This window comes from Streptacidiphilus sp. MAP5-3 (assembly GCF_041262505.1).
GTDB lineage: Bacteria > Actinomycetota > Actinomycetes > Streptomycetales > Streptomycetaceae > Streptacidiphilus.
The window spans coordinates 55874-112897 of the sequence record NZ_JBGCCL010000021.1 but is presented as its reverse complement, the minus strand read 5'-3'; the positions used below and the strand labels follow the sequence as shown (position 1 = coordinate 112897).

Sequence of the window (57024 nt, the reverse complement as noted above, 5' to 3'; positions counted from 1 at the left end):
TGGCCGAGGGGATCAGGAGGGCACGCCGGGCACGCCGGGAAGGCCGGTGGTCAGGCCGTCCAGGGCGTGCGAGCAGACGCAGTCCCGGTCCCGGGTCTTCGGCAGCCGCGCGACGGCGCTGAACAGGACGCTGCGCAGCCGGTCGACGTTGCGCGCGAACTCGGCCAGCACCTCCGTGTGGGTGACGCCCTCACCGGTCTCGACGCCCGCGTCGAGGTCGGTGACCAGGGCCAGTGACGTGTAGCAGAGGCCCAGTTCGCGGGCCAGCACCGCCTCGGGATGGCCGGTCATCCCGACCGCCGACCAGCCGTTCGCGCTGAACCAGCGCGACTCGGCGCGGGTGGAGAACCGCGGCCCCTCGATCACCACCAGCGTGCCGCCGTCCACCGGCTCCCACGCCTCGCCGCGCGCGGCGTCCAGCGCGGCGGCGCGCCCCACCGGGCAGTACGGGTCGGCGGCCGAGACATGCACCACGCCCGGCACCGACCCGTCGGGCAGCGGCACCGCGTCGTAGAAGGTCTGCGTCCGGCCCGAGGTGCGGTCCACGAACTGGTCCGGCACCAGCAGCGTGCCGGGCCCGTACGCGCTCCGCAGGCCGCCGACCGCGCACGGCGCCAGCACCTGACGCACGCCGAGGGTGTGCAGCGCCCACAGGTTGGCGCGGTAGTTGATCCGATGCGGCGGCAGCGTGTGCTCGCGACCGTGACGCGGCAGGAACGCCACCCGGCGGCCGTCCAGCTCCCCGAGGAAGAGCGAGTCGCTGGGCGCGCCGTAGGGGGTGTCGACGACGGTCTCGGTGACGTGGTCGAGCAGGGCGTAGAGGCCGGAGCCCCCGATCACCCCGATCTCGGCGGACTCGGCGGATTGGGTCATCTGGCTCCTCCAGGGCTGAGTTGTCCCACAGGCCCGGAAGGGGTTCGGACCTCCCCATGACCGTAGGCGTGCGCCCGGCCCCGAAGGCGGCCACGGCTCCTTACGGATCACGGACGGATCAGCCATCCTGCCGACGCCTCGGTCGACAGACAGCCCTATCCGTTGATGTCCAGCGCCGTCCCGTACAACCGGTTCACCCTCAGGCGGACGACCACGCGGCGCTCTGCGACGAGCCCCTCCAGGAATGCTGCCTCGTCCTGCGGCTTCGCGCCCTCGGGGATCATCCCGAGCAGTTCTCGGCCGACCACGTCGCCGGGAACGGTGGTGGGCTCGGAGACCTCGGCCTCGCCCTCGGCGACGGCGAACGACCAGACGTCGCCGCCCTGTACATGCAGCGCCGCACTCGGGTTGCGCCGCAGATGCTTGACCTTGATGCGGTCGGCCGTGGTGGAGAACCGCGCCATGCGGGCCTCGGGGTCCCAGTGGTAGACCATGGTGGTCAGATGCGGATGGCCGCTGCGCTTGACTGTGGCAAGCGTGCCGAACTGGTGGGTGCCGAGCAGCTCCGACACGGCATCGGCGGACAGGGTGCGAGGCGCTGGTCCTTGAGTCATGCCGTGGTCAACGTCCGTGTCCAGATGGGAATTTCCATACCCGACGGGCAGTCAGTCCGCAGGTCGCAGGTCCAGCATGCAGAAGACCTTGTCGTACCTGCGGTCGCCGACGGCGACGAAGTCCGGGAGGCGGCCGTACTCGGTGAAACCCAGCGACCGGTACAGCTGCAGGGCGTTGACGTTGTCCCCGCGCGCGTCCAGCGTCAGCACCTCGATCCCCGCCGCCCGCGCGTCGGCGACCAGCGCGGCGGTCAACGCCCGGCCGATGCCGTGTCCGTGAGCCGCCGCAGCCACCGCGATCTTCTCCAGATCGGCGTGCGGCCGGTGGGTCGGCCGGGCGTACCGGAGCCAGTAGCCCAGGCCCACGAGCTGACGGTCCACGTACGCGGCCCGCAAGGACGCGTCCCCGACCTGCGCGGCCGAGGCGACGTCGTCGAGGAGCCCGGCGACCTCCGCGCGCGATGGTGGCTCGACCCACCCCAACGCGGCGCCCCCGCCGACCAGCTCCGCCAGGATCGCGTGGGCCGCCTCCGCGAACCCGGCCTCCAGCTCCGGATCAGCGGCCAGCTCCCGGATGTCGAGGATGGCGGGCCCGTCGGCCGCAGCGTTGATCATGGCGGCAGCCTAACCGGCCGCACACCGCGGCTCGGTCCCGCGTCGGCCAGGCGCCGCTGACATCAACCGTCTGTGCCGTGGGCGAGGTGCAGGGCCCGTCGGGCCAGCCAGAGTTCGTGGCGGTCGGTCGGGGGACGGAGGAGGGAGCGGTGGAGGAGTTCCTCGATCCGGGCGAGGCGCTTGCGGACCGCTGTGAGCGAGAGCGACAGCTCCTGCGCGGTGGGGGTGAGCCGGGCGTCGTGGCGCAGCCAGGCGGCGAGGGTGCGGGCGGCGTCGGGCGCGTCGTCGAGGGGGCGGAGCAGGCGCAACGCCCAGTCCGCCACGGCCTGGCGGCGAAGGAGCTCGTCGAGCGAGCGCATGCTGTCCGCGCGTGTGCCTGACGGGGCGTCAGTGATCTGCGGGCCGGTCTCTGTGCGCAGGGCCAGGGCGAGCAGGGACTGGTCCGCCAGCCGGTCGAGATCGAGGGCGAGCAGCTGCTCGATGTGCCGCAGCCGGGCGGCCAGGGTGTTGCGGTGGATCTTGAGCAGTGACGTCGCCCCTGAGGCGAAGCCGAGCCAGGAGTTCGCGGTGACGGTGAGTTCGGTGCTGTCGGGGTCCTGCAGGCGCTGCGGCACGTGGGTCCGGAGCGGTTCGAGGAACTGCCGGGCCCAGCCGCGGATGGGGGCCCCGATGACCAGGGCCGGGTCGGGGTGGTGCGAGAACATCGCCCACCGCTGCGCGCGGGTCCGCGCCGTGACCAGGGCGTGGACCGCCTGCCCGTAGCCGACGGACGCATCGCGGATCGCCACGACGTCGCTCACTCCCACGAGGCATTCGCCCGTCGCGGAGGTGACGGCGGCTGCGAACGTCGAGGGCGCGTCCGGGGGAGTGCCCGGCTCGGCCGGGACCAGGACGGCTATGTGATCGTCGTAGACCGGGCAGGGGATGACCCACGCGTCGGGCCGAAGCCCGCGGCACCGGCGTGCGAGTGCCGGCTTCAGGTCGGGTGCGGTCGCGACGACGTGGTAGCGGATCACCTCCGGCAGTTCGGGGCCGAGGACCTCGGCGACCTGCCGTGCCGTGGAGACGTGACCGTTCATCAGCAGGTGCAGCACGGCCTCCCGGTTTCGCGCCTCGGCGACCTCCAGCCGCAGGCGCTGCGTCTCGGCGCGTTCCTCCCGCCAGCAGAGGTCCAGAGCGGACGACGCGTCCGCGAGCAGCCGGGGCAGGTGCTCGGGAGCGGGACCGGCGGCGACGGCGGTGAGCACCGGCCCCGGGCCGTCGGTCGCACCGTTCAGGCCGACGGCCACGACGGTGACGTCCTGCTCGACCACGCTCAATGTCGTCAGCGCGCGGGCACCCACCTGCCCGGCCACGCGCTGGGCCAGCTCCGTGTGGCGCGCGGCGCCGTCACCTGCGCAGAGCAGCGTGCCGTCGGGGGCGGTCAGCAGGATCTGCGCGCCGGTGCGGCGGGCGAGCCACCGGAGCAGGGCCCGGGTCCCGCCCTTGCGGGCCGCGCGTTGGATCGCCAACACGTCGTCAGCCCGCCGGTCGCGTCGGTCGGGCCAGGACGCGGCAGTCGCCGAGATGTCCACGCTCACCCCCGTCGGTGCTGATGTCCCCGCCCGGATGTCCCTGATGTCACTGTGCAGTTCGGCACCTTGGTACCGGTCTCACTGTGCACCAGGAAACTAGGCGAGCCCCACAGGATTTTCTAAAGTCTCCCTTGTCCTCGCGCGGACGGGGGACGCGCGAGGACACCGGAGGAGGGGCCGGGTGGCGAACGAACGTGTCGTCACCCGGCCGTTCGCATGCCCTGTCCCGTACTACGGCAGGGAGTTGACGGCGCCCGTCGTGGCGCTGCATCCCTTCTCGGCGAGCGGCGCCTGCGCCAGCGGGCCGACGGCCGGCAGGGACGCGACCTCCTGGGTGACCGTGGACGCGGTGGAGGCGCACCAGTCGCCGACGGCGTGGACGCCGTTCGCGTCGGGGCCGATGTGGGCGACCGGCCCGAGAGGGTTGGCGGTGTCGGCCTGCGCGGCGGGTGCGGCGATGCCGAGGGTGGCGGTGGCGAGGAGCCCGAGGGTGAGCATCTTCTTCATGTCAGGCTCAACGACCCGACCGGGGACGCGTCACGTCCCCTGCGTCACGTCCGCGCCGACGTGCGGCCGTTTGCCTCGCCGTCGGGTGACCGATGACGCGTACTATCGGACGCCGATATCGGTTGCGTGACCCACGCGGGAGGTCGGCGATGCGGGAGTTCCAGCGCGGTGCCGTGCGGCTGCACATCCTGCACCACGCGACCGAACGCGAGATCCACGGCGCCTGGATGGCCGATGAGTTGGCCCGGCACGGCTACCGGATCAGCCCCGGCACGCTCTACCCGACACTGCACCGCCTGGAGGCGGAGGGGCTGCTGACCTCCGAACAGCAGGTGGTCGACGGCCGCGCCCTCCGGGTCTACCGGGCGACCTCCGCCGGTCGACGGGCGCTGGCCGAGGACCGCCGCGCCCTGGCGGAGCTGGCACGCGAGCTGTTGCCCGCCGACCAGTTCCCTCGGTAGTCGCGACCCGCCTTCAGCGCGCCCGCGCCCGCGCCCGCGCCCGTGCCCGTGCCCGGCGCACGCCGTACACCGCGGCGCCCAGGGCCAGCACCGCGGCGCCGGACACGACGGAGCTGCCCGGCAGGGAGAAGGCCAGCAGCAGGCAGCCGGCCAGGCCCAGCGCGGGGACGACGCGCGGCGGACGGCCCTCCGCCCGGGTGAGCGTCCAGGCGGAGGCGTTGGCGATCGCGTAGTAGGCGAGCACGCCGAAGGAGGAGAAGCCGATCGCGCCCCGCAGGTCCGCGAAGGCGGCGAGCACTGCGACGACCGCGCCGACGGCGAGCTCCGCGCGGTGCGGGACCTGGAAGCGCGGGTGGACGGCGGACAGCGCGTGCGGCAGGTGCCGGTCGCGCGCCATGGCCAGAGTGGTGCGCGACACCCCGAGGATCAGCGCCAGCAGCGACCCGGTTGCCGCGACCGCTGCCCCGACCCGTACCACCGGGGCCAGGCCCGGCACGCCTGCGGCCTTCACCGCGTCGGTCAGTGGAGCTGTGGCGTGCCCCAACGCGCCGGGGCTCAGCACCGTCAGCACGGCGACGGCCACGGCCGCGTAGACGACCAGCGTGACGGCCAGCGCCATCGGGATCGCCCGGGGGATGGTGCGCGCCGGGTCGCGGACCTCCTCGCCGAGGGTGGCGATGCGCGCGTAGCCCGCGAAGGCGAAGAAGAGCAGGCCCGCCGCTTGGAGCACCCCGCCGAAGCCGGTGTCCGCACCCACGCCCAGGTGTGCGACGGTCGCCTGAGGGGACGTCAGGCACGCCGTGGCGACGGCGGCCAGTACCGCCAGTACCGCGGCGACGATGGTGCGGTTCAGCCAGGCGGCCTTCTGCAGACCGGCGTAGTTCACCGCCGTCAGCGCCACAACGGCCCCGACCGCGACGGCGTGGGCCTCGGCAGGCCAGACGTACGAGCCGACCGTGAGCGCCATCGCCGCGCAGGACGCGGTCTTGCCGACGACGAAGCCCCATCCGGCCAGATAGCCCCAGAAGCCGCCGAGCCGCTCCCGGCCGTAGACGTAGGTCCCGCCCGACTGCGGGTAGCGCGCCGCCAGCCGGGCGGACGACGTCGCGTTGCAGTACGCGACCACGGCCGCCAGTCCGAGCCCGAGCAGCAGCCCCGAGCCGGCCGCTTCCGCCGCCGGGGCGAGCGCGGCGAAGATGCCCGCGCCGATCATCGACCCCAGGCCGATCACGACGGCGTCGAAGACGCCGAGCTGCCGCCGAAGCTGCGGCTCGGAGACGCCTGAGGTCTGCTGACTCATCACTCACTCCGTCACGGCGGTGCTCGATATCGGCACACGATAGCCATTCCGGCGAGCGCCTCGGCTCCGTCGGCGGCCCGTGGTGGCGGCATCTGAAGGTGCTCTGAGGTTCCGGACGCGGATTGTCATGACCATGGACCGTGGTTACGTTCGAGTAGTCACCATCGCACGGGGAGACAGTCCGAGAGGGCTGCCATCTGCATGTTCGTCTTCCCGTCAGGCGGTGTTTCACGGGGGTAGGCCAGACACACACAAGGGAGCTTTCCGTGACAACAGCAGCTGCCACGTCGCGACGGAGTCCGAGAACCCGCGCCTTGGGAACCGACCCGAGCACCAAGCGCCTGCACCGGGCCGCGGTCGTGCGCATCGGCTTCGGGCTGGTGTGGGCCGTCGACGCCTCGTTCAAGTGGTTGCCGGGCTTCATCCACGGCCAGACGATCAGTGACGAGCTCGGCCAGGCGACGTCCATTCACATCCCGGTGATCCACCAGTGGCTCCAGATGTGGCACACGATCGGGGGCGCCTCGCCGGGAGCCTTCGCGGTGGTGACCGCCGTCACCGAGACCGCCATCGCCTTAGGGCTGATCTTCGGAGTCCTCAGCAACGCCGTCTTCGTCGGCAGTGCCCTGTACTCACTGGGCATCTGGTCGTCCGCCGAGGCCTTCGGGCTGCCGTGGAGCACGCCGGGCATCACCGACGTGGGCCCCTCGGTCGCCTACATCTTCGCCTCGCTGGCCCTGCTGCACGCGCATGCCGGTGCGACCTGGAGCCTGGACACCCGGCTGCGGACCCGGCTCGGCCGCCTGGCCTGGCTGTCCAGCCCGGCCGTCGGGTCGATCGCGACCTGAGCCGGTGCGTCGCGGCGTGGCGGCGTCGCGGCGTGGCCACGGTGCGGCACGCCGGAGTTCGTCCGGCCGCGGGAGCGGAAAGGCCGTGCAGGCCCGGGCAGTTGCCGGGGCCTGCACGTTCGGTCGAGCAGCCGGACCTTCGACAGCCGCTCGGCCCTGTCTTGCGTCAGTCCTGGTCCCATACGACCCCGGATAGGCTGTCGGTGTGGCATGGGAACAACCGTGGTTCGTCGGGGGCGCGCCGGAGTGCTCACATGAGTGCGCCTGTTGAGGTCCCGGAGGACATCGAAGAGCGGGTTCGAGGGCTGTGTCTGGCGCTGCCCGAGGTGACGGTTCGTTTCGACGAGTCACGAACGAGCGCGAGATCGACGGCGCATTCGTTCGACATCCGCCGGAGGTCGTTCTGCCTGCTGGTGGCACGCGAGGGCCGGACCGGTGAGCCCGTTCCGCTGCTGGTGTTGCGTGCCGCTCCAGGTGACCGCGAGGCCTTGTTGTCCACTGGCTACCCGTATTTCGCTTCGCCGGCCGGCCATGATCGGATCGTGGTGCTGCTCAGCGATCACACCGACTGGCAAGAGGTCCGTGAGCTCGTGACCGAGAGCTACCGGATGCTCGCGCCGAAGAAGCTCCGCGCACTCCTCGACTAGGCGTCGCCGCGGCGACGATGCGGCGGCGACGCGCTGAGGACTGAGCCGTTGTCGGCAACTCCCGGGAGCCGCTCAGGCGTTGCCACCCGCGCCCGCGAGGGCGGGCTGCTCCTCGGGGACGGTTGCCTCCTGCGTCGGCTTCGGGCGGGCGCCGCTGCGGGTCGCGCCCACTCCGGCGGTCACCACCAGCGCGACGCCGAGCGCCGGGCCCGCGCCCGGGATCTGGTGCAGCACGATCGCGCCGATCAGCAGGGCGATCGCGGGCTCCAGGCTCATCAGGGTGCCGAAGGACGACGCGGTGAGGCGTCGCAGGGCCAGGAATTCCAGCGCGAACGGCACCAGCGGGCTGAGCACGGCGAGGCCGAGCATGATCAGCACCGGCCCCCACGCCAGCCTGCCGCCGAGCGTCGGTGCGGCCACGAGCATGGCGACCACCGCCGCCACCGGCATCGAGACCGCAAGCCCGCTCATGCCGGTGACCCGGTCGCCGACATGCTGGGTGAGCAGGATGTACGCCGCCCAACACCCGGCGGCGGCCAGCGCGTAGAGGAGGCCGAGGGCGTCGATGCCGCCGTGCCAGGGCTCGGTGAGCAGCGCAACGCCGAGTCCGGCGGCGACCGTCCACACCCGGCGTCCGTGTCCCGGACCGAAGAGCGACACCGTGAGCGGGCCGAGGAACTCCAGCGCGCTGGCCGTGCCGAGCGGGAGCCGGGCGATCGCGAGCGCGAAGAAGATCATCATCCCGGACGTCACCACGCCGAGGCCGACGCACGCGGTGAGGTCGCGGCCCGCGAAGTCGCGCCGACGGGGCCGGACCAGCGCCAGCAGCACGATCCCGGCCCAGGCCAGCCGCAGCCCGGCCGTGCCGAGGACGCCGAGCTGCGCGAACATCGGGACGGTGAGCGCCGATCCGAGCTGGACGGTGCTCATGGAGGCCACGCCCATCAGCGTCCCGACGCGGGCGGCGTTGCCGCGGGACGCGGAGGTGCTGGTCACAGGCTCGGGGGAGTGGGTCGTGGCGCTCATGGGATGAGTACACCGCGCGGCAACCGTTCGCGTCCACGCGCGGATCACGGACTGACCGTTCGGAGATTGCGAACGATTAGGCGTGCGGTCCGCAAGAATGGCGGGATGGAGACGCGGCGACTGCAGGTGTTGGTGGAGCTGTCCCGGCTCGGCTCGATGCGGGCCGTGGCCGACGCGCTCCACACCACCACGTCCACGGTGTCGCAGCAGATCGCGACGTTGGCCCGGGAGGCCGGTGCGGCGCTGATCGAGCCGCAGGGCCGGCGGGTCCGGCTCACGCCCGCCGGTCGGCGGCTGGTCGAGCACGCGATCGTCATCCTGGCCGCGGTCGACGCGGCCGAGCGCGACCTCGCCCCCGGTGCGGAGCCCAGCGGCACGGTACGGGTGGCGGGTTTCGCCACCGCGCTGCGTGCGCATGTGCTGCCGATCATCGAGCAGCTGGCGGAGGAGTACCCGCGCCTGCGCGTCCTCGTGCGCGAGCACGAGCCCGCCGAGTCGTTGGCCTTGCTCGCGGCGGACGAGGTGGATCTGGCGCTCACCTACGACTACAACCTCGCGCCAGCGACCGCCGACCCGGCCCTGATCGCCGCTCCGCTGTGGACCGTTGCCTGGGGTCTCGGCGTCCCGGCCTCCGACGCTGACGGGTCCGACGCCCGCGCGGCCACGTCCGTGGACGTCTTCGACCGCTTCCGCGCGGCGGACTGGATCGGCAACTCCCGGAACACCGCCGACGAGACGGTCATCCGCACGCTCGCCTCGATGGCGGGCTTCACCGCGCGGATCACCCACCGCTCCGACAGCCTCGACCTGGTCGAGGACATGATCACCGCCGGACTGGGCGTCGGCCTGCTGCCGCTGGACCGCCCCACCGTCCCCGGCGTCCGGCTCCTGCCCCTGACCGCGCCGGACGTGTTCCTGCGCGCCTTCGCGGTCACCCGTCGCGGCCACGCGGACTGGCCACCCCTGGCCCTGCTCGCCGACCTGATCGGCCGCCGCGCACACCAGGGGTGACCTGACTCGGCTCCTCCGGATCAGGCGTGCACGTACACGCGGGCTTGCGACGTGGTGTTCAACTTCTCGGGTCTCGCTGGGATGTGCGCTGGTCGGGGCTGTGACGACGGCCCTGGTGCGGCAGCACGAGCCCGCCCCCGAGCGGCCGTGCGGGCGTACGGATCAGCATCCCCAGCCACACCCTGGCCACCGGCCGGTCACTAGGGCCTCTTAATATCGTTCCTCGTTGACCCTCGCCGCACCCGGCAGCGCGCAACACGACACAACGGTGTCCACCGCACGGCAAGGAAGCCGTGCATCGAGGAGGAACGTTCATGCAGGCCCGGAGGATCGGCGCGGTCGCCGCAACAGCAGTGGCGCTTGTGGCTGCCCGCGACCTTGTCCAGAAGAGGCACGCACTGCTCAGGAACTTCCCGGTGCTCGGCCACGCCCGGTACCTGTTGGAGACGATCGGGCCGGAGCTGCGGCAGTACATCGTCACCTCCAACGAGGAGGAGCGTCCGTTCAGTCGTGACCAGCGCAGCTGGATCTACGCGTCGGCCAAGGAGGAGAACAACTACTTCGGGTTCGGCACCGAGGTCGACGTCGAGCACGTCCAGGGCCACGCCTACCTGAAGCAGCGCACCTTCGCGGGCGCCATGCCGGACCTGCACGACCCGCAGGCCCCGCTGCCCTCGGCCAAGGTGCTGGGCGGGCCGCGCGGGCGTGCCAAGGCGTTCCGGCCGGCGAGCGTGGTCAACATCTCGGCGATGAGCTTCGGCTCGCTCTCCGGCGCGGCCATCACCGCGCTCAACAAGGGTGCGGCGCAGGCCGGCACGATGCACAACACCGGCGAGGGCGGCCTCTCGCCGTACCACCGCAGCGGCGGCGACCTCGTGCTGCAGATCGGGACGGCGTACTTCGGCTGCCGCAACGACGACGGCACCTTCAACCTCGACAAGCTCAAGGACGTCGTCGAGAGCGCGCCGGTCAAGGCGATCGAGATCAAGCTCTCCCAGGGCGCCAAGCCCGGCCTGGGCGGCATGCTGCCGGGCGCCAAGGTGACCCCGGAGATCGCCAGGATCCGCGGCATACCGGAGGGCAAGGACTGCGCCTCCCCGTCGCGGCACACCGCGTTCAGCGACGTCGACTCGATGCTCGACTTCGTCGAGCTGATCGCCACCGAGACCGGCGTGCCGGTCGGCATCAAGAGCGCGGTCGGCGAGATGGGCTTCTGGCAGGAGCTGGCCACGCTGATGGAGCGCGGTGACCGCGGCGTCGACTTCGTGACCGTCGACGGCAGCGAGGGCGGCACCGGCGCGGCGCCGCGCATGTTCGCCGACTCGGTGTCGCTGCCGTTCCGGATGGGCTTCTCCCGGGTCTACGGCACCTTCGCGGAGCTGGGGCTGACCGACGACCTGACCTTCATCGGCTCCGGCAAGCTCGGCCTGCCGGAGAACGCCGCGGTCGCCTTCGCGCTCGGCGCCGACATGATCAACGTGGCCCGTGAGGCGATGCTGTCGATCGGCTGCATCCAGTCGCAGAAGTGCCACACCGACAAGTGCCCCACCGGCATCGCCACCCAGAACCCCTGGCTGGCCCGTGGCATCGACCCGACCTCGAAGTCCACCCGGGCCGCGGTCTACCTGCGGACGCTGCGTCGGGAGTTGATGAAGGTCTCGTCCGCCGTCGGCGTCGCCCACCCGGGGCTCATCACCCCTGACGACATCGAGATCATGAACGGCGACTACGAGGCCCGCACTCTGGGCGGCGTCTACGGCTACAAGGACGGCTGGGGCGAGCTCACCGCGGACCGCGCCGACGAGATCACCAGGCTGCTCACCGGCAAGCCGAACTCCGGTAAGCAGCAGGTGTGACACCGGACACACCGTCGCGGATCAGGGCAGCGGGAAGATTGCTGCCCTGATCCTGGTTCCCTTCACTGCCCCTGCCCGCACGACCGGTTCCCACCGAGGCGATCACCCCATGTCTGAAGAAGTCCGATTCAAGAGCGTCGTCGGTCCCGAGCTGGCCGGGTCGATCGAGCTGCCGGAAGGCGAGATCCGGGGTTGGGGCATCTTCGTCCACGGCTTCACCCTCGGCAGGAACTCCCCGGCCGCCTCGCGCGTCAGCAAGCAGCTGGCGCGCGAGGGGATCGGCATGCTGCGCTACGACAACCTCGGGCTCGGCGACTCCGGGGGTGACTGGGGGGACGGGTCCTTCACCGTCAAGGTCCAGGACACCGTCCGTGCGGCACAGTTGATGGCCGAGCGCGGCACCCCGGCGGACCTGCTGGTGGGGCACTCGTGGGGAGGCGCCGCCGCCATCGCCGCAGCCGCCGACGCGCCCGGCCTCCACGCGGTCGCCACGATCGGTGCGCCCTCCGACCCGAGCCATGTCGAGCACCAGTACGACGCGGTGGTGGAGCGCGTGCTCAGCGAGGGGCAGCACGAGTGGTTCGTCGGCGGTCGGACCCTGACGCTCAAGCGCGCCTTTGTCAACGACGTCCGCCAGGCCCGTCTCCGCGACCGGATACGGGAGTTGAACATGCCGCTGCTGGTCATGCACTCGCCGACCGACGACACCGTCGACATCGCCAACGCCGGCGAGATCTTCCGCGAGGCGCAACACCCGCGCAGCTTCATCTCGTTGGAAGGCGCCGACCACCTGCTGACCGCACGGGGTCAGGCCCAGCGGGCGGCCCGCATCATCAGCGCCTGGGCCGACCAGTACATCCAGGCGTCACGGCCGCTCGCCACCGCGAGCCGGTCGGTCGGCTGACCTGGCCGTCCATCCGGGGGCGTTGCGTCACTCCATCGTGGGGGTGCCGTTGCGGCAGGTGATATGACGCACCGTCACATCTGCGGGTCGCTGCTCGCGATCTCACGTCGTCATGCCCTCGCGTTCCAGAAGATCTCCAGGTCCTTCTCCTGGATCAGGTCGAAGCGGAGCGCGATCGAGACGAGGGCCTCACGCTTCCAGTCGAGGCGCGGGCTGTCCTGTGCGCCCGCCCGCTCGCGCACCTTGAGCTTGGTACCCGCCAGGTAGTCGATGTGGAAGTTGGCGGCGGACACCGTCAGATCGCGGCATTGGGGAAGGGCGCGCAGCCGGTTGACGACCTCGCCGACGGTGGGGATGGCGAGGCTGGAGGGGTCGCGCAGCCGTGGCTCGCAGAGGGCGAGCAGAACGAGGAAGTACTTCGCCGTGGGGTCGAGCGCGAAGGGCGTGAGCGTGAGTTCGGTCGTGCGGCCGACGGGAGGCTCCGGCCCGGGGTCGAGGAAGGTGTGGCGCGCGGCGAAGACGGTGAACCGGACGAAGCCGTCGGTCAACGGCAGTACCACGCGGGACAGTTCGAACGGGATGGGCGCGCCCAGCCTGCGCGGGGTGACCTTGACGTATCCGCCGCCGCCCTCCAGGTTCTCCACCACGTAGGTCGTCTGCGGACTGAAGTTCGTCAGCCGCCAGTGGTCGTCGCCGGCCGTGATCTCCCCGGCGAAGCGGGAGATGCCCTCGCCGGACAGTGGGATGTCGACCGGGCGCTCCACCGACCCCCGCCCGAACGTGGCTGTCTTGCCCGGGTGGAGCACCAACTGCTGGGGCCTGCCCTGCCGCACGGGACCCACCCCGGGAGCGTCAGGAAGCTGAATGATGACCGATTCCATTGCCGCGCGCCCGCCCCACGTCGTCCGCACACCTGAAGAAGATTCAGAATTCTAGCAGCGGCGGGCATGTTCATGACCGGGCTGGCGGAGCGGGGCGGAGCGACCCTGAGGGCCCTCAGGTTACGCGGGACTGCGGACGGCGGGAGAGTCGGTGTGGTCGACAGAAGGGGGGCTGTCCCATGGAGGACAGCAACGACACCACCACACAGCTCTTTCCAGCAGCTGAGCTGGTCGAGCAGGCCGAGCAGGTCAAGCAGGCCGATCCCACCGCCGCACGGCGGGCGGCCCGGGCGGCTGGGGTCCGGCGGCTGAACAAGAACACACACGACGGGAGCAACCCGTGACGACCATCCAGACCCGGCTCGTCCTGGCGGGCGGGATCACCGGCGTGGCGCTGCTGATCGCCTCGCTCGCCGTGGACTTCAGCGGATCCAACCAGATGACTGTTCCGCAGATGCCGTCGATGTCGAACCTGCCGACGGCGCTGCCGACTTCCTTCCCGACGGACTTCCCAACCGGCTTCCCGACGGGGATGCCCACGGGGCTGCCCACGGATATGCCGACCGGGATGCCGACTGGCCTGCCGACGAACCTGCCCAGCGACTTCCCGACCGCGGGACTGCCCACGGGCCAGCCTGACCTGTCCGGAGGTGGATCGTGAAGGGCCTTCCTTCCCTCTCGTCCCTCGCCCTCACCCTGCGCACCGACCGTCAGGTGCGCGCCAGGGCCCTGCTGATCGCGCGCATCGCCATCGCGCTGTACATCGTCGAGCTGGCGCTCAATCTGATCAGGCCTCATGTGCTGCCCGACGAGCCGGCCCTGTCGATCTTCTACAAGATGCCGGCCGACCTCGCCAAGATGCCCGGACTCGGCGGCTCGTTCAGTCAACTGCTGTCCATGCCGGAGGCGGTCTTCTGGGCCGTGCTGGTGGGCATCGGGGCAGCCGTGCTGCTCCAGGTTCTCGCGGCGGTGCTGCGCCCGAACGAACGGCGTTCGGGCCTGCTGACCTGGCTGACGCTGGGGTGCCTGTTCCTGCCGTTCGGGCTGATCTCGCTGATGGTCGTGTTCGGGTTCTTCCCGACGGCGCTCGCCTGCGTGCCCAGCACGGCGTTCGTGCTGCTCCTGCTGTACGGCGGGGTGCGCTTCGGCCGGGTGCCCGGCGCCGCGTTGCTGACCGCGTTCGGCTGGGGCGCACTGATCGTGTTCGGCTTCGGCCGCGCCTGCACCGGTCTGGCCTTCGGCACCATCAACGGCTATCTGGGCAAGACGTCCGGCACCGACATCAACGCGATGCTCAAGAACACCAACGAGATGATCAACCTGGTGCTCGTGCACCTCGGCATCGTGGACGCGCTCGCCATCGGCGCCGGCGTCGCGCTGCTGCTCCTGCTCTTCCGCTACCGCGTTACCGACGCCGTCACCGGTCTGACGCTCGGGGCGGCCGTGGGGCTCGGGTACAGCTTTGTGGAGAGCATCCTGTTCATTCAGATCTACGGCTCGCTGGGGTCCGCGTTGGGGTCGAGCGGCGGGTTCGAGTACTGGATCCGGCAGTCGATCGGTCTGCTCGGCGGGGAGGTCGCCTTCGGCGCGCTGCTGGGGGCCGGGTTCGCCATCGCCGCCAACTCGCGGCGGTGTGTGCTCGTCACCGGGCTGAGCCTGCTGGCGGCGGGCGGGGGAGCCGTGGGCGCCGAGACGCTCTCGGGGTGGATCTCCGCGCGGCTGGCGAGCCATGTCACCACCGGTGGCGCGCTCGACACCCTGGTGGTCTCGCCGTTCCTGTGGCTGCTGCCGCAACTGCCTTTCATCGGCCTGGCCGTGGCGTTGCTGGTGCTGGGGCTGCGGGAGCGGGCTCCCGCACTGCGTGACGCCCTGGACGCGGAGGCCGCCGTGGGTGCGGCGATCACGCCGGTCGAGCTCACGGTCCTGGCCTCGCCCGCGCTGAGGCTCGGCGCGTTGGCCAGCACCTGGCGCTGGTACGGCCGACGCTCGGCGCTGGTCCTGCACCGGTTGCAGTCGGCCCAGTTGGAACTCGCGAGCTGGCACGCCCAGAAGGACCCGGACAACGATCCGGCCGTCACATCACAGGGGGACGAGTTGCGCGCACGAGTACTGCGGTTGAAGAACGTCGTTCCGGCGGTGACCTCATGACCGCCCGCAGGACCGCGTATCGGACCGCCCGCCTACTCGCCCTGCGTGCGGGCGTGGGCGCCGCCCTCCTGGTCAGCACCTTCGTGTTGCTGAGCCCGCAGCAGGCCTCCGCCTGTGACGTGAGCATCGGCTACAAGCCGTCGGTGAACATCAGTGACCTGGAGCACCCGAGCACCTGCTCCACGAGCACGTCGCTGGTGGGCGCCGGCATCGTGGACGCGCTGGGCCTCGGGGCGCTCGTCGCCGTCGCATGGGGCGCGTTCCGGCGCAGTGAGAAGGGATCTGACTCGGCGTCAACAGGCCAGGTCGGACCGAGCCCCGCCCTGGTCGACTACTTGAGGGCGGCGGGTGTGCCCCGCCCGACCACGGGAGGGCGCCATGAGGGAGAGCGTTAGGAGCCTGTCCCTGTTGGTGCGGGGACTGGTGGCCCTGCTGCTGGTGCTCGTGGTGTCGCTCGGGGCGGCGCAACCGGGAACGGCCGACGGCAAGAGGCCGCCGGGCTCCGCCGACGGAACAGACCTCTCCAAGAAGTTCCCGAACCCGCTGACCAGTCCGCTTCTGCTGCCGGTGCTCCAACTCCGGTTCGAGGTCTACAACGTCCTGCCGGCGGATGAGCGGATCGAAGCGTTCAACGAGTACCGGAACGGAGCTTCGGATCTGATCGACCCGCGGAAACTGACCCAGGGTCAACTCAAGGCTCTTCTGCAGGACCACGCCACAGCCGACGGGCCAGACTGGCAAGGCCAGATGGTCGCCCTCTCCGCCGTGGGTTCCTATCTGAAGCCCGCTGACTACGCTGCACTGACGAAGTCTGGACAGGGCTGGGTCCTGGCGCTGAGCGCACTCAACATCCCGAACAACGAGCATTCCGAGGCCGTGCTCCAGGGGCTTCTGATCGACAATCATGTGGACTTGGGGGCCAAACTCACCGGGGCGTCCGAGCGTCAGCAATGCCCGGCATGCGCCCAGTTCTACGACCCGGGAACACTCACCTATTACGGCTATGCCTACGGTCTGAACAGCGCCGAGACGGCCGCTCTCAACAAGGCCGTCACCTTGATCAGGAATCAAGGGGCGGAGAAGGGCCTCAGTAAGAAGACCGTGACTTACCAGGTCGGTCGGCTACAGGAAAGCTACCGAGCGCTCAAAAAGGATCGGAACACCGCAACCGCCAAGGCGTTGGAGGCCTCTCTCACGGACGCCGGGAAGCAGGCCCTGGCGGCGGCTGGCAACGCGAACAAGATCCTCGGCTCCGAGTTTGTCTTCAGCAAGCCGTGCGATCACGCGCAGGGCTCACAGGTCCCCGGCGTGACCACCGACGACTTGATGCCCGAGTTCATGCCCGAGGCAGCCGGCGACCCGTGCGACGGTGAGCCCACCGCAGGCTCCGGCACCAACTCCGGTGCCTCCACAGGGCTCGGTCAGATGCTCGGGATGCCCGGCACCGCTCCGGGAGGAATCGACTTCTCCAGCCTGCAACTGCGCTATCTCTCGGATCCTGGCGACGGCAGCGGCCTTCAGTACGCCTTCAGCGCGCAGCAGGACCCTGTCCAGGGCGATAACCGCACCGCCACCGGCCTGGCCGCTGCCAAGCTCTCGTCGGACGCGTTCTTCGTCTGGCTCGAACTGGACCCCTCGACGTTCTGGGTCAACCTCAATCCCACCGAGCCGGACCGCATCGTCGACGCCTCCATGGGCCGCACCGACGTCGGGCGGATCATGCTCCAGGCGGATCTGCAACTGAAGAAGGACGTCGGCACGCTGATCCACCCGGGCACGCCGCTCGGCGACCAGTTCTGGTCCCAGCTCGAAGGTGACTGCCTTCCGTCGCGCGTCTGGATCGTGCCCGCCCCCGCCCAGGTCCACTCCGACGGGAGCAAGCTCTACATCCTGAAGGCGCCGCTGGACGTCAAGATGGAGACCGACTACCTCAAGACCGCTCCCGGGCAGCAGTCGGCCAGCACCTGCCCCCAGCAGGGCGACGCGACCAACGCCCACAACCAGGCGCTCTTCCGCAGTCTGGTCCTGCCACAACTGGTCAACCGAGTGAACACCTCCCCGGCCTACGCGGACCTGCGCCGGGTCTACCTCTCCCGCGTCGCCGCCGAGTGGTACCGGCAGTTGAGCACCCAGCAGAGCACCACGTACAAGAACCTGATCGACCAGGGCGACATCAACTCGTGGACGACCGCGAGCGGCTGGAAGCCCATCGACACCTTCAACAGCTACGTCCAGTCGTACACCAAGGGCGAGTACCACATCACCCGCACGGAGAACCGGGGAGGCTCCCTGTACGAGGTCTCCTACGTCTACGGCGGAGTGGACCTGACCAGCGTGCCGATCCAACAGGTCAGTGACGACTCCACCGTGGACAAGGACGTGGCCGCCTCCCTCAGCAACCCGACCGCGCAGAGCGACACAGGGGCCGGGGCGGGCGCGATCTGGTTGGGATCGCCCACTCCGCTCCAGGTCGCAGGCGGGACCCCGCCCGGCGCCAGTCTGTGGTCCACCATCGTCGGGAAGCTGGACGGGCGCAACGGCCTCTTCGCTCTCCTGGCCGTGGCGCTGGGGGCGCTCCTCTTCCTGGTCCGTGACGGTTCGTCGCTCCGGCGGCGAAAGACGTGACGCCGCCCGGGCGGAGCACTTCGTCGTCGTAGCGACCCCCTGCATAATGACTGATGGCTCAACAACCAACGATCGAGCGTCAGTTGGGGGATCTCGCATGCCGCACCAGCCCACCGCGCCCACCGTCCCCGATCCCGATCCCGATCCCATCGTCCTTGACCCCGCCGGCGCGGACCACCACGCCGAACACGAGCAGCTGCGCAGTCACGGCCCGGCGGTCCGCGTCGACATCCTCGGCGTGACCGCCTGGTCGGTCAACGATCCCGCGCTGCTCAAGAAGCTGCTGACCAGCGCCGACGTCTCCAAGGACGCCCGTGTCCACTGGCCCGCCTTCGCCGAGGTCGTGCAGACGTGGCCGCTCGCCCTGTGGATCGGGGTGCAGAACATGTTCACCGCCTACGGGGGCGACCACCGGCGCCTGCGGCGGATCATCGCGCCCGCGTTCAGCGCCCGTCGCGTCGACGCGCTCGCCGAGGTCGTGGAGGGCGTCGTCGCGGGCATCCTGGACGACCTGGACGCGCTCCCCGCCGACGACACCGTCGACCTGCGCGAGCGTCTCGCGAATCCGGTCCCGATCACCGTGATCAGTCACCTCATGGGCGTCCCCGAGGGCCAGCGAGCGGCCTTCCGCGGCATTGTCGACGGCGTCTTCGACACCACCCTCACCACCGAGCAGGCGACCGCCAACACCGCCGCGCTGTACGCGGCGCTCGACCAGCTCATCGCCGCCAAGCGCGCCGACCCCGGCGACGACACGACCTCGCTGCTGCTCGCCGCCCGCGACGAGGAGGGCGACGGGAGCGGCCTGTCCGACGCGGAGCTCCGCGACACACTGCTGCTGATGATCAGCGCCGGGTACGAGACCACCGTCAACCTGATCGACCAGGCGATCACCCTGCTGCTCACCCACCCCGAGCAGCTCGACCACGTCCGGACCGGCAGCGCGGCGTGGAAGGACGTCGTCGAGGAGACCCTGCGGCTGGAACCGGCCGTCAAGCACCTGCCGCTGCGCTACGCCGTCACCGACATCCCCCTGCCCGGCGGGCAGCTCATCGCCAAGGGCGAGGCGATCCTCGCCTCCTACGCGGCGGCCAACCGTCACCCCGACTGGCACGGACCGACGGCCGACGACTTCGACGTCACCCGCGCCAACAAGGACCACCTGGCGTACGGGTACGGGGTCCACTTCTGCCTCGGCGCGCCGCTCGCCCGGCTGGAGGCCGACGCCGTCCTGCGGATGCTGTTCGCCCGCTTTCCGGACGTCGAACTGGCGGTTTCCGAGGCCGAGTTGCAGCCGCTGGGATCGCTCATCTCCAACGGTCACCAGTCGCTTCCCGTGCGGCTGCGGCCGCTGGGATAGGCCCCGGGCGGCGGTTCCCGGGCAGCGGGCGGGAGCTGTTCGCCCGCCCCGGGGTCGGCGCGGGAGGAGTGGCCTCCGCCCTGGTCACCGCGTCCGTCGTGGCCTGACCGCAGGCGCCGCCGTCGCGCCTGGGGCCCCTCCTGGTCCCTCCCGGATTCATCGTCTACATTCCCGTAGACGCACCATGGCAGTGGAGAGGCTGGCGAACCTGGAGTCGGCTTCCTATTTCTACACGGATGTAGATGCTACGGTGCGGGGCAGACGACACGAGGAGGGCATCGGTGGCTAACGGCTCCAGGCGGCGTACGTCCAACCCGTCGGGCCCGTCGGAGTCCGGGGAGCCCGGGCGCCGGGGCCGCCAGGCCGGGCAGGACGCGCCGCGCAGCGCGACGTCCGTCCTGGCGCGGATCGGTGAACTCGGCGCCCTGGTCCTGGTGTTGACCCCGATCCTGCTCGCCCTGCTCGGCATCGCCCTGGTTCTGGTCGTCCTCGGTTTCAGTTGGCTGGGAGGCTGAAAGGCCCTGCCGGCAGTGGGTCGGCGCGTGACTGGGCGTTCGCCGAACACAGAAGGACTGACCTCATACGCGTCTCACGCGTATGGATCGCGCAGCGGCTTGGGCTCGCGGACGCCCTGGGTGATCTCCTGGGGCAGGTCGGGACCTGCGGTGTAGTAGCGGCCCTGGGCCTCGCCCTTGGCAGTGAGCCAGCCGGCGCGGACGAGTTCGCGGATGTCCCGTTGTGCCTGCTGCTCGCTCAGCTCGGCGTCCGCCTGGTAGGTGGCGCGGCGGATGCGGTTGCCCATGGCGGCCGGGTAGAGGGCGTAGAGCATGCGGTCGGGCCAGCTGCGTTGTTCGACGGCCTGGTCGAGGGCGGTCCAGACTTCGCGGGTGGTGTTCACCTGGCGTTCGACGGTCTGGGCCTGCTGGTGGTGGGCGCGCAGGCAGAAGCGAACCCAGGGGAGTGTGTCGCGCTCGGGGGTCCAGACGGGTCCGCCGACGTCGGCGAGGATGTCGTAGTAGCGGTAGGTGTTGCGGGCTCGGCCGAGCCACTCCTCGATGCTGGAGAACTCCGGTGCCATGATGCACTCGCGGGCGAGGGCCAGGGTGTGCAGGGCGCGGGACATCCGGCCGTTGCCGTCCGACCAGGGATGGACGGCGACCAGGTTCAGGTGCGCCATCGAGGCCCGTACCAGGCCAGGCGCGTCCAGGTCACCCTCGTTCAGCCACTCGACCAGTTCGCCGGTCAGAGCGGGTACCTGCTCGGGATCGGGGGCGGTGTAGGCGGCGATGGTGGGATCCTCGGCCGAGGTGACGTACGCCGGCCCGCTGCGCCACCAGCCGGGGCGCTTGAGCAGGTGGTGACCCTGCATCATGAAGTGCAGCGAGTTGAGCAGCCCCTTGCTGTAGGCGAAGTCGTCACCCGCCTCGGCAAGGCGCTGGATGTAGGTCATCGCCTGCCGGTAGCCCTCGATCTCGGCCGCGACGGTGTCGTTGGCCTCGATCGGCACCTCGCCGACCATGATGTCCTCGACGTCCGACACGCTCGCCGCGTAGCCCTCGATCGTGTTCGACCCGGCGATCGCCCGCGCCGTGAGGTTGCGGCGCAGTTGCCCCTCCCAGCGGCGCGGGGTGCGCAGGTGTAGGCGCAGCCGGTCCCGCATCTGCTCGATCTGCGCGAGGACGGCCTGGTCCACGTCCTGCAGGTTCGGCGTAGCGTAGAGCATGAAGCAATGACACCATGATGGTGTTATTCGGTCAAGCCGGTATTGGTGCGAACAGCACCTACGAGCACCTCAGCTCACGAGGTCGCCCGGCGACGGTCGGCCGACGAAGTCATCCGGCAGGGTGACGGCCGGCGTGACGGGGCAGTCCCGTCCACAGGGTCCGCTCCCTGACAGAATGTGGCTGAAAGATCAACAACTTGACTAGACTCCGGTCTTGTTGGGTGTGCCGCACGGAAGAAGGGAAGCGCAGCGATGAGCGACACGGAGGGTCTGCAGCCGGACGAGCCGCTCAGTGCCCGCATACGGCAGGATGTGCCGCACAGCGCCCGCATGTACGACTACTTCCTGGGTGGTAAGGACAACTACGCGGTGGACCGCGAGGCCGCCGAGCGGGTGCTCCAGGTCTTCCCCAACATGAGGACCGCGGTCCGCGCGAACCGGGCCTTCATGCGCCGGTCGACCCGGGCGCTGGCGGAGCGGGGGCTGCGGCAGTGGCTGGACATCGGCACCGGGATCCCCACCTCGCCGAACCTGCACGAGGTCGCGCAGTCGGTCGCGCCGGACGCGCGCGTCGTGTACGTGGACCACGACCCGGTCGTGCTCGCGCACTCCCGCGCGCTGATGACGAGCACGTCCGAGGGTCGGACGGCCTACATCCACGGTGACGTCCGCGATCCCGAGGCGATCCTGGCCGCCCCCCAGCTGGCCGAGACGCTGGACCTCGGGCAGCCGGTGGTGCTGTCGATGGTCGCGCTGCTGCACTTCGTCCCGGACATCCGCGAGGCGCAGGCCATCGTGGACAGCCTGTTCAAGCCGCTGCCGTCCGGTTCCGCGCTGGTGCTCTCGCACGCCACCGCCGAGCTGGACCCCGAGGGCGCGCCCAAGGTCCAGGAGATCTACAACCAGGTCGGCACCACCCTCCAGCTGAGGTCCCGCGAGCAGTTCGCCGCCTTCTTCGACGGGCTGGAGCTGCTGGAGCCGGAGATCGTGACCGCCCACCGCTGGCGCCCCGAGGACGGCGACGACCCGCTGCCGAGCGAGGCGACGGACGCGCAGGTGTCGTTCTACGCGGCTGTCGGGATCAAGCAGTAGCCGTCAGTCGGGGCTCATGTGCCTCTCTCGAACCGCCCATGACATTGCGTCATGCACTGCGGGGGCCTTGACGCTGTCCGTTCAGGCATGAGTCACTTCCGCAGTGTCCATGATGACTGCGATGTCGATGCCGATACTTCGTCAACCACGTCATTCGACCCGATTCCGGGCGTGGGGCCGTCTGCCCCGCGTCGGGGCGCTGGCCGCGACGGTGGCCGGTGCGCTGATCGTGGCGCTCGTCCCGGCTGCCGCGCAGGCCGCCGCGTCACCGGGCCCTGCCCTCGCCCCCGCTCGCGTTGCCAACCCCGCTTCCGTCACCAATCCCGCCGCGCTGGTCGACCCCATGGTTGGCACGGGGAGCGGCGGGGCCGTCGTCGGCCAGGTCGACACGTTTCCCGGTGCGGACATGCCGTTCGGCATGGTGCAGTGGAGCCCTGACACACCGTCACGTCCCGACGGCGGTGGGTACAACGTCAGCGACTCCACCGTCACCGGGTTCAGTCTCACCCACCTGTCCGGGCCCGGGTGCCCGATCGCGGGGGACTTCCCGATCCTGCCGATGACCGGTGCGCTGCCGTCCGACCCCGACTCGGCCGCTGCCCCGTTCACCCAGAAGTCGCAGACCGCGCACCCCGGTTCGTACGCGGTGACCGCCGGGGGCGTGCGCACCCGGTTGGCGGTGACCCCGCGTACCGGCGTCGCCGACTTCAGCTACCCGTCGTCTACGCAGGCCCGCCTGCTGGTGAAGGTCGCGGACAGCGCCAACGGCAGTTCCTCCGCAAGTTTCCAGGCGGTCGGCGACCGGGAGATCACCGGCTCGGTCACCAGCGGCCACTTCTGCGGCCAGCCGAACAGCTACACCGTGCACTTCGCCGCCCGCTTCGACCGGCCGTTCACCGCCTCGGGCACATGGGGCGGGGTGAGTTCCGCGCACGTCGCCACATCGGCGGGCAGCACGAGCGTGAGCGTGCAGGGCAAGCAGAACCCGCGCTCCAAGGACTACTCGACCACTCAGGGCACCGGAACCCAGGGCACCGGGGCCCAGAGCGCCGGAACCCAGGGCTCCGGCGTCGTCGCCGGTGGCTGGCTCACCTTCGACACCACCAAGAACGCACACGTCGGCATGCAGGTCGCCGTCTCGTACGTCAGCGTCCAGGGCGCGGTGGACAACCTGAACGCGGAAGCGCACACCTACGACGTCGGCACCGTCGCGGCAGCGGCCACCGCCGCGTGGAACCGGCAGCTCGGCACGATCTCCGTGGCCGGGGGTACGCCCGCCGCGCAGGCGACCTTCTACACGGCGCTGTACCACGCCTCGCTGGAGCCGAGCCTGTTCAGCGACGCCGACGGGCGGTACATCGGCTTCGACGACAAGGTCCACCAGGTGCCGGCAGGGCACGCGCAGTACGCCAACTACTCCGGCTGGGACATCTACCGCTCGCAGACCCCGCTGCTGGCCACCATCGACCCGCGCGTGGCCGCGGACATGGCGAGCTCGCTGCTCAACGACGCGGCCCAGGGCGGCTCCCTGCCCAAGTGGCCCTCGGCCAACGGCTACACGGGGGTGATGAACGGCGACTCCGCCGACCCCGTCCTCGCCGACACCTACGCCTTCGGCGCGCGCGGCTTCGACGCCGGGGCCGCCCTCACCGACATGGTGAACGGGGCCGATGGCAACACCGGTGCGCCCGGCCAGGGTTGGTACGTCGAGCGGCCCAACGGCGCCGCGTACATCAAGGACGGGTACGTGCCGAACATCGGCTCGGACTCGATCAGCCCGGTGCCCAACGGCGCCTCCGAGACGCTGGAGTACGCCCTCGACGACTTCTCGATCTCGCGGCTCGCGCAGAGCCTCGGGAGGAGCTCGGACACCGCGGTGTTCACCAAGCGCTCGCAGAACTGGGCGAACATCTTCGACACCGCGAACGGCTACGTCGAACCGCGCGACGCCGCCGGCGCCTTCCCCTCCGGGCAGCCCGTGACCGTCTCGGGCTTCGGCCAGGACGGTTTCCAGGAGGGCAACGCCGCCCAGTACACGTGGATGGTGCCGCAGAACCTGGCGGGCCTCGTCCAGGGCCTGGGCGGCAGGCAGGCGACCGCCCAGCGCCTGGACACCTACTTCACCCAGCTCAACGCCGGGCCGGACGCGCCCTACCAGTGGCAGGGCAACGAGATCGCGCTCGACTCGCCGTGGGTCTACGACAGCGTCGGCGAGCCGTGGAAGACGCAGTCCGTCGTCCACCGCGTGACGAGCCAGCTGTACGCGCTCACCCCGGGCGGCGAGCCCGGCAACGACGACCTCGGCGCGATGAGCTCGTGGTACGTGTGGGCCGCTCTCGGGATCTACCCGCAGACCCCGGGCGTGCCCATGATGGTGCTCGGCGCCCCGCAGTTCCCCAAGGCGACGGTCCACGGCGCGTACGGTGACCTGACGATCGACGCGCAGGGCGCGGGCGACACGTACGTGAAGTCGCTGCGGATCAACGGGCAGGCCACCGGTCACACCTGGATCGACCTGACCAGGGCGCACCGGCTGGACTACACACTCGCCACCACGCCGAACACCAGCTGGGGCGCGGCAACCGCCGACGCTCCGCCGTCCTTCGGCGCGGGGCGGGTGCAGTTCCCGCCGAGCACGAGCGCCGCGCTCGACCTGGCGCCCGGTCAGGTTCGCCTGGCTCCCGGGGCGACGACGACCGTCGCGGTCAAGGTCGACAACACCCTCGGTTCCCGCCCGGCAACGGTCTCCTGGAGCGCCACCGCACCGACCGGACTGACGGTCAGCCCGGCGAGCGGCACGGTCACCGCCCCGGCCGGGGGGACGGCCCAGGCTACGGCGACGATCGCCGCCCCCGCGGCCACCGCGACGGGCTACTACCAGGTGGCCTTCGCCGCGCACGCGTCGAACGGCGCGGTCGTTCCGAACGCCTCGCTGCTGACCACGGTCGCGCAGCCCGGTGAGACGATCCCGACCGCGTACGTGACCGACTACAGCGACAACACGGTCACCCCGGTGGACATCCGCACCCACAACGCCGGCCCGGCCATCCCCGTGGGCAGCGGTCCGGACGGGATGACGGTGGCGGGCGGCGACCTGTTCGTCGCCAACAACAGCAGCAACAACGTCACCGTGATCGACACCACGACCAACGCCGTGGTGAAGACCATCCCCGTCGGCAACGTCGCGGCCGATCTGGCCGCCACGCCGGACGGGAAGACGGTCTGGGTGAGCAACTACGGCGACGGAACCGTCCAACCGATCGACGTCGGGACGCTCACCACTGGCACGCCGATCACCGTGGGCAGTCAGGCGGAGCGACTGGCCGTCAGCCCCGACGGCACGCAGCTGTGGGTCGCGAACCAGGGCGGCGGTACCGTCAGCGACGTCGACCTGGCTACGCGCACGGTCACGCACACCATCGCGGTCGGCGCGGCCCCGTTCGGCGTGGCGGTCACTCCGGACAGCAGCCACGTACTCGTCTCCGACGGCGGCTCGTCCTCGGTGTCCGTCATCAGCGCCGCCTCGGACAGCGTGACGGCGACGATCCCGACCGGCGCCGGCCCGCAGGGCGTGGCCGTCTCCCCGGACGGCACGACGGCCTACGTCGCGGACACCGGCGCGGGGGGCGTCACCCCGATCGCGCTCGCCACCGACACGGCGGGCACCTTCATCGCGACCGGCTCCGGCGCCTACGCACTGGGCTTCAGTCACGACGGCTCCACCGCCTGGGTGGTGGACTCCAACGTGAACCAGCTCGTCCCGATCACGGTCGCCACGGGAACCCTCGGAACCCCGGTCACCGTGGGCAACGTCCCCGACGGCGTGCTCGTCGTCGGCTGATTCCCGGAGTGGAAGGCGGATGAGGCGTGTGAGCGAACTCCTGGAGTTGCGCGCACTTCTGACTGCGGCCAAGGGGGTGCGTCTCGACAGCGTTCGCTACGTCGCCGATTTCGATGAGAGGTTCTGGCGCATCGGGCGAGAGGGCTTCTGGAAGCTGGAGTGTCTCCAGAGTTATCAGGAGACCGGGTTCGCGAGCTGGGAGGCGTTCCGAAGCGGCGACTGGGACGCGGCCCTGAACCTGATCGAGAAGGCGCGCCCCGACATCGAGCAGCAGCGCGCCGAGCTCGCCGCCGCAGGTATCGGCCACCATCGAGCACGCGTGGTGGTCGAGCCGGTGAGCCCCTACGTGCAGTGGGAGCTGCACGTTCTGCAGGCCAAGGACGGGTGCGGCGAGGACGTTGCGATGCTGACCGTCGATCAGGTGGGCGCTCTCGTCGGCGAGGGTGTGCTTCCGGATCTCGTCGTGCTCGGCGACGAGGCGGTGTACGAGATCCACTACACCGACGACGGTGCGCCCCAGGGCGCCACCCGGTATCTGGACGACCAAGTCGTCAATAGCGCTCGCCACTTCGTCCAGCGGCTGCATCGCGCAGGGGAGAAGTTGGCGAGCTACTTCCCCCGGGAGATCGCCGGTCTGGGTGCGCCATCAGTTTGGGCCGGCAGGCCGCTGGGGCGGGGCATGGTGCCGTCCCGCTCACTTCGCCGAACTCGCCATGGCGATCAACGCGGTGGGCGCGTTCCCGGTACTGCTGGACCACCACACCTCGGCGCCGCCCACGCTCCCGTAGCCCCTAGCCCCTAGCCCCTAGCCCCTAGCCCCTAGCCCGTAGCCCTAGCCCCTAGCCCCTAGCCCCTAGCCCCTAGCCCCTAGCCCGAGGCTCCCCCTTCTCACCATGTGGCGTCCCCGGCACGGCGGAACGGACGCCGCGTACGATCGCTGACGAACCATCAAGGTGGCAACCTGCCGCCTTTTGGAGCGACGGGGGTGCCAGTGGCCGCACATGTCTCGCGGCTGTTCGGAGCGGACGCCGGGCAGTTCGACCGCGAGCGCGCGGGGCTCATTCCCCACCTTCACGCGCTGTACGAGGTCGCGGTGAACATCGCCGTCCGAGGCCAGGGCCCGGCACCCGCGGTCCTGGATCTGGGCGCCGGGACGGGCCTGTTCAGCGGGGAGCTGGCGACACACTTTCCCGACGCCTCGATCGACCTGCTCGACGCCTCCCGGGAGATGCTCGACGTGGCCGCCAGGATGCTCGACCTGTACGCGGTGAAGCACACCCTGATCGAGCGCGACCTGTCCGATCCGCTCCCCGAGGGCCCCTACGACATCGTGGTCTCCGCGCTGGCGATCCATCATCTGCCCGAGGCGGAGCAGGCCGAGCTGTACCGACGGGTGCGTGCCGTGCTGCGGCCGGGCGGGGTGTTCGTGCACGCCGAGCAGGTCGCCGCGGCGGAACCCGAACTGGACGAGCTCTACGCGGAGTTCTGGCTGCAGGAGGTCCAGGAGGCGGGGACACCGGAGCGCACCGTCGAAAAGGCCCGCACGCGCATGGCCTACGACCGTCCGGTGCCCGTCGCCACCCACCTGGCCTGGCTCGACCAGGCCGGCTTCCGCGCTGCGGACTGCTTCTACAAGCGGTTCCGCTTCGCGGTGCTGGCCGCCTGGAACTGAACTCCGGGCGACTGAACGCTAGATGAGCAGCCCGCCGTTGACGTCGATGACGGTGCCGGTGGTGAACCCGGCCTCCTCGGAGCAGAGGTGGAGCACACTGCCGACGGCCTCGGCGACCGTGCCGAGTCGGCCGACCGGGATCTGCGCGAGCACCGCCTGACGTTCCTCCTCCGGCCGGACGGCCCAGGCGTCGGCGATGCGCCGCGTCGCGATCGGGCCGTGCGCGACGGCGTTGACGCGGACGCCGAAGGGGGCGAGCTCGTAGGCGGCCTGCTTGGTCAGGCCGAGCACCGCGGCCTTGGCCGCGACGTAGGCCGCGTTGCTGAAGTGGCTGTACGTCCGCCCGCCTGCGGAGGAGAAGTTGACGATCCTGCCGTATCCGGACCGCTTCATCGCGGGCACGCAGAGCCGCATCGTGGTGAGCACCGGCACCACGTTGAGCGCGATCGAGTCGTTCAGGAACGTCTCGTCAAGGTTCTCCACCGCCACCACGCGGGTGTCCCCGCCGACGCCGTTGACCAGGATCTCGGGCGCCCACGCGCCGGTGAGCGCTCCCAACTCCGCCTCCAGCCGGGCCACGTCCCTGACGTCCCCGGTCAGGGTCCGGACCTCGGTGGTCCCGGAGAGCTCCGTGCCGAGTTCCTTGAGCGCGGTCTCGTCGCGGTCGAACAGGACCAGCCGGTCGCCGCGGGCGGCCAGGGCCCGGGCGAGCTCGCTGCAGATGCCACCGGCGGCGCCGGTGATCAGGGCGGTGCGGACGGTCATCAGGGGTTCCCCTCCTCGGAAAGTGAATCTCAAAGTCAATTGACGGACAGTCAGTCAGTCGATCGGGACGCGGCATTGGCGCCGGCGATCCGGCCGAAGACCAGGCACTCGGTGATGTTGCTCGCGCCCTGGTAGAGGTAGCCCCAGGCGGACCCGAACTCCCCGGCGGAGTAGAGCCGGGGGATCGGCTCGCCGTACGGGTCCAGCACCCGCGCGTCCCGGTCCCGGCGGGCCCCGCCCTGGGTGTTGAGCACGGTCGGGTGCAGCGGCACCGCGTAGTACGGAGCTTCGATGGGCTTGAGGGTTTCGGCGGAACGGCCGAACTCGGTGTCCACGCCGCTCGCGCAGGCCGCGTTGTAGCGGCTCAGGGTGGCCTCCAGGACGGACGGATCCACCGCGAGCCGCTCGGCCAGCTCCTCGACGGAGTCGGCCCGGACGATCCAACCCCGCTCCACCTCAGCAGAGTTGTCGCTGCTCCAGCGGTACAGGTCGCGGTTGTAGCCGCTGGTGTTCCAGGTGAGCGGACCGGCCAGGCGGGTCTCCTCGTTGAAGATCCCCCAGCTGGGAATGCGCGGGAACTCGACCTCCTCGGTGTCGAAGTGGGCGAAGACCCGGGTGAACTCGTGCAGTTCGACGCCGGTCTCGTCGACATAGCGGTGGCCGTGGCGGTCCGTGTAGACGAAGCCGTCGGAGGGCATGAAGACGCCGAACGCGGCCTCGAACTCCGGCGCCTGGAAGCCGATGATGGTGGAGGTCGGGGACATGTGCCAGAGATCGGCGCCCACCGCCTGCGCCATCCGGATGCCGTCCCCGGTGTTGCCCGGGTTGCCGGCGAACTTCAGCGGCTTGGCGGGCACATGGTCCTGCTTGAGCTCCGGGTTGTTCTCGAAGCCACCGCAGGTCATCACGACCGCCCTGCGGGCGCGCACGGCGATGCGCCGCCCGTCCGCCTCGGCGACCACGCCCACGACCGCACCGGAGTCGTCGGTGATGAGCTCCCGGGCCGCGGTCCGCAGCCGGACGTCGATGGCCCGCTCGGCCACGTTCGCGGACAGCAGGTTCCACAGCCGCAGCGACGGCGGCACCTCGGCGTCACCGCGCAGGCAGTACTTGTCGAAGGTGCCGTGACCGCCGGGGACCTTGGGGAAGCCGGGGCCCTTCACGGTGCGCGGATACGTTCCTGCGACGATCAGCTGCTCGGGTATGTGCAGGTCGCCGCCGAGATCCGCGCACCACTTGACCAGCGAGCGGGCGCCCTGGACCAGGGCCTCGACCACGTCGCGCGGGGTGGTGCCGAAGCACAGCTCGGTGAGGTAGTCGGTGAACTGCGCGACGGCCTCGTCGCTGTCCCGTGGAATGACACAGTTTCCGCCGCTGACACGGGAGTTGCCGCCCGGTTGGGCCATCTTCTCCAGGACCGTCACCTCGGCGCCCGCGTCGTGCGCGGTGATCGCGGCGACCGCGCCGGCGAATCCGTAGCCGATGACGACGACATCCGTCTCCACGTCGTACGTCTCCACGTCGTACGTCGAAGGTGCTGACTTGCGCATAGCCGTCTCTCCTTCTCAGGTGTTTCTGGATTCTCTGGTTGCCTGTCCCGGTGTCCTGCTGGGTCCTGTTGTGTCCTGTCAGCGGATCAGCGGATCAGCGGATCAGCGGGCCTGCGGGACGTGGCGGGCACGGTCGGTCCGCACGCCCGGGTTGGCCAGGTAGCGCGGGCGCTGCCCGGCGAGGACTGCGCGGACGTGCTCGACCGCGGTGGGCACCAGGGAGTCGAACAAGTCCCGGGTATGGCCCACGATGTGCTCGGTGAGGATGGCGTTGTCGAGCCCGCGCAACGGATGGTCCACCGGCACGGGCTCGGTGTCGAAGGTGTCGATCGCCGCTCCGCGCAGTCGGCCGGAGGCGAGCCGTTCGGCCAGGGCCGCCTCGTCCACGAGACCGCCGCGCGAGGTGTTGACCAGGACCGCTCCGGGCTTCATCCGGTCCAGCTCGCCCGCCCCGATCACGCCCCGGGTCCCGGGCGTGAGCGGCAGGTGCAGGCTGACCGCGTCGCTCTGCGTCAGCAGCGTGTCCAGGTCGGTGAACTCCACCGGGGGAGCCGACCGGTAGCGCTCCGGGTGACGGGTGGCGACCAGGATGCGCCGCACCCGCCAGCCCTCCAGCCGGGCGATCACCTCCCGGGCGATCCGGCCGTGGCCGACGAGCCCGACCGTGGCACCGGCCAGCAGCCTGGCGGTCAGCTCCTGCGGCACCGGTCGCGGTTCGAACCGGGCCAACTGCCGCTGCTTGAGCGTCAGATCCAGCATCAGTGCGGCGAGCAGCATGACCGTGGCCTCGGCCATCCCCTCCATGTTCTCCGGAGTGGCGCCGTGGGCGACCACGATGCCCCGTGCGGAGGCCTCGGCCAGGTCGCAGGAGGCGGTGCTGCTGGAGGCGAAGACCAGTCCGCGCAGGCGCGGGGCCCAGTCCAGCAGCTCCGGTGTGATCACCGTGCGGGAGCTGATCACCGCCACCTCGGCTTGGCCGAAGTAACGGGGCCACTCCGCTTGCGGGTACTGGGTGCGCAGCGGCGCCGGTGCGGCCGGGCCGCGCACCACCCGCATCCCCTCTTGCCGGAGTTGTGCGGCCACTCGGCCGAGCACGTCGCCGAGTACGTGGTCGTCGCCGACGAAGATCTCGACGGGCATGTTCCCCCCTTCGTGTGTGCCCCTTCGTGTGTGCCTGGTCGTCCGTGCGTCCGGATCGTCCGTGCGGCCGGGGCGTCCGTACCTGCCGGGTTCAGGCGAGCCGACGCACCAGGCGGTCGTCGCCGCGGACTCCGAAGGCGATCGACGCCGCCAGGAAGCGTTCGACCGCGTCGTCGGTCATCCAAGCCATGTGCGGGGTGACCAGGGCCCTCGGATGGGTGCGCAGCAGGTCGTCCGCGGGCAGCGGTTCGACGTCGAAGACGTCCAGGGCCACCCCGCCCAACTCCTCGGCGGCCAGGCGGCGGCGCAGCTCCGCCATGTCCAGCAGGGCGGCCCGGGCCGTGTTGACCAGCAGCGCGTCGGGGCGAAGCAGGGCGAGCCGGCGGGCGTCGATGATCCGGGTCGTCTCGGGGTCGGCGCGCAGATGCAGGGTCACCACGTCGGCGTTGCCGAGCAGTTCGTCCAGCTCCAGGCGTTGGACGCCCGCGGCGTGCGCGGACTCCTCGTCCAGGGAACGGGACCAGGCGGCCACGCGCATCCCGATGCCGACGGCCCGACGTGCGACCGCCGAGCCGATCCGCCCCCAGCCGACGACGCCGAGGGATCGGCCGGAGAGGTCCCGGCCCGCGGCGGGCTCCCAGCCCGATCCGCCGCCCACACCGGTGGGCAGGCGACGGGCGAGGGTCAGCATCAGCGTGAGGGTGAACTCGGCGACCGTCTCCGCGGCCAGCCCGGGGGTGTCGTAGACCTGGATCCCGGCGGCCCGGGCGGCGGCCAGGTCCACCGTGGTTCCGGCCGGACCGGCCACCAGCACGCGGGCCGGGCGTGCGGCCAGCAGTGCTCGAGTGTCCAGGGGAGTGCTGTTGAAGAACCTGAGCACGTTCGTGGATCCGCGCATCCGGTCGGTGAACTCCTGCGTGCTGCCGGGCGGTTCGGCGAAGATCTCCACCGCCGCACCCCCCGGGCAGCCGCGCACCAGTTCCGCCAACCGTGGATAGCCTGTGGTGTCGGGCATGACGAGTTGCCGCATCACTTCTCTCCCCGTGGGTGTCCGGTTCTGGGTCAGGGCGGTCAAGGGCCGGTTCAGGCCGCCTGCCAGCCGTTGAGGTAGGGCAGCCGACGGCTCAGGTCGGCGGCGTCCTGCGTGCCTTCGGCGAGGGTGCTGAGGCTGTCCCAGGTGCCCGAGACGAAGCGCCGGCGCAGTGCCTCGTTGATCTCCACCGGCCAGCTGTGCTCGGCCACCCGCAGGCGCTTGGTCTCCAGGTCGACGGTGACCTCCGCGGCCGGGGCCGCGGTGATCGCCGCCCGGGCCTCCGCGGCGGCCTCGGGCGTGAGCAGCACGCAGGGCAGGCCGATGGTGGCGGAGTTGCCCCGGAAGATCTCGCCGAAGCTGACCGCAGCGATCGCCCGGATGCCCCAGCGGTGGAGCGCCTGCGGGGCGTGCTCGCGCGAGGAGCCGCAGCCGAAGTTCTCCCCGGCGACCAGGACCGAGGCCCCGGCGTGCTCGGGCGCGTCGAACGGGTGGACCGCTCCCGCCGCCTTGGCGTTCTGCCGGTCGCCCTCGAAGACGAACGTGCCCAGGGCGTCGAAGGTGAGGGACTTCAGGTGGCGGGCCGGGATGATGCGGTCGGTGTCGATGTCATCGCCCTCCATGGCGATCGCGGTGCCGCTGACGGTGACGAGGGGCTGCGTGGCAACCATGGCAGTCATGCAGTCATGCCTTTCTGACGCTGGTTCACAGAGTGGGCGGGGCGTCGGTCAGCCGGAGATCCCGAAGACCTCACGCGGGTCGGCCACGGCGCCGCGGACCGCGGCGGCGGCCACGGACAGCGGGGACATGATCAGGGTCCGGCCGGTGGGGGAGCCCTGTCGGCCCTTGAAGTTCCGGTTGGAGGAGGACGCCGCGGTCTCGCCGTCGTTCAGCCGGTCCTGGTTCATGGCGATGCACATCGAGCAGCCGGGCTGCCGGAACTCGAAGCCGGCCGCCTCGAAGACCTTGTCCAGGCCGCGCTCGACCAGCTGCGCGCGTACCTCCTGCGAACCGGGCACGGCCAGTGCGCGCACGCCCTCGGCCACCCGGGTGCCGCTGCGGCGCAGCGCCTCGGCCACCTCGACGAAGTCCGAGAGGCGCCCGTTGGTGCAGGAGCCCAGGAAGGCGACGTCGATGCCGATCCCCGCGACCGGCTGCCCGGCCTCGACGCCCATGAACGTGCGGGCGTCGGCGAGGGCGGCCTCGCCCGCCGCGTCGGCGGCGGGCCCGGGGACGCGCCCGTCGACCGGCACCGACTGGCCGAGGTTGACTCCCCAGGTGACCATCGGGCTGATCTCGCCGCCGTCGAAGACCACCCGGTCGTCGTACTCCGCGTCCGGGTCGGAGGCGAGCGACCGCCACCAGGCGACCGCGCGGTCCCACTCCTCGCCCTGCGGGGCACTCGGGCGGCCGTGCAGATAGGCGAAGGTCGTGTCGTCCGGGTTGCAGTAGCCGACCAGCGCCCCGCCCTCGACGACCATGTTGCAGACGGTCATCCGCTCATCCATGGACATCGCGTCGACGACCGGTCCACCAAACTCGTAGGCGTATCCTACACCGGCCTTGGGACCCAGGCGGTGGATCACGTAGAGGATGACGTCCTTGGCGGAGACGCCGGGCGCCAGCTCACCGGTGATCTCGATCCGGCGCACCTTGAGCCGGTTGACGATGACCGACTGGGTGGCCAGCACGTCGCGCACCTGGGAGGTGCCGATGCCGAAGGCCAGAGCGCCGAAGGCGCCGTGGGTGGCGGTGTGCGAGTCCCCGCAGACGATGGTCAGCCCCGGCTGGGTCAGCCCGCGCTCCGCCCCGATCACGTGCACCACACCGTTCTCGCGGCGCTCGGGGGAGAGGAAGCGCAGCCCGAAGGAACCGGTGTTCTGCTCCAGCGCGGAGAGCATGGCCTCGCTCTGCGCGTCCGCGAACGGGCGGGAGGTGTCGTCGGTGGGGATGATGTGGTCCACGGTGGCCACGTTGCGGTCCGGGTAGGCGACCTTGAGACCGCGCTCGCGAAGCATGGCGAAGGCCTGGGCGCTGGTCGCCTCGTGGATGAGGTGCAGGCCGATGAACAACTGGTACTGGTCCTCGCCCAGTTCGCGCACGACGTGCTGATCGAAGACCTTGCTGTAGAGCGTGGCCGCCATGGTTCGGTGTCTCCTCGGGGGTGTTGGTGCCGGAGGCGTCGGGGGAGGGGGCTGGGGTGTGGGGGCGTGGGGTGTGGGGGTGCGCGGGTTCGTCGCGGTGGGCTCAGACGCTGCCCGCGGTGACGCCGCCGTCCACCAGGACCGTCTGGCCGGTGACGTAGGCGCTCAGCGGACTGGCCAGCCACACCGCGGCGTTGGCCACCTCCGTGGGCGTGCCCAGCCGCTTGAGCGGTGCGCGGTGGGAGCGCGCCTCCAGCGCGTCCGCGCTCTCGTAGACGGAGCGCAGCATGCCGGTGTCGGTGGAACCCGGGCTGACGACGTTGACGCGGATGCCGGACCCGGCGTACTGGAGTGCCGCCGACTTGCTCAGGCCGATGACCGCGTGTTTGGTCGCCGAGTAGAGCGGGCTCTTGGCGTGGCCGAGATGGGCGGCCACGGAGGCGCAGTTGACGATGGATCCGCCGCCGTTCTGCAGCATCCGGGCCACCTGGTGGCGCATGCAGCGCCACAGGCCGCGCAGGTTGGTGCCGACCACGACGTCGAAGTTCTCGTCGTCGTCCTCGTGGAGGGGGCCGAACCGCCCGAAGGTGCCCGCGTTGTTGAAGGCCGCGTCGAGTCGGCCGAAGCGCTCCGCCACCGCGTCCACCAGTGCCGCGACGTCCGCCTCGCGGTCCACGTCGCAGCGGAGCACCAGGGCGTCGTCCGGATCAGGCAGCAACTTCCGGGTCTCCTCCAGGAGTTCGAGGCGACGACCGGCGAGTGCCACGTGGGCTCCCGCCTCGGCGAAGGCGACCGCGGCTGCCTGCCCGATACCGGTCCCGGCGCCGGTCACCAGCACGACCTGGTCGTCCAGACCGAACGTTGAGTTGGGTGAAGCTGACGCGTGTGAAGTGGTCACTGTGCCGCCTTCTCGACGAGGCTGTGCTTGACCAGGACCTGCTCGACCAGGCTGTGCTTGACCAAGAACTGCAGCGCCATCTCGTAGCCGGCGATGCCGCAACCGCAGATGACGGCCTTGGCGGCGGGGCCGGTGACCAACTTCTCGTGGTAGCCGCCGCGCGAGATCACGTTGGAGATGTGGACCTCGACCACCGGCGTCTTGATGACCTGGACCACGTCCCGCACCGGCAGGCTGGAGTGGGAGAGCGGACCGGGGTTGAGGATGACCGCGTCGTACTCGTGGCGAGCGCGCTGCAGCTGGTCGACGACGTCGCCCTCCGAGTTGTGCTGGGCGAAGTCCACCTCGACGCCGAGTTCCTTGGCGAGAGCGGTGACGTTGTCGGTGACGTCGGCCAAGGTCGCCGTCCCGTAGTGGGCGGGATCCCGCTCGCCCAGCAGGTTCAGGTTGGGGCCGTTGAGGACGAGCACGCGCATGGCGGATTTCTGGCTCATGACATTCTCCGATCTCATGGGTCTGTGCGGAGGTTTCTGCATGGGTTTTGACGGGGTTGCTCAGGAGGCATCTGTCAGGCGGGGTTGCTCAGGCGGGGTTCTGGGCGGGCACCGGGCCCGGTGCGGGAGCGTCCGTGAGGTCCAGCCGCTCGGCGACGCGGGCGGCGGTCCCCTTGGCCCAGGCGGTGGTCGACGCCACGGCCAGGATCGCGATCACCACGCCGCCGCCGACGATGATCCACCAGCCGGCCTGGCTGGCCGTGTCGAACGCTTTCGCGCCATGGCCGTGGAGTCCGGCGGCCACCACGCTGCCGATGATCGCCACACCCAGCTCCTGACCGACGAACCGGCTCGTGGAGGCGATCGCCGACGCTACACCCGCCTGGGAGCGCGGCATCCCGGAGACGGCGGTCGAGGTGATGGGTGCGTTGACCATGGCGAAGCCGACACCGAACAGGCCGAACGCGACCAGGACCCACCAGTCCGGGGTCGTCGGACCGAGCCCGGTCAGCATCAGGCCGCTCAGGGTCATGGCCACCCCGGCCAGCAGCAGCGGGATCCGGGTACCGCGGGCGCCGGCGATCCGCCCGGAGATGGGCGCGAAGATCAGCGTCATCGCGGCCATCGGCAGCAGGTACAGGGAGCTGCGCAGCGCGGAGAACCCCCTGGCGTCCTGCAGATAGAGGTTGCTGACGAACAGGAAGCCGCCGAGCGAGACGAAGGCGGCCACTGCCGTGAGGGTCGCCCCGGAGAACGGGAAGCTGCGGAAGAAGCGCAGGTCGACCAGGGGATCCTCGCGCCGTGATTCGTAGCCGAGCAGTCCGATCAAGGCGACTGCCGCGACGCCGAGGCAGACCAGGATCTGGGGGGAGGACCAGCCGAGGCCGGTGGCCTCGATCACCGCGTAGGTCAGCGGAAGGAGGAACACCATCACCAGGCCCTGGCCGACCGGGTCGAGTCGACGTGCCCGCTCGGCGCGCGACTCGGGGATGAAGGTCAGCGTGAGGGCGATGGCCAGAATGCCGACGGGCACGTTGACCCAGAAGATGGACCGCCAGCCGACGGTACCCACCAGCAGTCCGCCGACGAGCGGGCCTGCGGCCATGCTCGCTCCGTACACGCTGCTCCACACCCCGAACGCCCTTGCGCGCAGCGCGGGTTCGGGGAACGTGGTGGAGATGATCGACATGGCGATGGGGTTGAGCATCGCCCCGCCGATGGCCTGCAGCGCGCGGAAGGCGATCAGCCAGCCGCCCGAGGGCGCCAGACCGCACAGCAGCGAGGCCACGGTGAACACGGCCAGGCCGGTGAGGAACACCTTGCGCCTGCCCCAGCGGTCGGCGGTGGCGCCGGCGGTCAGCAGCAGCGTGGCCATCACCATGGTGTAGGCGTCCGCGATCCACTGCAGACTGGACACTGAGGCGTTCAGGTCGTGCTGGATGTCCGGCAGAGCCAGGTTGACGATCGAGTTGTCGAGCGCAGTGATGAACATGCTGAGGCAGCTGGTGGCCAGGATCAGCCGGCGCCGCGCGGAGACGGCAGGTGTGGACATGTGGATCAACCTCCGTGGAACGGTGGAACGGTGGGACTCGGTCAGGCTGGGGATCCGCCGAGCGGCGGCTGACCGCCGACCCACGCCAGCGGGTGGAAGAAGGTCACCCCGTGACTGGCGAAGCGCAGCGTGACCCGGTCGCCGTCCGCGGTGCGGAAACCGGCGTGGAAGCTGCTGCGGTCGGCGCCGAGGTACACGTAGTGCACGCGGCCGGGGCGGTGGAGGGCCCGGTAGGCGAAGAGGCGGGACATCAGCGTCGGCAGGTCGTAGTGGAGGGCGTCGCTCCCGGTGGTGAAGGAGCCCTTCCAGGCGGGTGCGCCGTCCCGCTCGATGACGACCTCGCCGGTCACCGAGCGCGGTGGTTCGCCCAGGTGCAGCCAGGGGGCCACGCCCGCGTCGCACAGCTTGGCGTACGAGAGGTGCCCGGCGTGCTGCTTGAAGCGGCCGATGTCGGTGAGGTCGTTGCCGAAGGTGTAGCCGACGTAGCGCGGCACGCCCGTCTCGTCCCCGACGTAGAGCAGGACCACCTCGGCCTCCTCGCAGACCGCGACCGCGTCGGCGGGCACGGAGAGAGGTTCGCCGGGGGCCTTGAGGGCGTCGCCGAGGCCCTTGACGAACCAGTTGGGCTGGTCGGGGACTTCGGCGTCGACCTTCACGTTGTGGGTCATCATGAACCCGCTGACCAGCGCGTCTCCCGGGTGTGCGGGCAGCAGCGGCGGCAGCATCCGCACCCGGTGCCGGTCGCCGGGGTGCACCTCGACGGGCCGGCGGTCCCGGGTGATCCGGGCGACCGCGACCTCCGGGTCGCCGTCGGCAGCGGCCAGACCGGCGGCCAGGGTGTCACCGGCCAGCGGGTACAGGAGCAGCGGGTCCGTATCCGTCGGCAGGCCGACACCGAGATGGCGCTCATCGCTGTACACGCATTCGAAGACGACCGTCATGGGTGCATGCCTCCTGACAACGTCACTGCGGAAAGGGCCGGTTGGGGCTGTGCCGGTTCGGGATGTGTTGCTTCGCGCGGTGCCGGTCCGGAAACGGCCCGCCAGGCGGGGGAGCCCTCGGTGCGGTGCGCCACGGCCCAGACCTCGGCACGGCCGTTGAGTTCGAGGCCGAAGCCGGGACCGGGAGGCGGAGCGACGGTGTTGGCGGACCGGTCCACGGCCGGGCGCGGGGAGACGACCATCTCGGGGAAGAACCGGTCCGACTGGCCGGCCTCCACGGTGAGGGCGTCGGGGTGTGCGAAGGCCAGCGCCCGGCCCGCGTTGATCAGGGGTCCCACCTCGGCGACCTGCACGCCGATCTGGAAGGACAGCCCGGCGCGCCGGGCGAGGTCGATCATCCGAGCCGCGGTCACCGGGCCGCCGTTCTTGGCGACCCGGATGTTGAACGCGTCGCAGGCTCCGAACTTCACGGCCCGGCGGGCGTCCTGGAGGGTGCACACCGACTCGTCGAGCATGATGCGCACCCCGGAACCGGACCGCAGCCGGGCGAGTTCGGCCCACGCCCCCTTCGCCAGCGGCTCCTCGACGTAGTCGGCCCCGGCATCGGCCAAGGCGGCCAGAAGGCCGGGGGCCTCCGCGACGGGCCAGCTCATGTTGGCGTCGACCATGACCGGGACCCGGTCGCCGAGGCGTGCGCGGATCGCGGTGACCGTGGCCACGTCCCGGCGGATGTCGTCGGAGGCCTTGATCTTGACGAAGTGGAACGGGCCGCGCGTGTCGAGGAACTCCTCGACGTCGAGGCTGAGGTCGAGCACCTGCGACACGCGCAGGGCGGTCGGCCGGACCGCCGACGCATCCTGACGTAGCGTCAACTCAAGTCCGTCCAGACCGAGTCTGCGCCCCAGCAGGTCCAGCAGCGCGATCTCCAGCAGGCACAGCAGATTGCTGCCGCCCCGGACGCCGAAGGTGTCGGCGACGCCCCGCTCGCGCAGCCGGGCCAGCAGCTCGGCCGGATCCGCCGCGCGGAGCCGGGCGAAGACCGCGTCCAGCGGGACCTGTTGCAGCTCGGCGGTCACGGACGCGGTGGTCTCGCCGGTGACGTACGGCCGAGGGGCGCACTCGCCCAGCCCGGTCACCCCGTCGGCCTCCAGGCGTAACAGGAGGCTGTCCGAGGTCGAACGACGCTTGGCGGGGTGGTCGAAGCCCATCGCCATGGGCAACTCGATCCGGTAGAGGGTGGCCTGGGCCGGTTCAGGCATCGCGGTCCACTCCCTGGAGCAGGGTGAAGGTGGAAGCCCAGTCGACGAGCTTGGCCCGGACGTCGGTGTAGAAGAGGTAGTGCTTGTCCGTCGGGTACTGGATGAGCTCGCCGTGCGCCCCGGTCATCCGCCGGTACGCGGCACGCGCGTCGTCGAGGTCGACGATCGGGTCCCTGACGCCGGACACGTAGGCCGACGGGACCGGGGGCAGCGCCCGCTGGGGCCGCACGTACAGCCGCTCCAGGTCGAGGAGCACGGCCCGGGAGCGGCGGGTCAGGGTGCGCGCCGCCAGGTCGTCGTGGTCGATGAAGTGCCGGTGCCGCGCGTCGTCGGTGAAGTCCTCCGCTCTGAGCCCGGCATCCCACGGCTCCAGGCCGGTCTCCGAGGCCAGAGCGCACCGCTGCTCCTCGTCGAGCGTGGCGTGCAGCTTGCCCAGCCAGGTCGAGCAGAAGATCGCGGCGTCGTAGCGGGTGGTGAACTCCGGGTGGTGCATGAGGGCGGCCATGAAGGAGCCGCCCAGGCAGTGCCCGAACATCGACAGCGGCACCTCGTCGCCGATCGCCCGGCGCACGTGCTCCAGTGCCGTGATGTAGTCCCGCAGCACGGTCTCGGCGTCGGGCAGGTCCTGCCGCTCGCCCCCGCTGGTGCCGCAGCCGCGGCGGTCCAGGACGTAGAAGGCGATGTCGTTGTCGGCGAACTGGGGGCCGACCTCCCACAGCCAGCCGGCGTGCGACTGCAGCCCGTGGAAGTAGAAGACCGCACCCTTGGCAGCCCCCCGCGGGCGCCACAGGTGCAGCGCCAGCTCCGCGCCCTCGACCGGGAGCGCCACTATCTCGCGGCGGATGTTCTGCGGTGGTCGCTTGGTCTCGATCACGTACGAACTCCCTTTCAGTCAGCGACCGGTGAGAGCGGTGACGAAGTCGACGTCCCGCTGGAACGGCTTGTACTTGTACTGGGTGGCGTTGCCCGCCTGACGGCGGCTCTCGACGTACGCGGCGATGGCGTCCCGTGGCACGGTGGCGACCTCCAGCGCGCCGAGCCGGCCGCTGTCCCGCTTGGAGGCGTACTCGATGTTGATCTCGTGCAGCGCCGCGTCCACGGCCTGCGACAGCGCCCGGTCCAACTGCCCGGACGGCTCGGGGACTTCGGTGACGACCCGGTAGGACGGCGGCTCTGCCCAGTGCGGGCCGCACATGTAGAGCCCGGCCGCGATGCCGTGGTCCGCGAGGCCCCGCTGGATGGCCCCGGTCACCTGGGACTCGGTCAGCTTCTCGCCGGTGAAGGAGTGGAAGATGCCGTCGCGGTGCACGAAGTGGACCCACGGGGTGCCGTCGACGATGCGGTCGACGTGGTAGATGTCCCCGGTCCACAGGCGGTAGAGGCCGTTGCCCTGCGTCATGATCAGGTGGTAGTCGCGCCCCGGCTGCACCTCGTCGAACAGCAGCGTCGTCACCGGCTCGCCGTTCTCCACCAGCTCGCCGAGCGGAACTTCGGCGGGCACGAACTCGAAGAAGGCCTGGGAGACGGCGAGCGGCTGGCTGTTGAGGCAGCCGTCCACCGGGATGGTGGTGACCCCCTCGGTGCCGCAGCTCATGAACGGCAGCTTCGCGACGCCGGGGAAGACCGCGTCCAGCTTGGTGGCGTACAGGCTGGCGGAGGCCGAGAGCCAGCAGGTGTAGAGGGTGAGCGACGGCCACACGTCCTTGAGCGTGAAGTCCGGCCGACGCAGGACCTCCTCCAGACGCCGGGCGGCCTCCTCGTCCGGCCGGGCGTACGGTCGGCCGTCCAGCGTGCCCGCCCGCAGGTCGTCCACCAGCTGCTCCGCGTGCTCCGCCAGCAGGTCGCGCAGCGAGATCAGGGTGCTCGGGTTGATGGACGAGATGTAGTGCAGGTCTCTGCCGACCAGGTGGCGGATCCGGTGGTACATGCGGCCCTCGTGGCTGCTCGGCACCCCGGGGCCGAACCACGGCGACTCGTACCACGGTGGGTTCCAGTCCCGGCTGTTGACCTGCGGATGCCGGTTGCTGATCGCCTGGTGGCCGACGCCGTGCACGAAGTCGAAGACGTCCTCGCGCACGGTCTGGGTGTCGAGCGTCGCGTAGGGGTGCGCCAGCAGCTCCGGGTGGTACTCCAGGTACGTGCCCCACATCGCCTTCATGGCGGGGATGCGGTACGTCAGCAGCCAGTGCAGGGTGTACGGCACCAGCTTGGGCACCCCGGTGGTGCCGCTGGTCTTGAGCCAGCGCAGCACCGGACTGCAGGTCAGGGTGCCGCCCTTGGTCCGGGTCTCGCGCTCGATCGCGGGGACGAAGTCGTCGTAGCGCATCACGGGCAGCACCGAGCGGAAACGGTCGGGGTCGTCCGCGAGGACGTCGTAGCCCCGCTCCTTCCAGTGGACCGAGCCCGCGCTCACGTCGATGACGTCGGCGAGGACACGCTGCTGTGCCAGGGCCGGCTGCTTGAGATCGACCAGCAGGGCGTCCCGGGCCTGGCGGCATTCGTCCAAGAACGGTTCACGGCGGTCGTACCAGTGCTTCTGCCAAAGAGGTATGTCCACGGCTGCTCCTGAGAAGTCTGAAAGGTCCACGGTCGGGGGCCGGACACGATGAGCTCGACGCCCTCCCCCTCTTGCTCGCGGCAGCTGGCGCTCCAACTGAAGCACATTCATGGACTGAAGTTCAACAGCCGACCAGAGTCAAAGCTGATCCCCATGAAGCACCCGAGGCGGACGTCTCAACTGGTGGATGCCATGCAGGCGACAAGGGTCATTTTTGCCGCTATGGCAGTGATATGACGCATTCTGACGAGGTGTCAGTGCCGATATTAAGGTTGCGCAAAATCCGAGGACAAATTTGTCCTCAGGTATAGACTTGGACCATCAACCAGGGGGAAAGGTTACGAAATGTACAGATCGGAACCGATCGCGATCATTGGCATGGGCTGCCGGTTCCCGGGGGCGGCGGGGGTCGAGGAGTTCTGGACGCTGTTGGAGAGCAACTCCGACGCCGTCGCTCCCGTCCCGCCGGACCGGTTCGACGTCACCGCGTGGTACGACCCCGAGCCGGGCACCCCAGGCAGGCTCGTCTCCCGGCACGGTGGCTTCCTGGACGACCTCTACGACTTCGACGCCGCCTTCTTCGGCATCTCGCCGCGCGAGGCGCGCACCATGGACCCGCAGCAACGCCTGCTGCTGCAGATCGTGTGGGAGGCGTTCGAGGACGCCGGCATCCCGCCCTCCTCCGTGCGCGGCAGCGACGGCGGGGTGTTCGTGGGGCAGGCGACCGCCGAGTACGCGGACGCGACCGGCCACCACACCACCGCCGACGTGCGGGCCATGTCCGGCAGCAGGCTGCGGGCCGTCACCGCGGGCCGGGTCTCGCACGCCTTCGACCTGCGCGGCCCCAGCCTGGTGCTGGACACCGCCTGCTCGTCCTCCCTGGTGGCCGTGCACACGGCGCGCCAGAACCTGCTCACCGGAGAGTGCGACCTGGCGGTCGCGGCCGGTGTCAACGTGATCCTCTCGCCGAGCGACGCCATCGCCTATTCCCAGGGGCGCATGCTCGCACGCGACGGGCGGTGCAAGTTCGGCGACAGCTCCGCCGACGGCTTCGTCCGCAGCGAGGGCGTGGGGGTGGTCCTGCTCAAGCGGCTGTCCGACGCGGTCGCCCACGGCGACCCGGTCCGCGCGCTGCTGCTGGGCAGCGCGGTGACCAACGACGGTGACGGCAGCGGCCTGTTGCTGCAGCCCGCCGTGTCCGGGCAGACCGCGATGCTGCGCGCGGCCTGGCGCAGCGCCGGAGTGACCCCGGCCGAGGTGGACTACGTGGAGGCGCACGGCACCGGCACGATCGTCGGCGACGGAGTGGAACTCCAGGCGCTGGCCGAAGCGGTGCGCGACGGGGCGGTGGATGAAGGCGCAGCGGGTGAAGGCGCATTGGATGAAGGCGCAGCGGGTGGCGCGGCAGAGCGCCAGGCGCCGCTGCTGGTCGGCTCCGTGAAGACGAACATCGGGCACGCCGAGGCGGCCGCCGGTATCGCCGGTCTCATCAAGACGGTCCTCACGGCCGAGCGCCGCACGATCCCCGGCTCACTGCACCTGACGTCGCCTCAGGCCCAGCTCGCCGAACCGGGTTTCCCCGTCGCCGTGGTGGACCGCAACACCCCGCTGCGCCCCAGGGGTGACCGGGCGGTGCTCGGAGTCAGCTCGTTCGGCATCTCGGGCACCAACGCCCACCTCGTGATCGGCGAGTACGTTCCCGAGCCGGCCGTGCCCGCGGCCCCGCGCAGGCCGGAGCCCGCCGAGGACGCCCGCCCGCACCTGCTCGTCCTCAGCGCCCGCACGCCCACCGCCCTGCGCCGGCTGGCCCTGCGTCACGCGGAGCACCTGGGCCCCGACGGCCGTGGCCGCGGCGAGGCCCTGCGCGACATCTGCCGGTCTGCGGCGACCGGCCGGGACCACCACCCCTTCCGCCTGTGGGCCGTCGGCGACTCCCACGACGCCCTGGCCGACGTGCTGCGCGCCCTGGCGGACGGCCGCCCGACCCCCGACGGCGGGCTGCACGAGGCGGGCTTCGGCGGCCCGCGCGAGGTGGCCTTCGTCTTCCCCGGCCAGGGCACGCAGTGGCAGGGCATGGGCCGGGAACTGCTGCGGACCTCCGAGGTCTTCCGGGCGGCCATGGCGGAGTGCGACGCGGCACTGCGTGACGAACTCGGCTGGTCGGTCGTCGAGCTGCTCCGGGACGAGGCCGCCGAACTCACCGACGCCGTCGGGGCGGTCCAGCCGGTGCTGTGGGCCATGGAGGTCGCCCTCGCCGCCTACTGGCGGGCCGTGGGTGTGGACCCCGACCTCTGCGTCGGCCACAGCATGGGGGAGGTGGCGGCCGCGTGCGTCGCGGGAGCCCTGACCCTGCCCGACGCCGCACGGGTCATCGCCCGGCGCAGCAGCCTGATGCAGCGCCTTGCGGGACGCGGCGCGATGCTCGCCACCGAGCTCTCCCCACAGCAGGCCCGCGACCTCCTCACGGGGTACGGGGACGAGGTCTGCGTGGCAGTGGAGAACTCCCCCCACTCCACCGTGCTGGCCGGCGACCCCGGCGTGCTCGACACGGTCGCCCGCGAGCTGGAGCGGCGTCAGATCCTGTGCCGCGCGGTCAAGGTGAACGTCGCGTCCCACTCCCCGCTGATGGAGGAGATACGGGACGACCTGCTGGCCCGCCTCGCGCCGCTGGAGCCGACGGAGCCGCACACGCCGATGTTCTCCACCGCCCGCTGCGCTCCCGTCGACGGAGCCGTCCTCGATGCGGCGTACTGGATGGACAACCTGCGTCAGCCGGTCCGCTTCGCCGACTCGGTGCGACAGTTGGCCGAGGACAGGAACCTGGTCTTCGTGGAGGTCAGCCCGCATCCCGTGCTCAGCCAGGCGATCGAGGACGTGCAGAGCGACGCCGGTCAGCCGCCTACCGTGGTGACCACGCTTGCGCGGCTGCAGAGCGAGTCGACGGCGACCACCCGTGCCCTCGGCCGGGCCTTCGGCCTGGGCGCCACGGTCGACTGGCGGCGCTGGTACGGCGACGACACGGCCCGGGTGCCGTTGCCGCTGTACCCGTGGGACGTGGAGGACCACCGCGCGGAGACGACGTTGCACGCGATGCCGGCCCCCGGAGCCCTGCCGGCAGCCCCGGCGTCCCATACAGCCCGGACACCCCACGCACCCCAGCCGCTCGGGTCCCGCCACGAACGCCGGATCCGGCTCTCCCGGCTGGGAGTCGCGGCGACCGGCGCCGGGGTGACCGTGCGCGGGGTGACCCCGGTCCCGCCGGTGCTCTACCTGGAGGCGGTCGCGGAGACGCTGCGCGACCTCGTCGGCGAGGGCCCGGTGGAACTGCGGGACGTACGCATCGGCGACACGCTGCCGTCCCTGGCCGACGCGGCGGCGACCACCCTGACGATCACCCTGGACGAGACGGCAGTTGACGGGCAGTTCGGCTTCCGCGTCGAAGCGCTCGTCGGCCCGTCCGGGGTCCCTGCCCTGTGCGTGACGGGGACCGCGCAGGCCCAGGCCGGGGGTGCGCACGCCGGGGGTGCGCACGCCGGGCACGGTCCCTGGTCGGCGGAGACCTCGTCGGCCGTCCCGCTGGACATCATGCTGACCCGCTGCGCGGAGTTCGTCCCGGGCGCCGAGTTCTACCGCCGGGCCGAAGCCCACGGATACTCCGTGGCACCGCAGTTGCAGGCGGTCCAGCAGATGTGGCGGCGGGACGGCGAGGCGGTGGCCCGACTGCACCTGCCCGCCGACGCGGCGGGCGTGGCGCTGGAGGCCGGGCTGCTGGCCATGCTCGGGGCCTGGCCGCACCGCGCCGCCACGGACGACCAGGCGTGGGGGTACGCGCCGCTCTCCTTCGAGCGCGTCCGGCTGGCCGGACTGCCCGCCGGGGAGGTCTGGTGCGTGGCCCGGTTCGTCCCCGACGGCGACGGCGACAGCGCCAGCTGCGACGTCGCCCTGACCACCGCGGACAACCGGCTGCTCGCCGAGTTCCAGGGCATCACCATGCTCCGGCTGCCGAGCCGGGCGGACGCACCGGCCCGCCGCAGCACCGCCGTTGTGCCCGCCGCCGAGCCCGTGGTTCCGCAGCGGCCCGCCGAGTGGGCCCGCCGCAGCGAGCCCGAGCCCGTCGTGCCGACCGGTTCGGATCTCCCCGCCGACCGGCTCATCGTCCACGCCGCGACGGTCCTCGGCACCACCGTCGAGCGGGTCGACCCGCGTCGGCCGTTGCGCGACCTCGGCCTCGACTCCCTCATGGCGGTCCAGCTGAGGCGGATCCTGGAGCGGGACTTCGGGGTGGAGGTGTCGACCAGCCGACTGCTGGGCGACGAGAGCACGGCCGCCATCGCGGCCGGTCTGGAGAAGGCACGTGCCGGACTGGCAGGGGGAGTTGTCGCTGCGTAGCGGCCCTCACGCACCGCCTTGCGCATAGCCTTACGTACGGCCTCACCAGCGGCTGCACCGCGTTTCCTCGGCGGTGCAGCCGCTTCTCACGTTTCCGGAAGGTTGCCGCGCATCTAGCACTGAGATGTATTGATGCACTACAGTACACGAAAGCGTTACGCAGGGGCGGGCCCTGTGACGCGCCGGCACGAGTGCCGTCGTCGGGCTTCGAAGAGAGTCGGAGACTCGTCGACGGGCCAAGGAAAGAGAGACGATGACGACTGAGGCAACCCCGGCCGTGCGCACCCCCGGCAGAAGGGAGCGGAGCAAGCAGCGTGTGCATGATCGCCTGTACACGTCCGCTCTGGAGCTCTTCGCCGAGCAGGGATACGAACACACCACCATCGACCAGATCACCGAGCGCGCCGACGTGGCCAGGGGAACCTTCTTCAACCACTTCCAGCGCAAGGAAGACCTCGTCACCACCTGGGCCCACCGGCGTCAGGAGCAGCTCCGGGAGTTCATGGAGAAGTCCCTGGCCCACACGGACGACGGAACCACTGTCCAGCTGGAGCGGTGCATGTCCGCGCTCGCCGACTTCAACGAGGCGGACAACAACCTCACCCCGGTCATGCTGGCCGCGTGGGTGAAGTCCGGCCAGCCGCTCCAGGAGGAGACCGAGTACGCCAGTCACGTCTTCGTCCGGGTGCTGTCGGCGGGCCGGGACCGGGGCGATGTGGCCTCCGACGTCGATCCGGTGATGGCAGGCAACATGCTGCGGGACGCCTACCTGGGGCTCCTCTACCGGTGGAGCCAGGCCACCGACGAGGTGGTGCCGCTGCACGCCGAACTCCGCGCCCTGCTCAGGATCGCGCTCTGCGGCGTCCTGTCGTACGCCAGCCGCTGCGGCGGCACGACGCAGCGGACCCCGGAGACGGCCGCATCCGGGGCCTGACGCACACCGAGCGGCAACCACGGGGGTGCTCGGGCCTGTTCTGGCCCGTGTGGGTCGCTCGGACGCATGCGGGATGATGGGGTCAGGCGAACGGTCGACGCAGACGACCTGGCAGATCACATGAGGGGCGGCGCTGTGGCAGACGGCGTATCCACCGGCGTGTCCACCGACGTGTCCACGGACGCATCCGCGGAACCGCGTTCGGTCCGCGAGGACGGCTCCGAGGCCGCAGCGGCCCCGCGGGCTTCGCTGCGTCGGCGACTGGGTGGGGGTGTGGTCTTCCTCGTCCTGGTCCTGTTGTTCGCGCTGCCCTGGGGCACGCTCTTCGCCATGGGCGTCCACTGGCCGTTGCCGGTCTTCGTGGCGGGCACCGTCGTCTTCGCCGTGGGCCTCGTCTCCTTCCCGTTCCTGATGGTCGCGGGCCATGGACGCCGGCGGATCGACCGGGCCTCCCGGATCGCGGACAGCACGCTCGGGATCGTCTGGGTGCTCTTCACCTGGTCCGTCCTCGGTGACCTGGCGCACCTGATCCTGGTCGCGCTGGGCTTGGGCGGGGTCGGCCAGGCCCGGATCATCGCTGTCGCCGTCGTCGTGGTCGCGACCACGCTGCTTGCCTGGGGCCACTTCGAGGCGATGAGGGTGCCCCGGGTGAAGCAGGTGGAGGTCACCCTGCCGCGGCTCGGCGCGGGCCTCGACGGCACGCGTGTCGTCGTGCTCGCCGACACCCACTACGGCCCGATCGACCGGGCACGCTGGTCGGCGGGCGTCACCGAGGCGGTGAACGCGCTCGACGCGGATGTCGTGCTCCACGCCGGCGACATCGCGGACGGCACCCCCACCCAGCGCCGGGAGCAGTCGGCGCCGCTGGGGTCGATCCGCGCACGCCTGGCCAAGGTCTACGTGACCGGTAACCACGAGTACTTCAGCGAGGCGCAGGGTTGGCTCGACCGGATGACCGAGCTCGGCTGGGAGTCGTTGCACAACCGCCACGTGATCGTGGAGCGCGGCGGCGACCGGCTGGTGCTGGCGGGCGTCGACGACGTGACCGCCGAGTCCTCCGGCCTGGCCGGGCACCGCGCGAACCTGCTGGGCGCACTGGCCGGGACGGACCAGGACCAGCCGGTCCTGCTGGTCGCCCATCAACCCAAGTACGTGGCACAGGCCGCCGCCGCAGGGATCGACCTGCAGGTCTCCGGGCACACCCACGGCGGCCAGATCTGGCCGTTCAACTTCCTCGTCCGCGTCGACCAGCCGGTCGTGAGCGGCCTCAGCCGACACGGGGAGCGCACCCAGCTCTACACCAGCCGGGGCACCGGCTTCTGGGGACCGCCCTTCCGGGTCTTCGCACCGAGCGAGATCACCCTGCTCACGCTCCGGGCAGGGTGACGACAGGAGGCCGGCATTGTCCGCAACGCTGACGGTGACGCACAAGGCCATCGGGGCCGAGGTTCGGCGCAGCCCCTACGACGTCGTGCTCGACGGGGAACGCGTCGGGACGGTCGCCATGAACGCCATGTTCGAGACACCGGTCGAACCCGGCCGTCACGCCCTGCAGGTCCGCAGCGGCCGAAACTCCAGCCGCACCACGACCTTCGACGCCGCCGAGGGTGAGACCGTCGCCTTCCGCTGCACCGGAAAGAGCTTCCTGCCGGTCTTCCTCCTGTCCTTCGCCGTCCCCAGCCTGGCCCTCCGGCTCAAGCGCCAGTAGGCACGGTTCGCGGGCTGCCGTTGTGCCGGGCGACAATCCGGCACCCGCATTCCGCGTCCCCTGGACCAAGACGGTGTGCGGTCGCGCCCGCCAGCATGGGTCGAAGCCTCGCCAGGCCGCACGCCGTATGCCGCACGCCGTATGCCCGATCAGGAGGACCCGTGACCGCCCAGCCGACCGCGAACGAGCACCCCCAGGCCGAACCGCTGAGCCGCACCGACCTCGTGCCCGTGCCGGAGGAAGAGCTGATCTTCCGGCTCCCGCCGGTGTTCACCGATCCCGCCGTCGAACGCCGCCACCGCAAGGAGCGGCTCGCGGGCGCGCTGCGGCTGTTCGGGCGCTTCGGCTTCGAGGAGGGCGTGGCCGGCCACATCACGGCACGCGACCCGGAGTTCACCGACCACTTCTGGGTCAACCCCTTCGGCGTCTCCTTCAAGCACATCAAGGTCAGCGACCTGCTGCTGGTCAACCACGACGGCGACGTCGTCCAGGGCCGACACCGGGTGAACCGGGCCGCGTTCGCGATCCACGCGGCGGTCCACGCCGCCCGGCCGGACGTGATCGGCGCGGCGCACAGCCACTCCGTGCACGGCAAGGCCCTGTCCGCGACCGGGCAGTTGCTGGAGCCGCTCACCCAGGACGCCTGTGCCTTCTACGAGGACCACGGCTGTTACGAGACCTACTCCGGCGTCGCCAACGACCCGGAGGAGGGCCGCCGGATCGCGGCCGCCCTCGGTGGGAACAAGGCGGCGATCCTGCGCAACCACGGCCTGCTGACGGTCGGGGCGACCGTCGACTCCGCCGCCTGGTGGTTCATCACCATGGAGCGCTCGGCCCAGGCACAGCTCCTGGCCAAGGCCGCCGGCGAGACGATCCGGATCCCGCACGAGGAGGCAAAGCTGACGTATGGTCAGGTCGGCTTCGAGCTGGCCGGCTGGGTCCAGTTCCAGCCGCTGTTCGACCAGATCTCGCGTACCGATCCCGACCTGTTCGACTAGGACGCGATCACCCTTGCGAGAGCGGCCCAGGACAGCGCCCGACTCTACGGCGGAACGCCGAGACTGATGGCCATGCTGTCCATGCGCGAGGCGTTCGGCCACGCGAGCGCCCGGGACCAGGGGGCCACCCACCAGGCCATCGAGGATGCCCACCACCACTTCAACCGAATCAACGCCGGTGACGACGACCCCGCCTGGGTCCAGTACTTCGACCGGACGAGGTCTACATGCTCGTCTGACCCCGATGCTCAGCCTGAGCTCCCCCTGGTGCTCCGCGCGGCGGACGTGGCCCGGCACGGATACGGCCCGGCGGTCGTTGATCGCTCCGGCCTGCGGTTCTAGCCTGCCGTGGACGGGCCCTGTGCGCGGGCCCGCCGCGAGTGGACCGGACGAGCAGGGGAGCAGCGTGGATTCCGCCGATTCCGCGATCAGGGAGCTGTGCCGCCGTGCCTTGACGAACGCGGACGACCTCGCCTCCCGCGTGGTGGAGCAGATCGTCCGCGACGAGTCCGAACTGGCCGACGGCTCGGAGGTGTCGGTCGCCGAGATCAGTGACGCCACCGGGCATCTGATCCGCAACTTCCTTCTCCACATGGCTGAAGGGGTCCCTCCGGACCTCGGCGCGGTGCGGGCACTCGGACATCGCCGCGCCCAGCAGGGCGTGCCGCTGCCCGCCCTGCTGCACAGCTTCCGGATCGGGTTCCGGTTCGCCTGGTCGTACCTCGTTGACCAGGTCGCCCCGGTCGACACCGACACCCTGCGTGCGCTGGTAGAACAGGCCGACCGGATGTGGGTGCTGCTCGACGACTACTCCGCCGAACTGCGCGACGCCTACCGGGACCGCACCGCCGAACTGCTGCGGATGGCGGAGGCCGAGCGCCACCAGCACCTCGACACCCTGCTCGCCTCGGGGCCGGTCGAGACCAGCAGGCGACTGCAGAGCGCGGAGGCGCTGGGGCTCGCGCGCAAGGGCCGCTACCTCGTGATCGCGGCCCAGGGTGCCGGGCCGGCCGTGCGAACGGCCTGGGAGGGCGCACTTGCCGGTCGCGGCGCCGGAGTCCTGTGGCGCGACTCCCCGGACGGTACGGTCGGGGTCGTCGGCGCAGGGCGGGCACCGCTCGACTGGGCGGGACTCCCCGACCTGCTCGACGCCGAGGACGTCCGGCTCGGGTCGAGCGAGACCTTCACCTCGATCCTCGACGCGGCCCGCGCGCTGCGCCAGGCACGGCTGGCACTCGGCAGCATCCCCGGAGGCGCCCGCGGCCATCACCGCTACGGCCAGTTCCCGCTGGGATGCCTGATCAGCGCGAACCCCGAGGACGCGCTCGACCTCGCCGTGAGCACCCTGCACGGCCTGGCGGACCTCCCGCAGCCCCAACGCGACGCCCTGCTGGACACGTTGACCGCCTGGTTCGACGCCGGCGGGTCCACGGACGGTGCTGCCCAGGCGCTCTACTGCCACCGCAACACCGTCCGCTACCGGCTGCGCCACGTCGAAGAACTGACGGGGCTACAGCTAAAGGACCCGAGGGACGCGTCCCATCTCTATCTGGCGGTCCAGGCCTTCGACCAGTTCGGTCGCTCCGACCTGAATTGACGAGCCGTCAGGCATGCAGCCAGGAGACCGGGAAGGAGCTGCCGGAGAGCGCGCCGTCCTGGGTGAGCAGGGTGCCGGCGCGTTCGAGGTTGGTGGTGTTCACCGTCCCTGCCGAGGCGAAGTCCTCGCCGTTCGCGGTGACGTTGCTGAACTGCACCTGGTGGAAGTCGGGGCACGGCGGGATGGTCTGGCTGCCGATCGCCTCGACGATCACCTCGGCCGAGCTGAGTTGCGCGTTCGCGAGGGTCTTGGTGTAGGTCTTGGTCCAGCCCCGGGTGGGGTCGGCGAGGGTGAGCGTGAAGTCACCGCTGCCGTCCGTGGTGACCGAGGACGTCATGGTGTCGCCGGCCTTGATCGTCTCGGTGAAGTAGATCGAGTTGGCCGGGTACATCTCGACCCACGGGTTGTACTGGACGGCGCCCTTCCGGGTGCAGACCGCGTCGAGACCGATCTGCTCGACGGTGGTGCTGGACCATCCGTCCAGGCCGGACCAGAAGGATATGTCTCCGGCGGTGGCCGAGCAGTCCAGTGCCGGAACGGTCCAGTCGCCGGTGACGGTGCGGTAGGTCCCGCCGGTGACGGCGTAACCACCCCAGTTCTCGTTGCCGCTCTGGTGCCGGCGCAGACGGTGGTCCAGGTGCGGCACGGGTGCCGGCTTCGAGGCTGTCGCGGCCACGCGCGAGCCGGCGGGAGCGGCTGAGGCGTCGGCCGTGGCGCTGGTCGGGGCGGCGAGGACGCCGGCGAGAGCAAGTGTCAGCAGTGCTGCCGGTGCGGTGCGGCGCATGGGGGTCCCCCTGTTCAACATGGCTGTGGTCAAGGGCGTGAGGGATGCAGGAGAGGGCCGGTCCCCGAGCGTGCGTGGAGGACGCCGCTCGGGGACCGGCCCTGCCCCGCTCGGTTACTCGTGCAGGAACGTTTCTGTGAAGCTGGTGCCGCTGGAGCCGAGCGCGCTGGTGTGGGCCTCGGTCACGCCGTTCGAGGGGTCGAGCGCGGTCGGGCTGGAGGAGCCGAGCGACTTGCCGTTGACGGTGGCCGAACTGAAGCTCAGGGTGCCGAAGTTCGGGTAGGCGCCGGTCGGCGACTCGATGATGACCTCGGCGCTGGCCCGCGATGCGGAGAGCGACTTGGTCGTGGTGTACGTCCAACCCTTGGTCGAGTCGGCCAGCTTCAGGGTGTAGCGGTTGCTCCCGGCGTACGTCACCGACGCGGTGAGGTGGTCGCCCGCGGAGACCGGGTGCGAACTCGTGCTCAGGTAGACCGGGTTCGCCGGGTACATCTCGTACCAGGGCTCGTCCACCGGGCTGCCGCTGGAGCAGTCGGTCGCCACCCCGGTCTGCTCCACGGTGGAGGTGCCGTAGCCGTCGATCCCGACCCAGGGGGCGTAGAGGTCGTTGCTGGAGTTGCAGGTGGCGCTCGGCTCGGTCCAGCTCGCCGAGACCGAGGTGAAGCCACTGCCGGTGGCGGCGTAGCCGCCCCAGTTGTAGCCGTTGATGTTGTAGTGCAGCGGGCGGAACGACAGTCCCTGGGCAGCCGCCGCGGTGGCCGGCACGGCGGGGGCGGCGAGAGTTGCTGCGGCCGCGACGGTGGCGACACGTATCAGAAATCGGCGCATGCTGGCTCCTTGGTGAGGGGCGATCAGGACGCTCGTAAGCTGGCCCTCGTGTGGGCAGCGGTGCCGAGCATGCCGATTGTCATGAGACACAGCAAGAGGTTGCGCAGTGCAAAGTTGTGGGCGAACTTCCACGCAGGGCTGAAGAATGACGAAGTATCAGACTAAAGCGGTCGCGGAAAATCCCGGATCGGTCCCGGCGGCGAGAACGGCCGAGGATGTCCGCCCGAAGACCGCGGGCTCGGTTGCCGGTGAGCCGGACGCCCTCCCCGCGTGGGCGCTGCGACCTGGCGGGTGGCTCAACCCGTGGAGTCGGGTAAGGAACCAGTAAGAGGAGCGGGCGGCGTATTGGCGCGGCCTTGATGCCCGGGGGCAGTGCGGGCCGCATTCCGGCGGGTTGCGGGCCGGTGTGGCTGGTCGGGGATTCTCATCTTTCGGGGGTCCCCGGCGGGCGACACGCATTCGCCTTGCTAGATTGCGCAACTCTGCAACCGTCCGCGTGGTCGGAGCGTCCCTCGGGTGAACGCGGTTGCCGTGGTCGCTGGAGTGCGAAAGGTGTGAACGATGTCCGACGCGTGGGGCGGTCCTCCCTCGGGAGGCGGCTTGCAGCAAGGCGGCGACCCGTATCCGGGCCCGGAGGCGGCCGGACGGGTGCCGCAGGCGACGGGTGCCGCCCGGCGGTCCGTGCCGGAGCAGCGCGGCGCGGGGGAGCCCGCGGTGGGTGGCCGCGCGGACCGCCGTCGGGGCGCAGCGGAGGCATCGCAGGAGCGGCGCCGTCCCGGCGCGGTGTCGGCTTCGGTGCTGATCGGGCTGCCGCTGGTCGGCGCCCTGGTGAGCGGGGGCGGCGGTGCGGCGCTCGACGCCGGTGCCGTGCTGGGTGCCCTGTGCGCCGCGCTGCTCTGCTCGCGGCCGGGTGTGTGGTGGGTGTCCACCGGTGCTCCGCCCGTCGTGCTGCTGATGGCCCTGGCCGGCTTCGTGGTGCGCGACTCCGGAGGCTCGACGGGGAAGTTCGCGACCGACATGGCCAAGTGCGTCGCGGGGGCCTTTCCCGCGATGGCGGCGGCGATGGCTGTCGCGGTGGTCGTGGGTGTGGCGCGGCTGGTGGCCGCGCGTCGGAGCGGGTGACAGGTTGTGGCGGAACGCCGGGAGGAGCAGAGCGGCATGGGCAGGGCGGCACAGCGGGGCAGGGGCGCGGCCCGACGTCCGGGGAGGGCGTCGAAGGCGGTCGTGGTCGGGCGGACGGCGGCGGTCTTCGGGTCGGTGACGGTGCTGGGCGTGGCCGGGGTGTCCTGGTACGGGGTGCAGCAGTTGACGTCGGGTGTGCTGAGTTCCAACGCCCTGGCGGTGTCGGGGCAGAACGCGCCGCCGAAGCTGGACAACTCGGAGAACATCCTGCTGATCGGCCTGGACAGCCGGAAGAACAACGACGGCTCGAACCTGCCGGGTTGGTTCGTCCAGGACGAGCTGCACGCGGGCTCGTCCAGTGACGTCGGCGGCTACAACACCAACAGCCTGATCCTGCTGCACATCCCGGCGGACGGGAGCGCCAAGGTCCAGGCGGTGTCGATCCCGCGTGACGACTACGTGATGAGCTACAACGGCGACGGCTCCGAGCAGGGCATGCACAAGGTCAAGGAGGCCTACGGCCTGGCCAAGGCCGCAGCCATGCCGGGGCTTGAGGCCAAGGGCCTGACGGGTGCGGCGCTGGAGCAGGCCAGCCGTGAGGTGGGGCGTGAGGCGACGCTGACCACGGTGCAGAAGTTCCTCAACGTGCACATCGACCACTTCGCCGAGGTCAACCTGATCGGGTTCTACGACATCGCCCAGGCGATCGGCCCGGTCACGGTCTGCCTCAACCACGCCACCTCCGACCCGGCGGAGGACGGCCAGGGCTCGGGCGCGAACTTCCACGCCGGTCTCAACGTGCTACAGACGCCCGCCGAGGCGCTGTCGTTCGTGCGCCAGCGGCACAACCTGACCAACACCGACGGCGACGGCAACGGCGGCGACTTCGCCCGCACCCACCGTCAGCAGGCCTACATCACCTCGGCCGAGACCCAGTTGAAGAAGGACGGGGTGCTCTCCGACCTGACGAAGCTTCAGGGACTGCTGAACGTGGTCAAGAAGGACGTGGTGATCGACAACCAGTGGTCGATCCTCGACTTCGCCCAGCAGGCGCCGAACCTGACCGGCGGCAAGGTCACCTTCAACACCCTTCCCATCACCGGACTTCCCACCGTGGACATCCCCGGCGAGGGCATGCAGTCGGTCAACTCGGTCAGCGTCCCGCAGGTCCGGCGGACCGTCACGGCCCTCTTCGCGGACGCCCCGGCGCCGTCCTCCGCGCCCAAGGCCGGCGCGTCGTCCGCGCCTGCGTCGGCGACGACCGTGGACGTGCTCAACGCCTCCGCGCCGACCGGGTCGGCCGGGGTCGAGTCCGCCGCGCTGGTCGCTGCCGGGTACACCAAGGGCCTGGTCGGCGACCACGCCCCCGTCAGCAGCACCGAGGTGCTCTACGGCGCGGGCGAGCAGGCCGCCGCGCAGCAGATCGTGGGCAAGCTGGGCGTCGGCTCCGCGAGCGCGAGCAGCGCGGTGGCCGCCGGGCACGTCGAGGTGGTCCTGGCCTCGGACTTCACCCCGCCCGCCGCCGGATCCGGCTCCAGCAGCGCGGGCAGCACGCCCAGCCCGGCCAGTACCGCGCACCTGGTCTTCCAGGGCCCGGCGGTCAACGGCGGTGGCAGCGGCATCCCCTGTGTCGACTAGGGCCTGTCGTCAAACTCCCGCCGGGCCCGGCCCGCCTGGCACGCCCATCTGCTGCGTTGTCGGATCACCCAAGTACGGCCCAGTACGTGGGCGACCCTCCGCCTTGCATCTGACCGCGCCAGACGAGCCGGGCTGATCCGACGGGAGTTTGACGACAGGCCCTAGTTCCGCGCCCGCCGGCCCTTGCCCGCCAAGCCGCGGCGTCCGGGGCGTGCGCACGCCGGCCCAGTCGCTCTGACGCCAACGAAGCTCCTGGAGGCAGCCCATGACCGAGTACGAGCACCTTCCCCACCCGCACATGCCCTCGCGACGGGCCAACCACCCGGTGCGCACCGCGGACCAGCATCCCCAGGGGAGCGCGGTCAGCCGCTTCAACACCAAGGTGGCGCTCATCGTCACCCGCGCTGTCGGCAGCATGTGGTGCGCCTACGCGTTCGCCCTCTTCGACCTGATCAGCCTGCCGTCCGCGATCCAGGGCGGGGCCTCGGCCATCGTCTCCTGGGTGGCCCAGACCTTCCTGCAACTGGTCCTGCTGTCGGTCATCATGGTCGGCCAGAACGTGCAGGCCGACGCCGCCGACAAGCGCTCCCAGGCCACCTACGAGGACGCCGACGCGACCCTCCACGAGGTGGCGCTCCTTCAGGCCCACCTCGCGGCCCAGGACATGCTGCTCACCCGCATCGCCGAACAGGTCGGTGTGAGCCCGGTTCCGGTCATCGACCCGCCGACCGGGATGACCATCCCCGCCCCCGCGGGTGGCGCCGAGCGGTTGTAACCACGGCGTGGGGTTACTCAACACCCGATTGTCGTGTAGACAGTGGCTCTGAACTTCCTCTGAACTGTTCCACTGCAGGAGGGGAGCCAGTTGGTGCGCCAACTCGATGCCGCCGCCGCGACGGTGACCCGCGATGACGTCCTGGACAGCGCCGTCCGGGCACTCCACGAGGCACCGGGGCTGGTCCTCCTCGGTGCGGCCGGCAGCGGTCGCTCCCACATGGTCGAGCGACTGGTCGAGCACGGCCGGATCAACGGCGTGCGAGTGCTGCGCTGCGCGCCGGTCGAAGCCGAACTGCCGCTGCCCTTCATGTGCCTGATCGATCTGTTCGACACGGTCCCCG

Annotated in this window: 53 protein-coding genes (2 of these 53 only partly in view); 29 read left to right on the top strand and 24 right to left on the bottom strand. The window is 70.9% G+C overall.

From position 1 onward, the window contains the following. A protein-coding gene (locus tag ABH928_RS26490; protein ID WP_370070827.1) for a hypothetical protein crosses the window boundary here: on the top strand, positions 1 to 122 show its 3' end. The gene continues 367 nt to the left of window position 1, outside the view; 122 of the gene's 489 nt are visible here — the last part of the coding sequence; its start codon lies off the left edge, out of view; the stop codon is at positions 120 to 122. Here ABH928_RS26490 and ABH928_RS26485 read toward each other — a convergent pair. The 5 genes from ABH928_RS26485 to ABH928_RS26465 all read right to left on the bottom strand — a co-directional run bounded on the left by ABH928_RS26485 (position 13) and on the right by ABH928_RS26465 (position 4183). Then, entirely contained in the window at positions 13 to 873 is an 861-nt protein-coding gene (locus ABH928_RS26485; protein WP_370070825.1) for an S-methyl-5'-thioadenosine phosphorylase, read from the bottom strand. The genes ABH928_RS26490 and ABH928_RS26485 overlap by 110 nt on opposite strands. A 155-nt stretch (positions 874 to 1028) precedes the next feature. Further along, positions 1029 to 1487, bottom strand: coding sequence for a pyridoxamine 5'-phosphate oxidase family protein (locus tag ABH928_RS26480; protein WP_370070823.1), 459 nt, complete (start codon positions 1485 to 1487; stop codon positions 1029 to 1031). Positions 1488 to 1538: 51 nt separating this feature from the next. Beyond that, positions 1539 to 2102: an N-acetyltransferase family protein gene (locus tag ABH928_RS26475; RefSeq protein ID WP_370070821.1), complete on the bottom strand. Its 564-nt coding sequence runs from the start codon at positions 2100 to 2102 to the stop codon at positions 1539 to 1541. A gap of 62 nt (positions 2103 to 2164) precedes the next feature. Next, a complete protein-coding gene (locus ABH928_RS26470) occupies positions 2165 to 3682 on the bottom strand; it encodes a helix-turn-helix domain-containing protein (RefSeq protein WP_370070819.1) in 1518 nt (505 codons plus the stop codon). Positions 3683 to 3907: 225 nt separating this feature from the next. After that, the gene (locus ABH928_RS26465; protein ID WP_370070817.1) at positions 3908 to 4183 is read right to left on the bottom strand and encodes a hypothetical protein; all 276 of its coding nucleotides are present in this window, start codon (positions 4181 to 4183) and stop codon (positions 3908 to 3910) included. 149 nt (positions 4184 to 4332) lie between these two features. Here ABH928_RS26465 and ABH928_RS26460 point away from each other — a divergent pair, with 149 nt between their 5' ends. Beyond that, a complete protein-coding gene (locus ABH928_RS26460; RefSeq protein WP_370070815.1) occupies positions 4333 to 4644 on the top strand; it encodes a PadR family transcriptional regulator in 312 nt (103 codons plus the stop codon). Between the two features lie 13 nt (positions 4645 to 4657). On the opposite strand, the gene ABH928_RS26455 is transcribed toward ABH928_RS26460, so the two are convergent. Further along, positions 4658 to 5944, bottom strand: coding sequence for an APC family permease (locus ABH928_RS26455; RefSeq protein ID WP_370070813.1), 1287 nt, complete (start codon positions 5942 to 5944; stop codon positions 4658 to 4660). 314 nt (positions 5945 to 6258) lie between these two features. Between ABH928_RS26455 and ABH928_RS26450 the strand changes: the two genes are divergently transcribed. Next, complete coding sequence (locus tag ABH928_RS26450; protein ID WP_370070811.1) at positions 6259 to 6792, top strand: hypothetical protein; 534 nt, start codon at positions 6259 to 6261, stop codon at positions 6790 to 6792. A 254-nt stretch (positions 6793 to 7046) separates the two neighbouring features. Then, positions 7047 to 7439: an MmcQ/YjbR family DNA-binding protein gene (locus tag ABH928_RS26445; RefSeq protein WP_370070809.1), complete on the top strand. Its 393-nt coding sequence runs from the start codon at positions 7047 to 7049 to the stop codon at positions 7437 to 7439. Between the two features lie 72 nt (positions 7440 to 7511). Here ABH928_RS26445 and ABH928_RS26440 read toward each other — a convergent pair whose 3' ends face one another. Further along, positions 7512 to 8465 (bottom strand): DMT family transporter, encoded by a 954-nt coding sequence (locus tag ABH928_RS26440; RefSeq protein ID WP_370070807.1) that lies wholly within the window; start codon positions 8463 to 8465, stop codon positions 7512 to 7514. Between the two features lie 105 nt (positions 8466 to 8570). Between ABH928_RS26440 and ABH928_RS26435 the strand changes: the two genes are divergently transcribed. From ABH928_RS26435 to ABH928_RS26425, 3 genes are all read left to right on the top strand, one after another. After that, the gene (locus ABH928_RS26435; protein WP_370070805.1) at positions 8571 to 9476 is read left to right on the top strand and encodes a LysR family transcriptional regulator; all 906 of its coding nucleotides are present in this window, start codon (positions 8571 to 8573) and stop codon (positions 9474 to 9476) included. Positions 9477 to 9790: 314 nt separating this feature from the next. Beyond that, positions 9791 to 11332 carry an FMN-binding glutamate synthase family protein gene (locus tag ABH928_RS26430; protein ID WP_370070803.1) on the top strand — a complete coding sequence of 514 codons (1542 nt, stop codon included), beginning with the start codon at positions 9791 to 9793 and terminating at the stop codon, positions 11330 to 11332. 109 nt (positions 11333 to 11441) lie between these two features. Then, on the top strand, positions 11442 to 12236 hold the full coding sequence (locus tag ABH928_RS26425; protein ID WP_370070801.1) for an alpha/beta hydrolase family protein: 795 nt from the start codon (positions 11442 to 11444) through the stop codon (positions 12234 to 12236). A 110-nt stretch (positions 12237 to 12346) separates the two neighbouring features. On the opposite strand, the gene ABH928_RS26420 is transcribed toward ABH928_RS26425, so the two are convergent. Next, positions 12347 to 13117 (bottom strand): serine/threonine protein kinase, encoded by a 771-nt coding sequence (locus ABH928_RS26420; protein ID WP_370070799.1) that lies wholly within the window; start codon positions 13115 to 13117, stop codon positions 12347 to 12349. Positions 13118 to 13296: 179 nt separating this feature from the next. Here ABH928_RS26420 and ABH928_RS26415 point away from each other — a divergent pair, with 179 nt between their 5' ends. The 7 genes from ABH928_RS26415 to ABH928_RS26385 all read left to right on the top strand — a co-directional run bounded on the left by ABH928_RS26415 (position 13297) and on the right by ABH928_RS26385 (position 19765). Further along, a complete protein-coding gene (locus ABH928_RS26415) occupies positions 13297 to 13461 on the top strand; it encodes a hypothetical protein (protein ID WP_370070797.1) in 165 nt (54 codons plus the stop codon). Next, complete coding sequence (locus tag ABH928_RS26410) at positions 13458 to 13778, top strand: hypothetical protein (protein WP_370070795.1); 321 nt, start codon at positions 13458 to 13460, stop codon at positions 13776 to 13778. The genes ABH928_RS26415 and ABH928_RS26410 overlap by 4 nt, the downstream gene beginning before the upstream one ends. Next, positions 13775 to 15265 carry a PrsW family glutamic-type intramembrane protease gene (locus ABH928_RS26405; protein WP_370070793.1) on the top strand — a complete coding sequence of 497 codons (1491 nt, stop codon included), beginning with the start codon at positions 13775 to 13777 and terminating at the stop codon, positions 15263 to 15265. The genes ABH928_RS26410 and ABH928_RS26405 overlap by 4 nt, the downstream gene beginning before the upstream one ends. Then, on the top strand, positions 15262 to 15660 hold the full coding sequence (locus ABH928_RS26400) for a hypothetical protein (protein ID WP_370070791.1): 399 nt from the start codon (positions 15262 to 15264) through the stop codon (positions 15658 to 15660). The genes ABH928_RS26405 and ABH928_RS26400 overlap by 4 nt, the downstream gene beginning before the upstream one ends. Beyond that, positions 15644 to 17890, top strand: coding sequence for a hypothetical protein (locus ABH928_RS26395; protein WP_370070789.1), 2247 nt, complete (start codon positions 15644 to 15646; stop codon positions 17888 to 17890). The genes ABH928_RS26400 and ABH928_RS26395 overlap by 17 nt, the downstream gene beginning before the upstream one ends. A 97-nt stretch (positions 17891 to 17987) precedes the next feature. Then, a complete protein-coding gene (locus ABH928_RS26390) occupies positions 17988 to 19250 on the top strand; it encodes a cytochrome P450 (protein WP_370070787.1) in 1263 nt (420 codons plus the stop codon). A 281-nt stretch (positions 19251 to 19531) separates the two neighbouring features. Continuing rightward, positions 19532 to 19765 carry a hypothetical protein gene (locus tag ABH928_RS26385; protein WP_370070785.1) on the top strand — a complete coding sequence of 78 codons (234 nt, stop codon included), beginning with the start codon at positions 19532 to 19534 and terminating at the stop codon, positions 19763 to 19765. Positions 19766 to 19839: 74 nt separating this feature from the next. Here ABH928_RS26385 and ABH928_RS26380 read toward each other — a convergent pair whose 3' ends face one another. Further along, a complete protein-coding gene (locus tag ABH928_RS26380; protein ID WP_370070783.1) occupies positions 19840 to 20973 on the bottom strand; it encodes a Fic family protein in 1134 nt (377 codons plus the stop codon). Between the two features lie 252 nt (positions 20974 to 21225). On the opposite strand from ABH928_RS26380, the gene ABH928_RS26375 reads away from it, so the two are divergent. The 4 genes from ABH928_RS26375 (at position 21226) to ABH928_RS26360 (ending at position 27578) form a co-directional block, all read left to right on the top strand. Next, positions 21226 to 22065, top strand: coding sequence for an SAM-dependent methyltransferase (locus ABH928_RS26375; RefSeq protein WP_370070781.1), 840 nt, complete (start codon positions 21226 to 21228; stop codon positions 22063 to 22065). 121 nt (positions 22066 to 22186) lie between these two features. Further along, positions 22187 to 25906: a GH92 family glycosyl hydrolase gene (locus ABH928_RS26370; protein WP_370070779.1), complete on the top strand. Its 3720-nt coding sequence runs from the start codon at positions 22187 to 22189 to the stop codon at positions 25904 to 25906. 28 nt (positions 25907 to 25934) lie between these two features. After that, positions 25935 to 26708: a DUF6879 family protein gene (locus tag ABH928_RS26365; RefSeq protein WP_370070777.1), complete on the top strand. Its 774-nt coding sequence runs from the start codon at positions 25935 to 25937 to the stop codon at positions 26706 to 26708. 183 nt (positions 26709 to 26891) lie between these two features. Further along, positions 26892 to 27578 (top strand): class I SAM-dependent methyltransferase, encoded by a 687-nt coding sequence (locus tag ABH928_RS26360; protein ID WP_370070775.1) that lies wholly within the window; start codon positions 26892 to 26894, stop codon positions 27576 to 27578. Between the two features lie 18 nt (positions 27579 to 27596). On the opposite strand, the gene ABH928_RS26355 is transcribed toward ABH928_RS26360, so the two are convergent. The 13 genes from ABH928_RS26355 to ABH928_RS26295 form a co-directional block, all read right to left on the bottom strand. After that, entirely contained in the window at positions 27597 to 28343 is a 747-nt protein-coding gene (locus ABH928_RS26355; protein ID WP_370070773.1) for an SDR family NAD(P)-dependent oxidoreductase, read from the bottom strand. A gap of 50 nt (positions 28344 to 28393) precedes the next feature. Further along, positions 28394 to 29893 carry an FAD-dependent oxidoreductase gene (locus ABH928_RS26350; RefSeq protein ID WP_370070771.1) on the bottom strand — a complete coding sequence of 500 codons (1500 nt, stop codon included), beginning with the start codon at positions 29891 to 29893 and terminating at the stop codon, positions 28394 to 28396. A gap of 102 nt (positions 29894 to 29995) precedes the next feature. Beyond that, positions 29996 to 31033 carry an NAD(P)-dependent oxidoreductase gene (locus ABH928_RS26345; protein WP_370070769.1) on the bottom strand — a complete coding sequence of 346 codons (1038 nt, stop codon included), beginning with the start codon at positions 31031 to 31033 and terminating at the stop codon, positions 29996 to 29998. A gap of 91 nt (positions 31034 to 31124) precedes the next feature. Further along, a complete protein-coding gene (locus ABH928_RS26340; protein WP_370070767.1) occupies positions 31125 to 32063 on the bottom strand; it encodes an NAD(P)-dependent oxidoreductase in 939 nt (312 codons plus the stop codon). 53 nt (positions 32064 to 32116) lie between these two features. After that, a complete protein-coding gene (locus tag ABH928_RS26335; protein ID WP_370070765.1) occupies positions 32117 to 32743 on the bottom strand; it encodes a 3-isopropylmalate dehydratase small subunit 2 in 627 nt (208 codons plus the stop codon). Between the two features lie 48 nt (positions 32744 to 32791). Then, positions 32792 to 34207, bottom strand: a complete 1416-nt coding sequence (locus tag ABH928_RS26330) for a 3-isopropylmalate dehydratase large subunit (protein ID WP_370070763.1) — start codon at positions 34205 to 34207, stop codon at positions 32792 to 32794. Positions 34208 to 34310: 103 nt separating this feature from the next. Further along, positions 34311 to 35105 (bottom strand): SDR family NAD(P)-dependent oxidoreductase, encoded by a 795-nt coding sequence (locus tag ABH928_RS26325; RefSeq protein WP_370070761.1) that lies wholly within the window; start codon positions 35103 to 35105, stop codon positions 34311 to 34313. Then, complete coding sequence (locus tag ABH928_RS26320) at positions 35102 to 35599, bottom strand: type II 3-dehydroquinate dehydratase (RefSeq protein ID WP_370070759.1); 498 nt, start codon at positions 35597 to 35599, stop codon at positions 35102 to 35104. The genes ABH928_RS26325 and ABH928_RS26320 overlap by 4 nt, the downstream gene beginning before the upstream one ends. 88 nt (positions 35600 to 35687) lie before the next feature. Continuing rightward, positions 35688 to 37151 carry an MFS transporter gene (locus ABH928_RS26315; RefSeq protein WP_370070757.1) on the bottom strand — a complete coding sequence of 488 codons (1464 nt, stop codon included), beginning with the start codon at positions 37149 to 37151 and terminating at the stop codon, positions 35688 to 35690. Positions 37152 to 37192: 41 nt separating this feature from the next. Further along, positions 37193 to 38092 (bottom strand): FAH family protein, encoded by a 900-nt coding sequence (locus tag ABH928_RS26310; protein WP_370070755.1) that lies wholly within the window; start codon positions 38090 to 38092, stop codon positions 37193 to 37195. Continuing rightward, positions 38089 to 39351, bottom strand: a complete 1263-nt coding sequence (locus tag ABH928_RS26305; protein WP_370070753.1) for an enolase C-terminal domain-like protein — start codon at positions 39349 to 39351, stop codon at positions 38089 to 38091. Before ABH928_RS26305 ends, ABH928_RS26310 begins: the two co-directional genes overlap by 4 nt. Further along, positions 39344 to 40225 carry an alpha/beta hydrolase gene (locus ABH928_RS26300; RefSeq protein WP_370070751.1) on the bottom strand — a complete coding sequence of 294 codons (882 nt, stop codon included), beginning with the start codon at positions 40223 to 40225 and terminating at the stop codon, positions 39344 to 39346. The genes ABH928_RS26305 and ABH928_RS26300 overlap by 8 nt, the downstream gene beginning before the upstream one ends. 18 nt (positions 40226 to 40243) lie before the next feature. Then, a complete protein-coding gene (locus ABH928_RS26295) occupies positions 40244 to 41908 on the bottom strand; it encodes a GH3 auxin-responsive promoter family protein (RefSeq protein WP_370070749.1) in 1665 nt (554 codons plus the stop codon). A gap of 345 nt (positions 41909 to 42253) precedes the next feature. Here ABH928_RS26295 and ABH928_RS26290 point away from each other — a divergent pair, with 345 nt between their 5' ends. The 7 genes from ABH928_RS26290 (at position 42254) to ABH928_RS26260 (ending at position 51534) form a co-directional block, all read left to right on the top strand. Then, entirely contained in the window at positions 42254 to 46297 is a 4044-nt protein-coding gene (locus tag ABH928_RS26290; RefSeq protein WP_370070747.1) for a type I polyketide synthase, read from the top strand. Positions 46298 to 46550: 253 nt separating this feature from the next. Beyond that, on the top strand, positions 46551 to 47231 hold the full coding sequence (locus ABH928_RS26285; protein ID WP_370070745.1) for a TetR/AcrR family transcriptional regulator: 681 nt from the start codon (positions 46551 to 46553) through the stop codon (positions 47229 to 47231). Positions 47232 to 47402: 171 nt separating this feature from the next. Further along, the gene (locus ABH928_RS26280; protein ID WP_370070847.1) at positions 47403 to 48617 is read left to right on the top strand and encodes a metallophosphoesterase; all 1215 of its coding nucleotides are present in this window, start codon (positions 47403 to 47405) and stop codon (positions 48615 to 48617) included. A 16-nt stretch (positions 48618 to 48633) separates the two neighbouring features. Next, positions 48634 to 48939, top strand: a complete 306-nt coding sequence (locus ABH928_RS26275) for a hypothetical protein (protein ID WP_370070743.1) — start codon at positions 48634 to 48636, stop codon at positions 48937 to 48939. Between the two features lie 206 nt (positions 48940 to 49145). Beyond that, positions 49146 to 49937 (top strand): class II aldolase/adducin family protein, encoded by a 792-nt coding sequence (locus tag ABH928_RS26270; RefSeq protein WP_370070845.1) that lies wholly within the window; start codon positions 49146 to 49148, stop codon positions 49935 to 49937. Positions 49938 to 50003: 66 nt separating this feature from the next. After that, entirely contained in the window at positions 50004 to 50279 is a 276-nt protein-coding gene (locus ABH928_RS26265; RefSeq protein ID WP_370070741.1) for a hypothetical protein, read from the top strand. 64 nt (positions 50280 to 50343) lie between these two features. Next, entirely contained in the window at positions 50344 to 51534 is a 1191-nt protein-coding gene (locus ABH928_RS26260; RefSeq protein WP_370070739.1) for a PucR family transcriptional regulator, read from the top strand. Between the two features lie 7 nt (positions 51535 to 51541). On the opposite strand, the gene ABH928_RS26255 is transcribed toward ABH928_RS26260, so the two are convergent. Both ABH928_RS26255 and ABH928_RS26250 read right to left on the bottom strand, forming a co-directional pair. Further along, on the bottom strand, positions 51542 to 52318 hold the full coding sequence (locus tag ABH928_RS26255) for a G1 family glutamic endopeptidase (RefSeq protein ID WP_370070737.1): 777 nt from the start codon (positions 52316 to 52318) through the stop codon (positions 51542 to 51544). A 114-nt stretch (positions 52319 to 52432) separates the two neighbouring features. Continuing rightward, positions 52433 to 53146: a G1 family glutamic endopeptidase gene (locus ABH928_RS26250; RefSeq protein ID WP_370070735.1), complete on the bottom strand. Its 714-nt coding sequence runs from the start codon at positions 53144 to 53146 to the stop codon at positions 52433 to 52435. Positions 53147 to 53707: 561 nt separating this feature from the next. Between ABH928_RS26250 and ABH928_RS26245 the strand changes: the two genes are divergently transcribed. From ABH928_RS26245 to ABH928_RS26230, 4 genes are all read left to right on the top strand, one after another. Continuing rightward, positions 53708 to 54268, top strand: a complete 561-nt coding sequence (locus ABH928_RS26245; RefSeq protein WP_370070733.1) for a DUF6542 domain-containing protein — start codon at positions 53708 to 53710, stop codon at positions 54266 to 54268. A 36-nt stretch (positions 54269 to 54304) separates the two neighbouring features. Then, positions 54305 to 55906 (top strand): LCP family protein, encoded by a 1602-nt coding sequence (locus tag ABH928_RS26240; RefSeq protein WP_370070731.1) that lies wholly within the window; start codon positions 54305 to 54307, stop codon positions 55904 to 55906. A gap of 265 nt (positions 55907 to 56171) precedes the next feature. Continuing rightward, a complete protein-coding gene (locus ABH928_RS26235; protein WP_370070729.1) occupies positions 56172 to 56681 on the top strand; it encodes a hypothetical protein in 510 nt (169 codons plus the stop codon). Positions 56682 to 56774: 93 nt separating this feature from the next. Beyond that, positions 56775 to 57024, top strand: partial view of an AAA family ATPase gene (locus ABH928_RS26230; RefSeq protein ID WP_370070727.1) — the 5' portion only. Its footprint extends 2774 nt past the window's final position; the window shows 250 of its 3024 coding nt (coding positions 1-250); the start codon lies at positions 56775 to 56777; its stop codon lies off the right edge, out of view.

Coding starts and splice junctions, on each gene's coding strand:
- ABH928_RS26485 (WP_370070825.1), bottom strand. CDS start 873: ATGACCCAATCCGCCGAGTCCGCCGAGATCGGGGTGATCGGGGGCTCC.
- ABH928_RS26480 (WP_370070823.1), bottom strand. CDS start 1,487: ATGACTCAAGGACCAGCGCCTCGCACCCTGTCCGCCGATGCCGTGTCG.
- ABH928_RS26475 (WP_370070821.1), bottom strand. CDS start 2,102: ATGATCAACGCTGCGGCCGACGGGCCCGCCATCCTCGACATCCGGGAG.
- ABH928_RS26465 (WP_370070817.1), bottom strand. CDS start 4,183: ATGAAGAAGATGCTCACCCTCGGGCTCCTCGCCACCGCCACCCTCGGC.
- ABH928_RS26460 (WP_370070815.1), top strand. CDS start 4,333: ATGCGGGAGTTCCAGCGCGGTGCCGTGCGGCTGCACATCCTGCACCAC.
- ABH928_RS26455 (WP_370070813.1), bottom strand. CDS start 5,944: ATGAGTCAGCAGACCTCAGGCGTCTCCGAGCCGCAGCTTCGGCGGCAG.
- ABH928_RS26445 (WP_370070809.1), top strand. CDS start 7,047: ATGAGTGCGCCTGTTGAGGTCCCGGAGGACATCGAAGAGCGGGTTCGA.
- ABH928_RS26440 (WP_370070807.1), bottom strand. CDS start 8,465: ATGAGCGCCACGACCCACTCCCCCGAGCCTGTGACCAGCACCTCCGCG.
- ABH928_RS26435 (WP_370070805.1), top strand. CDS start 8,571: ATGGAGACGCGGCGACTGCAGGTGTTGGTGGAGCTGTCCCGGCTCGGC.
- ABH928_RS26430 (WP_370070803.1), top strand. CDS start 9,791: ATGCAGGCCCGGAGGATCGGCGCGGTCGCCGCAACAGCAGTGGCGCTT.
- ABH928_RS26425 (WP_370070801.1), top strand. CDS start 11,442: ATGTCTGAAGAAGTCCGATTCAAGAGCGTCGTCGGTCCCGAGCTGGCC.
- ABH928_RS26420 (WP_370070799.1), bottom strand. CDS start 13,117: ATGGAATCGGTCATCATTCAGCTTCCTGACGCTCCCGGGGTGGGTCCC.
- ABH928_RS26415 (WP_370070797.1), top strand. CDS start 13,297: ATGGAGGACAGCAACGACACCACCACACAGCTCTTTCCAGCAGCTGAG.
- ABH928_RS26400 (WP_370070791.1), top strand. CDS start 15,262: ATGACCGCCCGCAGGACCGCGTATCGGACCGCCCGCCTACTCGCCCTG.
- ABH928_RS26395 (WP_370070789.1), top strand. CDS start 15,644: ATGAGGGAGAGCGTTAGGAGCCTGTCCCTGTTGGTGCGGGGACTGGTG.
- ABH928_RS26390 (WP_370070787.1), top strand. CDS start 17,988: ATGCCGCACCAGCCCACCGCGCCCACCGTCCCCGATCCCGATCCCGAT.
- ABH928_RS26380 (WP_370070783.1), bottom strand. CDS start 20,973: ATGCTCTACGCTACGCCGAACCTGCAGGACGTGGACCAGGCCGTCCTC.
- ABH928_RS26375 (WP_370070781.1), top strand. CDS start 21,226: ATGAGCGACACGGAGGGTCTGCAGCCGGACGAGCCGCTCAGTGCCCGC.
- ABH928_RS26370 (WP_370070779.1), top strand. CDS start 22,187: ATGTCGATGCCGATACTTCGTCAACCACGTCATTCGACCCGATTCCGG.
- ABH928_RS26355 (WP_370070773.1), bottom strand. CDS start 28,343: ATGACCGTCCGCACCGCCCTGATCACCGGCGCCGCCGGTGGCATCTGC.
- ABH928_RS26350 (WP_370070771.1), bottom strand. CDS start 29,893: ATGCGCAAGTCAGCACCTTCGACGTACGACGTGGAGACGTACGACGTG.
- ABH928_RS26345 (WP_370070769.1), bottom strand. CDS start 31,033: ATGCCCGTCGAGATCTTCGTCGGCGACGACCACGTACTCGGCGACGTG.
- ABH928_RS26340 (WP_370070767.1), bottom strand. CDS start 32,063: ATGCGGCAACTCGTCATGCCCGACACCACAGGCTATCCACGGTTGGCG.
- ABH928_RS26335 (WP_370070765.1), bottom strand. CDS start 32,743: ATGACTGCCATGGTTGCCACGCAGCCCCTCGTCACCGTCAGCGGCACC.
- ABH928_RS26330 (WP_370070763.1), bottom strand. CDS start 34,207: ATGGCGGCCACGCTCTACAGCAAGGTCTTCGATCAGCACGTCGTGCGC.
- ABH928_RS26320 (WP_370070759.1), bottom strand. CDS start 35,599: ATGAGCCAGAAATCCGCCATGCGCGTGCTCGTCCTCAACGGCCCCAAC.
- ABH928_RS26315 (WP_370070757.1), bottom strand. CDS start 37,151: ATGTCCACACCTGCCGTCTCCGCGCGGCGCCGGCTGATCCTGGCCACC.
- ABH928_RS26310 (WP_370070755.1), bottom strand. CDS start 38,092: ATGACGGTCGTCTTCGAATGCGTGTACAGCGATGAGCGCCATCTCGGT.
- ABH928_RS26305 (WP_370070753.1), bottom strand. CDS start 39,351: ATGCCTGAACCGGCCCAGGCCACCCTCTACCGGATCGAGTTGCCCATG.
- ABH928_RS26290 (WP_370070747.1), top strand. CDS start 42,254: ATGTACAGATCGGAACCGATCGCGATCATTGGCATGGGCTGCCGGTTC.
- ABH928_RS26285 (WP_370070745.1), top strand. CDS start 46,551: ATGACGACTGAGGCAACCCCGGCCGTGCGCACCCCCGGCAGAAGGGAG.
- ABH928_RS26265 (WP_370070741.1), top strand. CDS start 50,004: ATGGCCATGCTGTCCATGCGCGAGGCGTTCGGCCACGCGAGCGCCCGG.
- ABH928_RS26255 (WP_370070737.1), bottom strand. CDS start 52,318: ATGCGCCGCACCGCACCGGCAGCACTGCTGACACTTGCTCTCGCCGGC.
- ABH928_RS26250 (WP_370070735.1), bottom strand. CDS start 53,146: ATGCGCCGATTTCTGATACGTGTCGCCACCGTCGCGGCCGCAGCAACT.
- ABH928_RS26245 (WP_370070733.1), top strand. CDS start 53,708: ATGTCCGACGCGTGGGGCGGTCCTCCCTCGGGAGGCGGCTTGCAGCAA.
- ABH928_RS26240 (WP_370070731.1), top strand. CDS start 54,305: ATGGGCAGGGCGGCACAGCGGGGCAGGGGCGCGGCCCGACGTCCGGGG.
- ABH928_RS26235 (WP_370070729.1), top strand. CDS start 56,172: ATGACCGAGTACGAGCACCTTCCCCACCCGCACATGCCCTCGCGACGG.